This is a genomic window from Actinomadura graeca (assembly GCF_019175365.1).
In the GTDB taxonomy this organism is placed as follows: Bacteria; Actinomycetota; Actinomycetes; order Streptosporangiales; family Streptosporangiaceae; genus Spirillospora; species Spirillospora graeca.
In genome coordinates this window covers 169,394-223,112 of sequence record NZ_CP059572.1, presented here as the reverse complement: position 1 = coordinate 223,112, position 53,719 = coordinate 169,394, and the positions used below count along the sequence as shown (strand labels likewise).

Sequence of the window (53,719 nt, the reverse complement as noted above, 5' to 3'; positions counted from 1 at the left end):
GACCGAGCGGCTGACGCTGCGGCCGTTCCGTGAGGGCGACCTGGACGGTCTCTACGCCTACCAGTCCCTGCCCGAGGTGGCGCGTTTCCTGTACTGGGAGCCCCGGAACCTGGAGGAGTCGCGGTCCTTCCTCCAGCAGAAGATGGGCGCCTCGACCGTGGAGAAGGAGGGCGACTGGCTGGTCCTGGCGGTCGTGTGGCGCAAGACCGGCGCGCTGATCGGCGAGGTCAACCTCCAGTGGCGCAGCCGCGAGCACCGGCAGGGCGAGATCGGGTTCATCCTCAACCCCGGCTATCACGGCAAGGGGTTCGCCACCGAGGCCGCCGCGGCGGTGCTGCGGCTCGGTTTCGAGGGGCTGGGGCTGCACCGCGTGGTCGGGCGGCTGGACGGGCGCAACGCCGCGTCGGCGCGGGTGCTCAAGCGGCTCGGGATGCGGCGTGAGGCGCATCTGGTGCAGAACGAGCTGGTGAAGGGCGAGTGGACCGACGAGATCGTGTACGCGATGCTCCAGGAGGAGTGGAAGCGGCGCGACTAGGCGTCCGGTGGCCGCCGGGCGGCCTGCTCGTGCAGGGAGCGGGCGAGGTCGCGGACGTGGCCGCGCAGTTCCTCGGGCCGGTGGACGACGAACGGCCAGCCGAGCCCGGCCAGCATCCGCGCCATGCCGTCCAGCCGTTCGGCGCGGGTGGTCATGAGCACTCCCCCGCCGGTCTCGGTGAGCGTGGCGGTGGAGGCGGGGACGCGGCGGCGCGCCTCGTCCAGGGTGGTCTCCAGCAGCACCTGGACCTCGTGGGTGTAGGGCACGCCCGCCAGTGAGCGGGTGACGTGCTGGACGGGGTCGACGCCGCGGGGGACCTCGAAGGTGCCGGTGCCGGGTTCGGCGGACTCCACGCGGTCGACGCGGAAGGTGCGGGTCTCGCCGCTGCGGTGGTCGTGGCCCATGGCGTACCAGCGGCCGGAGTGGAACACCAGGCCGTAGGGGTCGAAGTCGCGTTCGGTGGCGTCGCCCTGCCATGACCGGTAGCGCAGCCGGACGCGGCGGCCCTCCCTGGCGGCGGCCGCCAGGGTCAGCAGCGCCTCGGTGGCGGGCGCGGCGGCGTCGCGGGCGGCGAGGGTGAACCCGAGGGTGTCCTGGAGGGCCTGGACCCGCGCGCGCAGCGAGGCGGGCAGGACGCGCTGCACCTTGGCCAGGGCGCTCTCGGTGGCCTGGCCGGGCAGTCCCATCCGCCGCCCGGCGAGCAGGCCGAGGACCACGGCGGTCGCCTCGTCGTCGGTGAGCATGAGCGGCGGCAGCTTGTAGCCGGGCATGAGCCGGTACCCGCCGTGGCGGCCGCGCTCGGCCACGACGGGGATGCCGAGGTCCTCCAGCCGCGCTGCGTAGCGGCGGACGGTCCGCCCGTCCACGCCGAGGCGCCGCGCCAGTTCCGCCCCGCCCATGCGGTGGTTGGCCTGCAGCAGTTCCAGCATGGTCAGGACGCGGGTGGTCGGGTGGGACGGATGTGGCACAGGTCACTCACTTAATCCGGGCGGTTTCTGTCCGGTATCGACCGTAGCGTGGGGTCGTAACCACGAGGAAGGACGCTGACATGGCGACGTTCGTACTGGTCCCCGGCCACTGGTTCGGCGGCTGGGTCTGGGACGAGGTGGCGGCCGTCCTGCGGGCGGCGGGGCACGAGGTGCACGCGGTGACGCTGCGGGGGGTCGCCGAGCGGGCGGGCGAGGCGGCGCCGGAGGTGGACGTCGACGCGCACGCCGCCGACATCCTCGCCGTGATCGAGGACGGCGGCCTGGACGAGGTGGTCCTGGTCGCGCACAGCGGCGGGAACATGGCGGCGACGACCGTGGCCGACCGGGCGCCCGGGCGGGTGGCGCGGGTCGTCTACGTCGACAGCGGCCCGATGCCCTCCGGGGCGATGCGTTTTTGCCAATCGCGGCAACGCGCATACGGTCTAGACGTCCTAATTAGGGCGTTTTGCGCAGATGGAGACTTGCAGATGGCGCTCGACATCCGCTGGCAGCATGACGTGTCCACCCTCCCGATCGACGAATACACCCGAGTGAGCATCGACAGGCGAGGGTCCGGTGTCTCGGTCGCCGACCAGCACGAGGATAACTTGGACTGCGCCGAGGTGCTTAACATCCTGCTCGGCGAGCGGTTCAACGACGGCGACCGCAAGGCCACGCTCGGAGCCAAAGAGCGGCCAAGGTGGCAGGCATACCTGGAGAAGGCGCGAGAGGGACGTAGCGGCGGGCTGATCGTCTGGGATGTGTCCCGAGCCTCCCGAGACCTTGGCATCGGATTCGAGCTGGTGAAGATCGTGCGCGACTACGGTCTCAAGGGGTTTCGAGTCATCAGCAGCAGCACGGAGAGGGTCTACGACCTCTCCAACGAGATGGACGCCAATGCCTTCCAGGATGAACTGGTGCGTGCCGAACGGCAGGCCCTCATGATCCAGGCCAGCGTGCGCCGCGCTATGCGGCGCAAGGTGCGGCGTGGTGAGATCACCGGCGGTACCCGCCGCCGATTCGGGTTCATCGACGTCTACGAGAACGAACATCACGAGGACGAGGCGGAGCTGATCCGCGAGGCCGACCGCCGGGTGCGGGCAGACGGCTTTGTGAGGAACGTCGTGAACGACTGGGCGGATCGGGGGATCGTCACACCCGAGATCATGTCGGGCGACGGCACGGAAGTCGTGTTCGAGGGCGGCCGAGAATATAACCACTCCAAGCTCAAGGCCGTGCTTCTGCGCTCGGTCAACGCCGGGTACGCCCGTTTTGAGAACGGCAAGCTCGTCGGTCGATTGCCTGGCAAAGCGATCCTGACCGAGGCGAACTACCTGGAGCTGAGGCAGGTGCTGGAGTCGCAGGCCCGAGGGCGCCCTGCGAAGAAGGTCTACCTGCTAACTGGGCCACACGTAGGGCTGCTGCGGTGCACTCGATGCAAGTCGCACATGTCGGGCAATGCCAACGGAACCGGGGTTAGTAAGGAGCGGCAGGACAGGGGGGTCAAGCTGCACAGCTACTACAAGTGCGCGTACAACCCGCACGCTCCCAAGCGGCGCGGCTGCCTCCAGTCAATCGACATGGTGAGTCTGGACGCGGTGATCACCGCTGCCGCCTGGGAGTGGTGGACCGATCCGGAACGGCTGGCCCGGGACACCGTCATCCACGCGGACGAGACCCGTGTGCGAGAGCTTGATCATAACCTTGCCTTGTTGCGGGGCCGTCATTCCCGCCTCGTCCTCGCGACGACCCCCGGCATAGAGCAGTCGCTTGCCGAGTTGGAGGCGAAGATCGCGGCGCTGGCCGCCCAGCGTGACGAGATGTCCTCCCCTTCGGTGATCAGGGCGAGCACGTTGCAGCAGATCACCGAACGCTGGAACGCCGGGTATGAGTCGAGGCGGCTCATGATTCATGAGGCGTATCGCAAGATAGAAGTTGAGCCCTACAGCCTGAAGAGGCAGGTCTACCGGTTCGACTCAAATAGGATAAAAGTCACATTCGCTGACGCCAACTGACACGGCATCAGGCCAAACGTGCCCTTGGAGGGCACGATGGGCCTGGCGAACTGACACTCCCCCCGACTCTGGTCAAGTAATTCTGTCGGAGCGGGGGGAGGCTGCGTCCGTTTTCGTCGTAGGGTTCCTGTAGTACTGATCTGAGCCGCGACGCCGCGCCCTCGACGCCGAGCCATGAGCGGATCCTCGTCACCATGACCAGAGGACGGCTATGCCCAGATGCTCGCCAGGAGTGAGGCTCCGGGACTCCCCGCTACTCCCGGCCCTTCTCAAGGCCGACGACCTGACCCCAGCGGCGCTCGCCCGTCGTGTGGCCCGCTACCTAAGGGTGATCAACTATCTCGCCACTGGAACGCGCCATCTCGCCGTCACCCGAAGTCTGACCACAAAGGTCAGCCGGGTCCCCAGAGCTCGAATATCCGGCCATTCTCATGCTCCTCGTAGCACCTGCAAGAACCGGAAGGGACCGGTCGGTGATCACGCAAGAGGTTCAGGCCGGTATCGACCGGCTGGTGTCGCAGCTCCGCGCGCAACCCGTCACGGAGCGCTCCGTGCTACTCCGCGAGCGTGCGCTACGTCGTGCGCTGGCTGGAAAGGCGGGTACGGGTGAGCCGGTGGATGGGGGCCACGCCCGCCGAGCGGCGGACGTGGGGCGAACTGCTCGCCGGGGTGATGCGGGCAAGTAGGGCCGGGGACGACGACGTAGCCGTGATCCTGCTCCGGGATCTCGGCCGCACCCTCGGAGCAGAAGCTCTGGTGGGGTCGCTGGAGTACCTCGCGGAGCGGGCCGCGACGCCGTGGCTTACCGACGCCACATCATCGGCGGACCAGGTGATCGGGGTCGTCGTTCAGGGTGCCGACGGCCGGGAACTCGACATCGAACAGGTGCCCTACCCGCTGCGCTGGTCGGCCCGGATGGTCGCCGCTGCCGCGAACCGTGACTCCGATACGCAGAGGGCGCTCATGCTGGCCGCGTTGGAGGACGGGCGGCTTGGGTCGTGCCTCGCGATCCTCGCGCAGATGGCCGCCGCCGTACCGGTGGAAGGTTCGCCGTGAGCGCGGCGCGGGACAAGGGCACCCGGGCGGAGAGCACCGTCGTTCACTATCTGCGGGACTATTTTCGGCCGTGGCTGCCGGACGTTGCTGCCCGGATCGGCCGCCACCCCCTGAACGGCGCGGTGGACCTGGGCGACATCCGCGGGGTGCCCTGCACGGTCCTCCAGGTGAAGAACACCAGGCGCCTGGACTTGGCCGCAGCGGTGGACGCCGCGCGCCTCCAGGCAGCCAACGCTGAGGACGACCTGTACGCCGCGTGGATCAAGCGCCGGGGCACCACCGACCCGGGCCGCTGGTACTTCGCCACGGACGGTGAAATCGGCGCACGGCTGCTGCACTGCTATGTCCTGCACCACGTGGGGCGGTGCGGTGATGGCGTCTGAGAGCGCCACCCTCTTCCAGGTGCCGGCGGGCTCACCGGTCCCCTTGGAGGAGCTCCCGGTGGATCCGCAGGGCGCCGCGCTGGCACGGTGGGTGGCCGAGCTGATCTATCAGCGCGGCATCACCGCGTCGCGGTCGCTGGCCCACCGGGTCGGCCCCTCGGCGCTGGGTACCGCGTGCGACCGCCAGCTCGCCTATGCCGCGTCGGGCACACCCCGGTTGAACTTCGAGGCCGACCCATGGGCGGCGCTGGTGGGCAACGCGATTCACACCTGGCAGGCCGAGCTGTTCCGCGCCCTGGACGCCGGAAGCGGCCGGTTCCTGGTCGAGTCCACGGTGACCTACCGGAACGTCAGCGGAACCGCGGACCTGTACGACCGGCGCGAGCGCATCGCGATCGACTGGAAGACCACGAAGAAGAACAAGATTCGCACCATCCGCCGCAGCGGGAAGGCACCGCAGAACTACGTGACGCAGCTCCAGACCTACGGGGCCGGGCTTGCCGCTGGTGGCGAGCGTCCAGAGCGGGTCGCGCTGGTATGGCTGCCAGTGGACGGCGGACTGGGCGACATCTTCGCCTGGGTCGCGCCGTTCGATCAGGCCATCGCCGACGCCGCCGTTGACCGGCTGGGGTCTCTGCGAGGACTGCCACCGCGGAGCGTCGCGGCGACGCCGTCACGGTTGTGCGCGTGGTGTGACTGGTATCAGCCGGGCGGTGGGCAGGGCTGCCCCGGTAATGGGGAGGAAGCCAGGTGACAGAGCGATCACACCAACCACTCGACCGAGCCGATGCCCGTGCCCTGACCGATCGGATCCAGGCGGCGGCGGAGCCGTGGCCGCTGCTCATCCGCGTCTACCGGGGCGACGCCTGGCGGGTGCTGGGCTACCGGACGTGGCGCGCGTACTGCGACAACGAGTTCAAGGCATCGCTGTTGTGGGTTCCCCGCTCGCAGCGGCCCGGCGTTGTGTTGTGGCTGGCTGGCGAGGGCATGAGCACGCGCGCTATCGCGGCGGCGATCGGCGTCGGCCGCACCACCATCGCCCGTGTCCTCAGCGGTTCGGAGCCATCGACGCCCCGGACGGGCCACCCTCACCAGGGGGCGTCAGCGGCCCAGGAAGCCCTTGACGCTGACCGGCCTGCCTGGTGCCGGGACCGAGTGTCATCCGCAACACCCGCCGACCAGGTCGTCCCCAACCTCGTTTCCAACCTGCGCGGCATGTGCCAGGTCATCGACGGCTACGAACTGGACCCGGCAACCGACCGTGAGCAGGCCGCCGCCTGGGGGCGTGATCTCTCCGCGTCCGTGGCGGTTCTACGCCGATTCACCTTCACCCTCAAGGAGTACAGCCGTGCCGAATGAGCAGCCGGTCAAGTCCACGAGACTGGAAAGCCTGCCCGTCTCCGCGCTCACCGTCGACGAGCAAGTCAACACACGCCGCCTCGACGGCGCGTGGGTCGACCGCCACGTGCCCGTCTACGATCCTGACGCCCTGGGCATCGTGTCGGTGTCCCGCCGGGCCGGGGGGCAGTGCGTGATCCTCGACGGACAGCACAGGGCCGAGCTGATGCGCCGGTCAGGCCATGCGGGCGATCCGGTGGAGTGCCGCGTCTACGAGGGCCTGACCGTCGCCCAAGAAGCCGCCCTGTTCCGCAAGCTGAACGACGCCAGGAAGGTGCAGCCGCTCGCGCTGTTCCTGGCCAGGCGCGCCGAAGGCGACGAGACCGCCCTTGCCATCACTGAGATCGCCGAGGCGTTCGGTTGGGAGATCTCCAACCGGCAGGCGTTCAACAACATCCTCGCCGTGGCAAGCCTCCAGCAGATCTACCAGGGCGGCCCCTCCCAGATCGGCGCGCGCAGCGGCAACGCTGAGGCGGTCTCGTTGGTCCTCCAGACCGTGACCCGGGCATGGGGTCACCGCCGCGATGCCGTACACGGCGATCTCCTCGCTGGCATCGGCCTGGTCTTCCTGCGCGACAGTCACCGCGTGGCTGCGGTGTCCCTCGCCGACCGCCTCGCCGGATATCCCGGCGGGCCGGGCGGCGTGCTCGGCGCGGGCCGGGGCGTGCGCAACCTCCAGGGCGGCACCGTCGCCGCCGGGGTCGCTGACACGGTGATCCGTCTCTACAACAAGTCCAAGCGCTCGGGGCGCCTGGACAAATGGGATTAGGGAGTCCCCATATGAGCGCAGATCCTTTCTCCGTCCCCCCGGGTGGAGGTTCCGGCCTCGATGAGCTCGTGGGCCGCTTGGTGATCTTCACCGACATCACCATCCGGGAGAACCAACCCAACCCCTTCAACGCGGGGCAGCACCGCGACGAGGCAGACGCCGCCCTGGTCGTCCTGGACGGGGACGGCAGCCGGGAGAAGAGCGGCATCTTCGGTACCCGTCTGGTGCGGCAGTGCAAGGCACGAGCCCAGTTCGGTTTCGCCTACGGGCGGCTCGCCAGCGTGAACGTCAACGGCAAGAACACCCTCGAACTGGTGGACCCCGGCCCCGCCGACACCGAGCGCGTCAAGGCGTGGATCACCGCCTACGCCCCGCACTACCTCGGCGGTTCCGTCCCCGCGCCGCCCGCCCCTGCCGCGCCCGCTACCCCGCCCGCCCCCCCAGCCACCAGCGCGACCCCTGCGTCCGCACCGGCCCCGGGTACCACGTGGCATCCGGGGGTGGCCGCGCCGCCACCCGCTGGCGGCTCAGCGCCGCCCGCCGACCCGCCCTTCTGATCCGCAGGATGGGCCGCCCCCTGCTTCGGCAGTGGGCGGCCCTTCGCATTCGCCCCGTACGAAGGGAAGATCACGCCTTGAACCAACGCCCTGCCTCCTCGCCGCGTCAGGCCGCCGCCGACGCCATCACCAACCAGTGGCACATCTTCCCCTGCCTGCCCAACGCCAAGGCGCCCGCGTGCACCCGAGGCGTGCGAGCGGCGACCAACGATCCCAGCGGCATCACCCGCCACTGGACCGACCACCCCGATCACAACGTTGGGGTCGCCTGTGGCCCGAGCCACCTGGTGGTCCTCGACCTGGACATGCCGAAACCCGGCCACGTCTGGGACGAGGGCTGGCTGATGCGACACGCATGGCAAACCCGCCAGGGGTGCGCGGTGGTGTCGGGCCTCAACGATGGCCTCGACGCCTTCGCCGCCATCGCCGAACAGCACGACCAGCCTTTCCCCTGGACCTACGCCGTGATGACTCCGCGCGGCGGCTGGCACCTGTACTACCGGCTCGCCCCCGGCCTGCGTGTCCGCAACTCCGCCAGCAAGCTCGCCCCCCTCGTGGATGTCCGCGCTGAAGGCGGCTACGTGCTGGCGGCCGGGAGCGTGGTCAACGGCCGTTCCTACCGGCGGATCAGCCTCACGTCCACGATCGAGCCGCTCCCCGCCTGGTTGTTCACCCTGTTGCGGGTGGAAACTCCGGCAATCCGCCGGCCGCTGCCGCCTTCCCGACCTGTCCCTGTCTCCGGCGCCGCCGACGCGGTGGCCGCCGCGTGCGAGCAGCTCGTACGCGCAGCCGAGGGCGAACGGCACACCGTGCTCACCACGGTCACGGCGAGCCTCGCCGCGCGGGGCGTGCTCGACGCCGATAGCGCCGTCCAGGTGCGGGCCGCTGCCCGCCAGGCCGGGCGCACCGACCGCGAAGTGGACGCGGCGATCTCCTCCGCGCTAGCCAAGTTCGGCGGTGACACGTGGGGGTTCTGATCGCGCCACCGCCACAGCCCACACGGCGCGGCTTCGCCGAACAGGTCCTCACCCTGGACGAACTGCGGGCGCTGCCCGGCCCCGAACCGCTCATCGAGGACACCATCGACCGCCGCACGGTCACCGTGCTCGCGGGACCGTGGGCGTCGGGCAAGAGCTTCCTCGCGCTCGACTGGTCGCTGTGCATCGCGTCGGGCAAGCCGTGGCAGGGCCGCCCGGTCCAGCACACCGGCACAGTGCTCTACATCGCCGCCGAAGGCGCCTACGGGCTCGCGGCCCGCATGGAGGCATGGTCGGCGGCGTGGCGGTGTGCGCTGCCCGAGGGGCTGCTGGTGTTCCCCAAGCCGGTCAACCTGACCAACTCCGTCGCCGTCGCCGAGGTCATCGCCTACGTGTGGGAGCACCGCGTCACGCTGGTGGTCATCGACACCCTGGCCCGCTGCATGTCCGGAGCGGACGAGAACAGCTCACGAGACATGGGCATCGCGATCGAGGCCCTATACGCGGTGCGGCACGCCACCGCCGAAGAGTCCGGCGCGGTGCTGGCGGTCCACCACACCGGCAAGGACCGGACCACCGTGCGGGGGTCAAGCGCGCTGGAGGCCGGAGCCGATTCGGTGTGGCAGGTCGAAGCGTCCACCGAATCCGCTCAGTTCAAGCTCGGGCGCACCAAGCGCAAGGACGGCCCGCGCGGACTGCCGCTGTCGCTCAAGCTGTCCGAACGTAGCGGGTCGTGCATCGTGGAGCACTCCCACGGGGGCATGGGAATGACCGGTTCCGAAGAGGTCATCCAGTCCCACTTCAACTCCCACTTCTCCGAGTACGGGCCCGTCGCGGTGTCGCTGCTGCGCACGGTCACCGGTTTGCCCGAGACCACCTTCTACCGGGCACTGAACAGCCTGGCCAGCAAGGGACTTGTCCGCCTGGAGAAGGACGGCCGTGGCCGTGTCGCCCAGTGGATCGGGGGCCGCAGCCCATGACCCCGACTCCCAGACTCCCACCAGATTCCCACTGCATTCCCACACTCCCGCCCACTCCCCACCCCTCTAGGGGTGGGGGGGTGGGAGCGGTGGGCGGAGATGGCCGCACGGCCAGCCGTGCCCGCTGGAGTGAAGTCGGCCCATGCCGAGCTTGCGACCTCCAGACGTTCGGCTGGCGCGCCGCCGATGGCCGCCCGCTGCATCCCGACTGCGACCTCGCCGCCACGCTGCTGTCCACCCACCCCGTCAACGAGCGGTGCCCGCACTGCGCGGCCCCTGTCGTCGAGGCGTGGATCAACGGACTGCTGTCCCGACTCGACGCGCGCCAGCTCGACGCCGGAGCGGCCCGCCGCGCCCTGCTCGATGGCCGCGAGGTGTTCGCCGTCGCCCCCGGCCCGCCGGTCCGGCTCGAACCGGTTGGCGTGCCCATCACGTTCCCCGCGGATCGGGTGTTCCTCGCCGGACACCACAAAGGAGGCACCCCATGAACACCTGCGAGTTCTGCCGTGCCGGCGCCCCGGTTCTCTCCGGACTTCCCACCTGCGAGCGCTGCTACAGCGAGGTCGCCGCCACGCTGTCTGGACTGTCCGAACTACTCGCCGGATTGCGAGCAGCCACCCCGCGCACGCTGGCCCGGCCCCCCCGCGAGATGAATGCCCCCGGCGGCTCGCGCGCCGGACCTTCATCACCTGCTCATGAGGCGCTGCTTGATCTGCGCGCGGAGCTGATAGCGACCGTGCGGACCTGGGCGGGGTTGGCGGGAGCCAACCCCGCCGCCCCGCCCGTGCGGACGCTGCTGGCGAACCTGGCCGTTGCGTTGGCTGTCGAGGGCGGTGCGTCGGCGGCGGGGCGGCTGTTGCACCTCACCGATACCGCCCGCCAGCGGCTCGATCCACCTGAGGTCATCCAGGTCCAAGACCGCTGCCCCGAGTGCGGTACCCGGGGTTTGGTCCGCTACGACACCGGCGGGCCGTGCTGGTGCTCCTACTGTTATGCCGAGATCTATCCGGCAGCCTGAGCAACTTGGCTCGGACCTGCCTGAGGTTTCGGGTCGGAAAGACCCGAAGTTCTTGCGTTGTCCGGGAGCTAGTAGGGGTCCTGGTGCCACCCCCCGCAGGCGCGGCATCAGGACCCCACACCCGCCGGACGTATTCGTCGTGCGGGCGGCTTCGTTGAGAGGTCAGCCGGACTCGGTTTCCCCCTCTTCGCCCGGGACGTCGGTGGACGACTCGCTGACCCTCTTGCGGTAGTCGATGTGCGTGGCGACCACCTGTTCGACCTCCGTGCGCACCGTGACCGCGACGAAGTCAATGAACTCGGCGGGGATGCCATGAACGTTCATGGCATCGTCGAACGCGTTCGCCATCACCTTGACCGCGACACGCAGAGCCTCGTCAGCGGGACGCATCACTATCTCGTCGTCTAGTTCCGGGAAAGCTGCTTCTTCCGCGTAGGCGGCGATCAGGGCGGCTCGCGTCTTCTTGACGCCGCGGTTCTCCAACTCGTCGTAGTAGGCCATCGCCACCACGCTGCTCATGCTGAGGATGCTCGCCTGGTAGCCCATCGGGCCGGGTCCGTTGCTCACTTGATCTCTCCGCGGCTTCTACGCACGTACTGGCGCACGATGTACAGCGTCATGGGATCCTGTCCGCGACGCAGCGTGGAGAGGATCTCGATTTCGGGTCTGAGGTACCGCAGGGGCCCGCCGGGTCTCTCCTGTCGAAAGGACAAGAAGCCAGCCTTCGCCCATCGGCCGAGCGAACGGGCATCCGCGCCGGACAGCAGGGCGGCGAAGTGAGCAGTCATCCAGCGACCAGAGGTGATGCCGTTGACCTCCGCCACCAGCCCGAGCGTCCGCATGGGGTAGCGCTCCGCCCGGCCACGGCCCGTGCCCTTCGTCGTCATCGGGGTGGCCCCACCGTGCGCAGCGCCGCCTTGACCTGTACTACCGCGTCGTTCGGCTTGTCGGCCTCACACATCCAGACACCGCCGCCCCAGGTGAACCACCAGCGGTCAGCGTCGTCCGGTCTGCGGCGGCACTCGATGGTCACGCCGCGAGCGCCTGCCTCCGCGTCCGCCCGCACCCGTAGCGATTCGATCCGTTCGGCAACGATCTTCTGTCCTCGCAGGAGGCTGGCTAACGTGTGCGTGAACTCCGCACCCTGCGAGACGTCCGGCTCAGCAAGGTCCGGGGTCGTGTCCATCTCCGCGTTCTTCGCAGCTTTGGCGTCCGAACCGGCCCCGCCTTCGCCGTTGCCCGTGCGTCCCCTCAAGTAGTCGCGCACGTTATACAGGGTCGGCGGCCCGTCCGCTCCGAGCGCGGCGAGCACCTTCATCTCCGGTTCCAGGTACCGTCGCGACGATCCTCCGGAGGTCTGGAAGACGGAGATGATGCCTTGGTCCTGCCAATACGCCAAGCTGTACAGCCGGATACCGGTCATTCTGCCCGCTTTGTTCGCCCCGACCCACGGGCCATCGACGGTAAGGTCGTTGACGATGGCCACCCTGCCGAGCTGCTTACGAGGAAAGGTAGAGTTCGCCGAAGTCATGCCGCTGATTCCCTTTCCATGTCGTTTCTGATCTGGTGTGCGGCTGCGCTTAAGTCGTTCGCCGGCCGGATGAGCTTGCCCGTGAGGATGTTGTAGAGCCACCACGCGCCGTCCTGGTTGTAGTGGCATCCGATTGTTACGGTCTGCCTTGGCGCGTCCACGCGGGTGACCACGAGGGCCAGCAACCCCCCGATGACGGTGAACGTCGTTAGCAGACCGGTCATGGGAGCGAACGCCTCAGCCAGCAGCACGAGGAACGTTTGCCGGTCGCCCTGCGGGATGGCGGTCATGGGACCCCGCCCTGCCTTCCCCTCGGCCGGAGGTGGCGGAACGCGGCGGCCCTCGGCACTGGCGCGTGACGGCCTTGCGTGCATCCCCATGGTCCGCTCACATCCTCGGGCAGGTCACTCTGTGGATCGCCTTCGCCGCTTCCACCGGGTCACCCTTGCCCGCCACGTCCTCCTCCCAGGACCAGACACCGCGGACGGAGTCGTCCTCGGTGACGCGTCGGACGCGGATGGTCTCGGCCAGCCGCGTCCCTCCGTGACCCACGACGTGGAGAAACGGGGCTCCGCTGCCGTACGGCTGCGTGATCGACGTGTTGAACTGGCCGAGCGCTTCGAGCGCTTCAACCACGGCCTCAAGCCACGTGATTTCCACGTCGTACGATCGCGCCACCTCTTGCTGTGGTGCGTCGGACCGATTCGCTGGCGGTGGGGCTTGTCTGGAAATGTCGATGCTCATGCGCAGCCCTCTGTCTTGTGCGGGGGACAGATTCCCAATCGGGACGAAGCAGGCCAACCGGGCGCGGTCTGGTGACCTTCTTTTTCACCACGGAGAGTTCCTTGCCGTCTCCGTGGTGGAATCGAGTAGAGCACTCTGGATGCTCGGTCTGCAAGCTCTCAAGACGAATCCCCGCTGTGAATCTTCGCAGGTGAGGACAGCATTGCGAATCGGGCGGGTCGATGCTTTCATATCGAATGAAAGCCCCCCGCGGAATGAGGGATGTGTATGTCAGAGACCCCAGCGGGCTCGACGGTGCCGCGTCGGCAGCTCGGGCGGGAACTCCGCGCGCTTCGGAATCTTGCCAAGCTCACGGTGAAGGCCGCCGCAGACGCCTTGGAGTGGTCCGAGGCGAAGATGTGGCGGATCGAGACCGGGCAAACGTCACTGCGCAGTCATGACGTTCAACTCATGTGTTCGGTCTACGGCGCTCCGACGGAGCTAGCCGAGGCCCTCATGGGGCTCGCCAAGGAAACGAAGGGGCGAGGATGGTGGCACGCCTACGGTGACGTCATCCCGGACGGCTTCGACTTGTACATCGGCCTGGAGGAGGCAACAAAAACCCTTGACGAATACTCAGCCGAGCTGGTGCCTGGCCTGTTTCAGACGGAGGACTACCATCGAGCCCTACTCAGAAAGAGCAGACCAGATCTTGAGATGGAGGAGATCGAGCGACGCGTTCAACTGCGAGCCCAGCGGCAAACCCTGGTCACTCGCCACGTCGCTCCGCCCACCCTCCGGACCGTTCTGAACGAAGCCGTGGCCCGCCGCCTCGTTGGCGGGCCGTCGGTCATGGCGGCCCAGCTCGACCGACTGGCCAAGGTGAACACCCTCCCCAACGTCTCCCTCCGGGTCCTCCCCTATTCGGCTGGCGAACACCAAGGACTCAACACCGGGCCGTTCATCCTCATGCGGTTCCCGGTCAGGGGAGACGGACGCAGCCACGAACCCCCCACTGTGTATGTGCAAGGCTTCACCGGGGCGCTCTACCTGGAGAAACCCCACGAGATCGACCGCTACGCCGCCGCGTTCGCGGAGATCCAGGACGACGCCCTGTCCGAGGAAGACAGCACGACCCTGCTCCAGCAGATTTCAAGGGAGATGAACGACGATGAGGGCTGACCTCGCTGCCGCCACCTGGCGAAAGAGCAGCCGAAGCAACGCCGAACAAGCGTGCGTCGAAGTGGCGCGGATGTCGAACGTCGTCGGTATCCGAGACAGCAAGCGACCTGAGGGAGGTCACCTCGCCCTTACCCCCGCCGCTTTCGGTGACCTGATCGCGTGGGTGAGAACGGGAGACGTGGACCTCTGATTGCGCCGTGGTGGCCCGGCGGGCGCCCCGCCGGGCCGTCGCGTGCTCGCGCCGGTCCGTAGACTGGGGATGCGCATCTCAGGAGGACCCGCACATGGGACGGCCCGCTACCGGCACCGACGACCCTCGACGCTTCCGCTACCCCGAGACCCACTGGAAGGCAGTCCAGGACAAGGCCGCTGCCGACCAGCGCACCGCGAGCGAGGTCATCCGTATCTTTCTCGACGCCTACCGATCCGGGACGCTCGGCGTGCTGCCCGATGGGCGGCTCTGGCTGAGCGGCGGCGACCGCGGATGACGGCGAAGTCGGGCCGTGCCGGCTCCGGGTCCGCACGGCCCGGCCCGGCCCGGCGGCCCAGCGCGCATCACCGGCTGGTCACCGCGCGGGAGATCGAAGCCGTACACCGCATTCCCCGGGGCACCCTAAAGAGCTGGGTGGCTCGTAGGCACCTCCGACCGTTCGCCAAGCAAGGCCGGACCCACCTGTTCCGGGAGTCGGACGTGCTGCGTTGTGAGCGCGACCGTGCCGCGACTTGCGGGCCGGGCGGAGGTGCAACCATTATGGATCTAGATTCGGGCGCATAGCGTCCGCTGAAGGGCTCGGGCTCCCCGCGGATCACGGGGAGCCCGAGCCCTTTCCATGCCCTGATGAAGGGCGGCCCCCGTGACCCAACGCGGGTGCTTCAGGCCCCGGCGACCGCCGGGGCCTTCTCCATGAAAGGGGTCCTGATGACCCGCAACCCGCTGCGCCTGGCCGCGCTCGCGCTCGGCATCGCCGCGTGCGGGGCAGTCGCGTTGCTGGTCACAAGTGCCGCTCTGGACGCCTCGGTGGCCGCTGTGCCGCTGCTGGTGCTGATGGCCGCTGGACCGGTCGGGCTGCTCGGCCGAGCGCTAGGGCACCTGCGCCGCTGGGGGCTGCTGATCGGCGCGGGCGCCTACGTGGCCATGGCCGCCCGCGCGCTCACCGACTCCGGGCTGTCGCCCGCGCACTCCACCATTGCCCTGGCGTGTGCCGTTGCGTCCTCGGCGCTGTGGTTCACCCACGACATCGACGAGGCGGGCTGATCATGAGCCCCGACCAGATCGACCAGGTCATTTCTCTGATCTCCGGTCTGCTGACCATCCTCGTCGGCGCGTTCGTCCGTCACTACTGGCCACCGCGCGACGGACGCCCCGACGACCCCGAACCTGACCACACCCCCGAGCCGTCCACACCCCCCGCCAAGCCGAAGGAGGACGCGCCCCCCGATGAGTGACGACCTGATCAACGACGTTGACCCGACTCAGCCTGAACCGCTCCCGACGGCCCCGCCCAGCGGGGCCGTTCCCATTCCGGTGGACGGTCCGCAAGACGGCCTACCGCAGGAGCCGGGCAGCGCCGTGAACGACCCGGAAGGCACCGGCGATGAGTAGGGCGGGGATGCTGGCCGCTGCGCGCGGTCAGCTCGGCTACACCGAAAAGCCGAGCGGCTGGAGCAAGTTCGGCGACTGGTACCAGAAGAAGTTCAAGACCGGCCCGGATTTTCCGACGGCGCCGTGGTGCGACATGTTCCTCACCTGGTGCGCCTATCAAGCCCATGAGGAAAAGGCCGTGGTCGGCGGAAAGGGGTATGCCTACACGCCGTACCACGCGAGCTGGTTCCGCTCGCGGGACCGGTGGGGCAGCAGGCCGAGGGTCGGCGCCATCGTGTTCTACGACTGGGACGGCTCGGGCAAGATCAGCGCGATCGACCACGTGGGCATCGTCGAGGCGGTCCACGCGGACGGGTCGATCACGACGATCGAGGGCAACACCTCCGACGCGGTGATGCGGCGTCGGCGCCGGTCGGCGATCGTCGGGTACGGCTACCCGGCCTACTCGGGCGGCGGGGCCCCGCCGCCGAGCAGGCCAGGGCCGGGGAAAGCTCCCGCCTGGCCTGGTCAGTACCTGCGGAGCGGCTCGACGGGTGCGGCGGTCAAGACCTGGCAGGCGCAGATGAAGCGGCGCGGCTGGAACCTGGCCGCCGATGGCGTGTTCGGTCCCAGGTCACACGCGGCGTGCCTCGCCTTCCAGCGGGAGAAGGGCCTGGCGGCGGACGGCATCGTGGGGCCGCAAACGTGGAACGCCACGTGGACGGCGCCGATCACCTGAGCGAGGCGCCATGCCGTACCGGCCCCGTCCGTACTGCTCCACACCGGGTTGCGGAAGTCGGGTAACCGCCGGCCGCTGCGCCGACTGCCAGGCACGCGCCGAACGATGGCGCGGCAGCTCGGCAGAACGCGGCTATGACGCCCGATGGTTCACGGTGCGGAACCGGTTCCTGCGGGCAAACCCGTGGTGCGGGCGCTGCGGCGAGCTGGCCGTCGAGGTGGACCACATCGACGGGTTGGGGCCGCGCGGTCCGCGCGGCTACGACCCGGGCAACCTGCGGTCGTTGTGCAAGCCGTGCCACTCGGCCCGCACCGCCCGCGACCAGCCGGGCGGATGGTGGGCCGAGACCCGTCACGGCGGAAGCTGAGCGTCCGCCGTGGGCCCTACCGGGCCGTCCCGCGTGGCGGGCCTACCTGAGAGCTACATCCAGAACCCTCTGTGTCGGGTAGCTGCACGTATAACTTCGCAGCTCATAGCAGCTTGTTGATGACGCGAATTAAGGTACAGTCAGCGCGCTGCCGGACCTAAGGCTTAGAGCAACTAGGTCGGGCAGCGGCAGAGAAGGGCCCCCTGCCGGTTGATCGTCAAATCCCACCGGGCAGGGGGCCCTTCCTCCCCGTTAGGGGAGCTGGGTCGGTCCACCGCTTCTAAGCCACTGCCAAGTGATCCAGATCCCGAACTTGAGCAGTTCGAGAATCGTCCGGATCCGCCAGTAGCGCTCAGAGTCGGTGTCCCGTGGGGGGCGTTCGCCCATGAGGGCATCGCTTCCCATCTCCGGCCATCCGTGGGCTGACCGGTACCCGCATCGCCGGGAGATCCGGCGGCCGCGCGGATCCTCATGGCAAGACGGGAAAACCGCAAGCATCCAGATGCACACCCCCTCTGCCGTCGGCGTTCGACATTGCAGCACATCCGGGATGGATCGGCAAAGGACACTAGGCGAGTCGATATGGACCAATGCGACAATCGTGGTTCGCTACTTTCTGTGCGTCTTGCAGATGTGCTCGACTACTCTCTGCAACCTTTCCATCTAAGTAATCAAATAGATGCGAAGAGTGAGAGTTGGCGAGAAGCGGCTCTGGAGAGGCCGCCCTTCGTCTCCGCATCTATCTATCCGCGTTCTTCGTGTTGGCGCCCCTCAGATCAGTTCTGGGGAGCGTTCTCGTGTGAGGAGGCGCGCCCGCCTGGCCACTTTCGTCTCTTGTCAGCGGATCGCTGGCGGCCGACGGGCCGACGGGGGGTGCTGGGGGACCAGGAGGAGGGGGAACTGGCGAGCGCGCGGGCGCGGCCGGGAGTCGACGCGGTGAACAGGGAGCCGCAGCCCTTACCTCGTTCCGGTATCAGCCCTTCTCCTAGCCGCGCGTGGCGCTGAGCGCCAGCAGGGCGTCCGCACATGGCGGCGGCCCCCCACGGGTAACCGTGGGGGGCCGCTAAGGGCTCAGCGTCGTCCCTGGCGATCTCCGCCGATCTCGGCCGCTGTTGCTTCCGCGCGTCCCGGGATGCGCTCGCGCGGTGAACCGGGCGGCCGACTGCCCGCGCTGCACTCAGGCGACGCGACCTGACCGGCGAGGCCGGGCCGACAGCCGACTAGGCGACCGACGGCGGCTCCGGCCCGGCCTCCGGCTCGGAGCTGTCGGCTTCCTCCAGGTGGGCAAGCGGCACGACCACACGGCGGCGGTCGGGCAGCTCGATGAACTGCACGGGCGACATCGGACCGCCGAACAGCTCGTACGGACGGCCGACCGTGCGGCCGGTGGTCCCGCAGGGCAGGTCCTCCCACCGCGACCGCAGGCGCACCGCGTCACCATCGGCGAACCGGTGCAGCAGCTCGTACGCGCGGCGTTCGTGGCCGAGGTCGAACGCGCCCCATGGGTACCGGTTGGCGCACCACCGCGCGAACGTCTCGTCTCCGGTGAACCTGTTCAGCACGTCCCGGTAGACGCCGAGTTCCTCGTAGTCCATGGGCCGGGTGGTCCAGTCCAGAAGCCGAGCGTCTGTGACCTTCGGGACGATGCCCAGTTCGGCGAACCGTTCAAGTACCTCGGTGGCCAGGTCATCCCAAGCTTCCGCGCTGATGATCTGAGCGTCGCTGGTCACTCCGGTGATCTCGATGAGAACGGCGCGCTTGATGTCGAGGACGGTCTTGTTGATGGGGCAGGTGATCTGGCGGGCGACGTACATCCGCAGCGTCTCCCGTTCGAGAGCCTTGTCGGGGGCGGCGCCCCCGGCCAGCGCGTGAATCAACTCGTTCACGATCTTCTCCTTCTTGGTCGGGGAGGAAGGCCATGCCGGGCAGGGGCCGAGCAGCATGGCGAGGCAGAGGATGACGCCAGATTGGTCACCGATCCGGCGCGCGAACGCCAGCGATGTGTGAACTTCGGCGCGTTCCTCGGGGGTCTGCGGGTGATGGATCACGCACCAGCACCGCGTATGGTCACTCACCGGGGTGCCTCGCCTGGATCTCGTCCAGCCGATCGCGGAAGTCCTCGCGGGTGGTGTGGGTGGTCAGCTCGACGTCGCCGCCCTCCAACCACAGCGCGATTCCGCCGTACACGCCCTCCTCGCGCACGAGGTAGATGCCGACAACCGCGAACGGCCAGTCGCCGAGCAGTTCGCCGCGCCACGAGGGAATGGCCCTCCAGCTCACCGCCTCGATCGCGGCCATCCAGTCGTAGCCGTCATCGACCCGGGACGGGTCGGGCAGCGCGGGAATGCGGCTGTCACTCACACTCATTGGGGAACGCCTCCTTGAGCTGGATCAGGCGTGTCCGCAGGCCGCTCCGGGTGGTGTGGTTTGTTACCTCGACGGCCCCGGCGTTCCAGAGCGCGACCGCGCCCGCCAGCGGGCGGTTCTGAGCCGCGTAGCAGACCGCCACCAGGACGTCGGAGGCGCCGATCGGGCTGCCCTCGAACTCGAACAGGACAAGCCAGCCGCGCGGTTTCTCCGGCAGGCCCGTGAGCCAGTCGTGTACATCGCCCGCCCCGTGGGGCGGTTCACCGATGTCGGACGCCTTGCGTTGGAAGAACTCGGTGGCCGCGTCGTGCGCCTGGGGCCGGGTCAGCGCGGTCGGGATTGTCACGCCGGTCGAGATCTCCGGCCCATCCAGGACACTTCTGTACTCGATCAGGACGCCCCGGCGGTGCCAGATCAGCCGGTATCGCTCTGCGGTGTCGGGATTTTTCCACGTCCAATAGGGAGCGTGCGTGCGGGGTTCGCGGCCCTCGGTAACCCGGACTCCGCCAGGCAAGGTGTGATCGACAAGATCCCCCGCCGGATTGGGCTTGGGTCGCGGGTTGACCGCCTTGAGGCAAGCCAGCGGGACGCGTACCCGCCGCCCGCCGGTCAGCTCGACCAGCACCGTGAAGAGGCCGGGCTCGCCTTGCCGCTCGCCCAGGTACTCGGCCTCGGTGCCGCCGGACACGTCGTTCCACGCGAAGGTGTACCGAACTCGGTCGCCGGGGTAGATCGGGCTCACCGGTCTTCCCCCGTCATAATCGTGAAGCACTTCTCGTCCTCGTCGTCCGGGCCGACGTGCAGCCACAGCGGCTGATCGGCGAAGGTGAACTCCATCTCCGGCGCCTGGAGGTCGGCCCGGGATTGGACGGCGAGAGTGAAGACCGCGCGATGGCACAGCTTGTGAAGCTGCTGGCGCTCGTGCACGGTCAGCGGCCTGTTGATGTCGTCGGGCGCGGGGATCAGGTCCGCGTCGGGGTGGGTGACCACGGTCAGCCACGCGGCGCGCGTGACCGCCACGGGCGCCCGGAACCCCGCCGGGAACGCGATGTCCCGTGGCACGGCGATCAGGTCGCCGTGCGCGAGCATCTCGGCGCGCGTTAGCACGTCTATTGGTTCAAGGTCTACCACGCTCGGCTCGGGCGCCTCGTGCTTGACCTCGTGGTCGGGTCTGTGTTGCATGGTCTTTCCTTCCTGCTTGGGGAGGTTGAGCCCGGGGCGGGGTCGCATCCGGCCACGGGCAAAGGGGCGGCCCCGTTGGGGCCGCCCCGGCTTATGGGTGGCTACTTCTTGACGTCGAGCGTGTCGCCCATGGCGTCGGCGCACTCGGGGCAGAAGCCCCACGGGTCAGCGGCGTTCGCCTCGGCGATGTCCTTGCGGCGGTAGTAGCCCTTCTGGTCGTGCTCCAGGCAGACCGCCGCCCACTCGAACACCGGTCCGCTGGCGCCGAAGCGCTCGAACACCTTGGGGCTCTCGGGGCACTCGGGGTGCGCCAGGTTCCAGACCTGGGTGACCACCTCGGCGTAACGACGCTTGCGGTCCACGATGATCCACTCGCACGCCTCGATCTCAGCCTTGCGCTTGGCCTCGGCCTCGCGCGCCATCTCCTTGCGGACCTCCTCCTGCCGCTTCTTGGCGTCCTCGGTCGCCTTCAGCTTGGCCTTGGACTCCGCCAGCGCCGCCTTGCGGGCCTTGGCGTCCTCGGCCGCCTGCTTGCGGGCCGCCGCCGTCCCGGGCTTCGGCTCGGCCGCCTTGGCGGGCGCCTTGGGGGCCGCCTTGGGGGCCGCCTTGGGGGCCGCCTTGGGGGCCGCCGCCTTGCGGGCCGGGGCCGCCTTGGGGGCGGGCTTCTCGGTGGTGGTCGCCGGGGTCTTGGTGTCGGGGGTCTCGGCCATTTGGTGCCTCCTTGGATGTTGTGCGGTTTGTGTGGCTACAGATAAGCATCCTTCGCAAACTGTGACAAGTCGGTCACTCCGCGCTTGGAGTCCAAAACGGACCCGGCCCGGACCTGGTACTCCCCGCCACGAGGAACGACGTCCGTTATCGACCCGTTATCGAAAGGTGGGCTTGTGGACTACGTCCAGGACCCCCCGAACTCCGTGCAGATCGAACCCGTGGAGGGCTGCAACCTCCGGTGCTCGTTCTGCGGGATCAGAGGCATCCGCGCCACCGGCGACCGGGAAAACCTGTCGGGGCCGTACCGCTTCATGGACACCGGCACGGCGGCGACCATCGCCCGTCAAGTCGCGCGTGCCGGCTGGTCCCCGCGGATCGAACTCGCTGTTCACGGGGAGCCGACCAAGCATCCGCGGCTGCCCGAACTGGTGGCCGCGATCCGCCTGGCGCTCCCGCGCGCCCCGCTCATGATCACGACCAATGGCATCCCGCTCCTGGATGCCTGGGAAGCCAAGGTGGTCGCGCTGTTCGATGCCGGGGCCGACACGATCGCCGTGGACGACTACAAGCCGCACCGCTGCCGGGCCGCCGTGCTCGGCACCGAGCTGCCCGGCGTCGCCGTCTACCGCTACCCGTCCGGCGGGACTGTGGCGAACCCGCACCGCCGACCACGGCGAGGCGAGCGGCGGCTGATCCTGATCGCCGACATCGCCAGTGAGACCGAGGGTAATCACGCGCACCTGTCCAACCATGCGGGCGCCGCCGGGCCGCCGGACGCCTCACGGGCCGCTGAGCGGTGCGCGCTGCCCTTCCGCGAGATCACCGTGCGGTGGGACGGGTCAGTGGCGCTGTGCTGCAACGACTGGCGCGGCAAATTCAAGCTCGGCAACGTCCACGACACCCCGCTCGGTGAACTGTGGCACCACCCGGCGCTCTACGCCGCCCGGCGTCGGCTCATGGCCAGCGGACGTGACTTCGCGCCGTGCCAGGGCTGCACACACCGCACCTTCCGCAACGGCCTGCTGCCCGACCGGAAGGGCAGAGCCACCATGCCACCGCCCCGCCCCGGCGATGACGCCCTCCTCGCCGGGGCGGTGGCGGGCCAGCCGCTCACACTGCCCGTGCTGCGCTCGTGGGAGCGCTGAGCACCGTCCCCGGCGTGTTGCGCGCGGTCAGCCTGTTCGCCGGTATCGGAGCGTTCGATCTTGGCGCGCGGGCCGCCGGAATGTGCGTGACCGCCGCTGTGGAGATCGACACCGCGTGCCGTGGCGTGCTCGCGCACCACTGGCCCGACCTGGAGCTGTATGAGGACGTAAGGGAGGTGAACGGCAGTGACCTCGGACCGGCGGACGTCATCCTCGCGGGCTGGCCGTGCCAGGACGTCAGCAAAGCAGGACAGCGCGCGGGCCTGCGCGGCACACGGACCGGGCTCTACTCGGAAGTCGCGCGGCTCGGCGCCGAGTTGCTTCCCCGCTGGATCGTCCTGGAAAACGTGCCCGCTCTGCTCACCTCTGCCCGGGGACATGACATGTACGACGTCGTCGCGCCCCTGGCCGCTGGCGGGTACTCGGTCGCGTGGCGCGTACTCGACGCTGCCTGTTTCGGGCTGCCCCACCGGAGGCCACGGCTATTCGCTGTCGCACATCGTGGAGCCCTCGGCCCCGCCGAGCAAGTACTACCTGACCCCCACGGCTGCCCTCGGGCTGCTGCGGCGCGCGAAACGGCGCGGCAAGAGGCTCGCGCCCGGCCTGCGGTCCGGACTGAGCCGTACGGCCTCCGAGCCACCGAACCTCACCTGAGCGGCCCCCTTGGCTGCAATGCCAAGGGAGGCCACCGGATCGACCTGGACTCCGCCGGGGCCTACGTGGTGGACGAGAACGGCGTGCGGCGGCTGACGCCGGTCGAGTACGAACGGCTGATGGGCCTGCCCGACGACTGGACGCGCTACGGCGCGGGCGGCCGGGAGCAGAGCGACACCGCCCGCTACCGCCAGGTCGGCAACTCGCTGCCCGTCCCCGTGGCGTCCTGGGTGCTGGCCGGGGTAGCCCACGCCCACCTTCGGCACGGCGCGGACGTACCGGGACGCTGAGGACGCCTCAGCGCCCCCGCCGCGTACCGGGGCCGGGCACGGCAAAGGCCCCGGCCTATGCGGGCCGGGGCCTGTGGGGTGCGGGCGGGTCAGCGGGGCCGCCCGGTGCGGGCGGCCCCGTGGTGCTGGCTAGCTGGCGTCAGGGCCGGTCTCGCGGATGCACGCTGCGCAGATAGCCGCTTCACCAAAGGCGGCGTAGTCGCCGCAGACCAGGCATGGAGTCGCTTCGAGGCGAGTCAACCGGACCTGGTGAATGCCCTTCGCGGAGAACCAATCGCCGGTCGGCTCAAAGCCCAGTGCCCGCAGGTCGTCGGTGACCTTGCCGTCCAGTTCGCCGAGCGTGTCTGCGACGGTGCGGGTCGAGTAATGCACGACCTCACCGCCCTCAAGGATGCGAAGGAAACAGCCCTCGGGGTCGCCCTTATAGGTCGGTGCGCAGTAGGCGACGGGTCGGGTCCGGCGACGTGCCTGCATCTTGGGGTCCTCTCAGTTGGTGATGCTGTAGCTACACATTAGCTCACATATTGTGATGTAGACATCACAATACGTCACAACGGACATTGTGTTGCAAACCCGTTGCAGTCGGGAGGGTGTTCCGCCTGATCCGGCCCGTTACTCGGCGTGGTCACAGGGGTGGGGGGCCACCCCCTCACCGGACCCCTCCTCACCCGGCGGCTAGGAGCGCGCACCTGCGCCACGGTTTCGCCGGATTAGTTGGTAACCCTCAGTTACGGAGAGACATGGAACTGCCTGACCAGCGATACGAAGTCGTCCCGATGGACCGTCTGACCCCGCACCCCGACAACCCCCGCCAAGGCGACACCGAGGCCATCGGCGAATCGGTCGAGACGAACGGCTGGTACGGCGCGGTCATCGCCCAGCGCAGCACCGGCCACATCCTGGTCGGCAATCACCGCTGGCTGACCCTCCAGGCCAAGCAGGCGAGCGAGGTCCCGGTGATCTGGCTGGACGTCGATGACGACCGCGCCCGCCGCATCCTGCTGGCCGACAACCGGACCGGCGACCGCGCCAGCTACGACCAGGCCGGGCTGCTGGCCCTCCTGGAAGGCTTGGCGACCTCGGCCGATGCGCTCGCCGGGACCGGCTATGGCATGGACGAGCTGGAAGACCTGCGGGCCGTCCTGGACGAGGTGCCGACCGTCACCGCCGCCAAGAGCGGGGCGCACTACGCCGAGACCCCCGAGGAGGAGGACGAGCGGGTCTCTGCGCTGGGGCAGAACTCCCGCAACATCGCCGGTCTGCGGGAACTGGTCGTGGTGCTGCCGCTGGAGCGGCACGGCGAGGCGCTCGCCCGGCTCGCCGAACTGCGCAAGGCGGCGGGCGAGGAGACCAGCTCGGGCGCGGTCGTGCTGGCCGCGCTGAACCTGGCCACCCCTGAAGGCGTCGCCGCCGAGCTGGCCGCGCAGCACGAGGCCGCGTGATGAGCCCGGTCCACCTGACCTACCTCGCCCAGCCCACCCGGGGCGGCTGGCCCACCTACACAGCGCATCTCGCTGAAGGGCTCCGGCAGGCAGGGCATCAGGTCCATCTGTGGCGCGTCACCCGCCACGCCGAGAAGCACACCCGCCCGTTCCGGCACCTGGCCTACCGCAACACCACCCTGGACCGGCTGACCGAGATCGCCCGTCTCCAGCCCCTTCACATCACCGCCGCCGCTCCCGCGCAAGCCGACCAGGTGGCCGACCTGATGGACGCGGGTGCGTCCATCACCATCCACGACCCGACCGAGCTACGCGGGGAACTGCCCGGCGCGCTGTCGGGCACCCGCCGGCCGGTGGTAGTCGTCCGCCGAACCGTCGCCGAGCATGTGAGGGCGCTTGGGCTGCCGGTCGTTCACGTCCCACACCCTTACGCCGGGATCTCCCGGCCGGTCCCGGCCCGGACGCGGCACGCGGTGGCATTCTCGCGGCTCGACTGGGACAAGCACACCGACGCCATCGTGGCCGCGAACGCCAAGCTGCCGCCCGCCCGCCGTGTCGAGCTGCACGGCGCCGAGAACCGGCTGTTCACCCATCACAAGCTCACCGCGGAGTTCCCCGATTGGCGCAGCCAGTACCGAGGGCCGTTCTCCACCGATGACCTGTGGGCCGGAACCGCCCTGGCCGCCTCGGCACGCTGGGCGGTGGACATGTCCACCATCGACCGCGACGGCGGCGGCACCCAGTACACCCACCTCGAAGCGCTCGACGGCGGGGCGCGCCTGTTGCTGAACGCCCGATGGTTCGGCACCGGTCACGACGACGCGCTGCTGCGCGAGGCCGCCGAGGTCGCCACCGGGGACGAGCTTGCCGCACGGCTCGCCGAACCACCCGAGCCCACCTCCCTGCACGCCTCGGCCGCGCTGCTGGCACGGCACGCCGCGCACCACCAGGCCGCCCGGCTCCTGGCCGCCCGCGAAGGAAGGAACATCCGGTGACCGATCTGCCGACCACCGCCCAGGCGGTGAGTGCCTACTACCGCGAGCTCCGGGAGCTGGGCGTGCCGCGCGAGGTCGCCCAGGACCTCGCCCGCGATCTCGGCTCGGAGATGCACACCGGCTCCGCGGAACTGCGCCTGGACAACCGGGTCCTCGCGCAGGTCATGGCCGAGCGGGAGCTACGCCGTGACTGAGATGCGGCTGCGCAGCCGCGCCGCCCCCGATGCCGTGGCCGCTCAGGTTGGCAAGGTGCTTGGCGACATCGACCATGACGTCCTGCTCACCGGCCCGGCCCGCGTGCTGATGCCCGACGGCCGCCCACTGTGCGTCTACCTGCCCGGCCACCTGTCGCCGGTCCTGGAACGGCGCCCCGAGGTGTATGAGGTGCTTCACTCGCTGCGCAACCTCAAGACCGACAACCGGGGCCTGGCCTCCGGGACGCGGCGGCGCCCGATCGTCGGCCAGCAGCGCACCCGCGCCAAGCGGATCGCAAGCGCGGTCATCGGCTCCCTGGAGACCGCGCAGCGGCAGACCTACTGCCGCCTGACCGCCTGGACCGGTGACCACCTGTCCGAGTACGAGCAACTCCGGCATCTGCTGCTGCCCATGTCGTCCGCACTGTCCGAGCACGTGCCCGACCGGTTCGCCGCCCAGGCGCTCGAAGTGGCCAAGACCCACCGGGACTACGTGGTGCCGGGGACGGTCTTCTCGACGGTGACGGTGAACAACACCTACCCCACCGGTGTCCACCAAGACGCCGGTGACCTGGCCGCCGGTTTCTCCGCTCTGGCCGTCCTCAGGCGCGGCGACTACGCCGGGGGCCGCCTGGTCTTCCCGGAGTGGCGGGTTGCCGCCGACCTGCGCGACGGGGACCTGATCCTCATGGACGCCCACCAGTGGCACGGCAACACCGCCATGTCCTGTCCGCACGGCCTGAAGGACGACCGGATGCGCCAGTGCTGCGGGGCCGAGCGCATCAGCGTCGTGGCCTACTTCCGCGAACGCATGACCGGCTGCCGCTCGCTCGCCGAAGAGACCCGCAGGGCCGAGGCCATCGCCGAGAAGCGCAACCAGTTCGCGAACAACCTGACGGAGGCTGATCTGCATGGGGCGAAGGGGCCCAGCCCCCAAGCCGACCGCGCTTAGGGTGTTGCACGGCGAGAAGCCATACCGCATCAACAACAACGAGCCCCAGCCCGCTCAGGGCACCCCCGACCCGCCCGAGGAGCTGAGCGAGACCGGGCGGGTCATCTGGGCGTACGTCGTGGGTGAGCTGACCGCGATGCGCCTTGCGCATCGCGCGGATGCGCACGCGCTGCACGCCTACGTCGAAGCCGTCGAGCTGCACGCGCACGCATCGGCGATGGTCCACCGGGCCGGGCCGCTCATAAAGGACCGCGACGGCGCCGTCCGCACGAACCCGGCGGTGCGCATCCAGCGCGAGGCCGCCCGGACCATGCTCGCCCTGGCCCGCGAGTTCGGCCTGACCCCAGCCTCCCGCGTGCACCTCCAGACCGAACAGGTAGCCGAGGACGCCGCTGCCCGACTACTCGGCTAGTCCAGCGGACCTCTCGGCGCCTGGCGCTAGCTCAGCAGCGTGCGATTCTTCTTGCACCACCTGAACGGAAGCCGCAGTTTCAAGCGCCGAACCGATTTGATCAATCAAGGTCTCGGATGCAACTACGTCCTGAGCATCAACTTCCAGAACTGTTCCGTCGCCGCGAGTGATCTTTAGTTTGAGGTTGCTCTTGCGTTGACGGATCCAAGCGATCAACACCGCAGCGAGCGCGGTAGATCCACCGGCCGCCTGAACGGCGGTAAAGATACTGGTGGCAGTTGTCCCGATGTTATAAGAACCTTGCTCTTTAGCCATCACCACTCCCCGGAACTAGTCCCGCACTACTGGTAACGCTACACCCGAGCAACTTCAGTCGACGTCCTCGTGACGGAAGAAGACAACGCACTCACCACAAAGGAACGTCGATGCCCAGAGGCTGCATGCCGCCGGTCTGTGGGCGGGTGTTCGACGGCAAGCGGTGCCGCAAGCGTGGTGATCACCACTGCCGTCAGCGAGCCGATCACGTGGTGGCGTTCTTTCACGAGCTGCTCATGCACACAAAGGGACGTTGGGCTCGGCAGGCGTTCCGGCTCGCCCGCTGGCAGGAGCGTGACATCTTGCGCCCGATGTTCGGTGAGGTCACCTGGGATGAGCAGGCCGGTATGTACGTGCGGCGGTACCGGATCGCGTACCTGTCGATGGCGCGCAAGAACGGCAAGACCGAGATTGCCGCCGGGATCGCGTTGTACCTCCTGGTCGCCGACGGCGAGGAGGGCGCGGAGATCTACGGATGCGCCAAGGACCGCGACCAGGCCCGGCTGGTCTACGACGTGGCCGCCCGCATGGTGCGGCTGTCGCCGGTCCTGTCGCGGCGGCTGACGGTGAAGGACCACGCGCGCCGGATCGTCGACGAGGCCACCGCCAGCTTCTATGAGGTGATCCCCGCCGACGCCACGGGCGCGCTGGGGTCCAACCCGCACGGCGTGCTCTATGACGAGCTGCTCACCGCACCGAGCGGCGATCTGTGGAACGCGCTGCGGACCGGCGCGGGCGCCCGAACACAGTCGCTTTTGATCGCCACCACCACCGCCGGGGCCGACCGTGACTCGTTCTGCTACGCCGAGTACTCCCGGGCGCTGCGCGTCCTGGAGGACCCGGAGTCGGCTCGGAGCCGGTTCGCCTACCTGGCCGAGGTCCCCGCAGACTGCGATCCGTGGGATGAGTCGCTGTGGCCGCGCGCCAACCCCGCGCTCGGTGACTTCCTCAGCCTGGAGACGCTGCGGCAGGAGGCGGCCGAGGCGCGCCAGGACCCCGCGCAGGAGAACGTGTTCCGCCAGTACCGGCTGAACCAGTGGGTCAGCCAGGTGACGCGGTGGTGCCCGATGGAGGTCTTCGACGCCTGCGCCGGGGAGCCCTGGCCGTCGCCGCTGTGGCGGTTCACCCCCGCCGGCACCCGCCAGAGCAAGGCGTACGGCGGCCTGGACCTGAGCGCCAAGCTCGACCTGACCTCGTGGTGCCTGACCTTGCCCACAGCGGACGGCGCCGCTGACGTGGTGTGGCGGCACTGGCTTCCCGAGGCCGCCCTGCCTGCGCTGGCCAAGGCGACGGGCGGGGCCGCGCACTCCTGGGTCCGTGACGGATGGCTCAGCCTCACCGAGGGCGACGTCATCGACTACGACACGGTGTATGCCGCGATCGAGGGCGATGCCCGCGCGGTCGCCCTCGCTGAAGTCGCCTATGACCCGTGGTCGGGGGAACCCGCCGTCCAGGAGATCGCCAAGCGCATCGGTCCCGCCGTCGAGCTCGTGCCCGTGCCGCAGACGTTCGCCGGGCTGTCGCCCGGCATGACCGAGCTGATGGCGCTTATGCGCGCGCAGCGCATCCGCCACCATGCCAACCCGCTCGCCCGGTTCTGCTTTGACGCCGTCGAGGTCAAGCGGGCGACCGACGACCCCGAGCTGATCAAACCCGTCAAGCCTCGCCGGGGCGGGCCGGGCGGCCAGGGCAAGCGCATCGACGCCGTCTTGACCGCCGCCATGGCCGTCGCGGCATGGCGCACCCGTGCGCGCACCCCGCGCAGGCCGGGCCGCCTCGTGGGCTTTTAGGCCCACGCCACTCCCGCACCGAGCACCCCGGAGGGGCGACCCACCCATGCCCGAGAACGACCCGCGCCTTCAGCGCGGGCTTGAAGCGCTGTCCAAGCAGCGCAGCGACCTGGCCCACTACATCGATTGGTACCGGGGTGACCACCCTCCCCCCTACATCCCGCCCAAGGCTGCGAGCGAGTACCGGCGCATCGTGGACACCGCCGCGTCGGCGTGGCTGAAGCTGGTGATCGACTCCATCAACGAGCGACTCCGGGTGGACGGCTTCACCGGCCAGGGCGACGCCTCCACCGACCTGGAGGCGTGGCGGATCTGGGGCCGCAACCGGATGAACGCCGTGCAGCCGCTCGTGCACGCCGAAGCCCTGACGCTGGGCCGCTCGTATGTGAGCGTCTGGCCCAACCGCGCCGACCCGGGCACGCCCACGATCCGCGGCGAGTCCGCCCTTCGGGTGTGGATCGCGCGGGACTCGGCCGACTTCTCCCCGCTGTGGGCCGTCAAGAGCTGGTCCACCGGCGAGGAAGACCCGGGCAGCGAGGTCGCCTACCTCTACACGCCTGCCGACGTCCAGCGGTACCGGCGCGCCGACAAGAGCGGCGAATGGACCCCGGACGGCCCGGCGGCCCGCAACCCGCTGGGCCGGGTGCCGTTTGTGGAATTCGCCAACGGGCGTGACCTGCTCGGCGAGTCGGCGAGCGAGCTGGCCCCGCTGATCCCCATCCAGGAGCGCATCAACAGCGTGAACCTGCACATGCAGCTCGCGATGCTGGTGGCCGCGTTCCGGCAGCGATGGGCCGCTGGGCTGGCGATCCCCGAGGACGAGAACGGCAACCCGGTCGAGCCGTTCAACGCGGCTGTGGACAAGCTGTGGATATCCGACGACCCAAACGCCAAGTTCGGTGAGTTCGGCGAGAGCAACTTGGCCAACTACGTCACCGTCCTGGAAAGCCTCGTACGGCAGCTCAGCGCGATCTCGGCCGTCCCCGCTCACTATCTGCTGGGGCAGCTCGTCAACATCAGCGCCGAGGCGCTCAAGGCGGCCGAGGCCGGGCTGAGCGCGAAGGTGCGCCACAAGCAGCTCACCCTCGGCGAGGGCTGGTCGGCCGTCATGAACCTGGTCCAGGTGGCGGGCGGGGGCGTGGCCGCACCGCTGGAACCGCACTGGGCCGACACCGAGGCACGCTCGGAGGCTCAGCTCGTGGACGCGCTGTCCAAGCTCGGCGCACCCCCGCTGAACATCCCGCAAGAGGCGCTGTGGGAGCGGTACGGCGCGTCCCCGCCGGTGATCAAGCGCTGGCAGGACATGCAGGCCGCCGCCACCCAGCGCGCCGCCGGGGCCGAGGTCGCCGGAGCGCTGGCCGCCCGCCGGGCCGGGCAGGACGACCCGGACGACGTGCCCGAGGCCGCCTGATGGCGGGCGCGGTCACCGCCGCGAGCCTGGCCGCCGCCCAGTGGGCCGCCGCCACGCTCGGGGCCGTCACCGCCCGCGCCACCGCCCGCGCCACCGACCTGCACGCCCAGGTGGACCCCGCCAGGGCGGTCGAACCGCAGTGGGCCGCCCTGGCGCCCGAGGCCGCCGCGCTGCTGGCCGACGCCCAGGCGCGGGCGGCGCTGGTGGCGCTGGCCTACCTGGACGAGCACGCCGCCGCCTGCGGGGCGGGGGGCACCCCCGGCCCCTACCTGTCCCCGGCAGCGGTGTCGGGCCGCACCTCGGCGGGCCACGACCTGGCCGCCGTGCTCGCGCGGCTGGTCGGGGTTTGGCGGGGCCGCCTTGCCGCCGGGCAGCCACCCGGCGAGGCATGGCACGCCACCGCGCCCCGGCTCGCGCGCCTGGTCCGCTCGGAGGTCGCCGACGCACACCGCGAGTACCTGTCGGGCTCGCTCTGCCTGGACGACCGCGTGATCGCCTACCAGCGGCTCGTCACGCTCCCGGCGTGCGCGCGGTGCCTGATCCTGGCCGGGCAGCGGTACACCTTCTCCGCCGGGTTCAAGCGGCACCCCGGGTGCACCGGCTGCACGCACATCCCGATCTACCACCTTCCGGGCCGGGGCGAGGTCGGCGGCACTCCCGACGACCACACCCCTCGCGCCCTGTTCGGCGAGATGTCCCCTGCCCAGCAACTCGCCGCCGTCGGCGGCAAGAGCGAAGCCGTCCAGTCCATCCACGACGGCGTGGACATGTTCGCCGTCGTCAACGGCCAGAACCATCGCCGGGTGACCATCCGCCGCACCGAAGCCCGCATCGCGCGCTCACTCGGTTTCCAAGACCCCGCCGACCTGATCGTGCACCACGCCGGACGGCCGAAACGGTCACTGGCCTACCTGCGCGCCCGCTACGGCGACGACCCCCGGCAACTCCGCACCGCGCTGGCCCGCAACGGCTGGCTCACCGAAGCACTGCACCTCACCCCACCAGGAGGAACCATATGACCGACCCCACGCCTGCCCCCGCCCCGCCGGTCCCGGCCCCGCCCGCAAACCCGCCTGCCGATCCGTCCGGCTCGGGCGACCCTCCCGAGCCGGCACCGCCCGAGGGCGACGACCGCGCCGCCGAGGTCGCCAAGCTCAGGCGGGAGAACGCGGCCTGGCGGACCAAGCTCCGCGCGGCCGAGGAACGGCTTGCCGGGCTGGAGTCCGAGCAGCAGAGCGACACTGAGAGGGCACTGACCACCGCCCGCGCCGAGGCCATCCGCGAGACCACCGAAAAGTTCCGCGCCAGGTTGGTGGCCGCCGAGGTCCGGGGCATCGCCGCCGAGCTGCGCTTCCGCGACCCCAATGACGCAGGCCGCCTAGTGGACCTGGATGACATCGAGACCGGTCCGGACGGCGAGATCGACCCGGATGCGCTACGCGCCGCGCTCGGCAAGGTCGTCAAGGCCAAGCCGTACCTAGTGGACACCGAACCACCCGCCCCCACCGCCCGCGAAGCCGGACTCGGTGTGGCAGGCGGCGGCCCGTCCGGCGACTTCGACGGCTACTCGGTCACCGACTTCGACAAGGAGTTCTACGGGGGCGCGTAGCTGCGAGGGCGCTCTGGCTCCCCCGCAGGACTTGCCCTTCATCTGGACTGCATGAGCCCTGCGTGAGTGGTCTAGCCCAGGTGTCCGTGCCTGACGCCATACTCAGCGCCCGGGTCTTTACGATTGCTTGACACTCCGAGCCTCTCCACGTCCCACAGAGTTCTAGAAGACCTTCGTAGAGTGTCTTCATGCCACCACCCATGAGGCCACATCATGAGGCGGCCTCATGGATGGTGCATCGGAAAAGAAGGGGGCGCCTCAGCCTGGTGCAACTTGGCTGAGACGCCCGGATGGTCGGATCGTGGTGTCTGCCTAGCTCACAGCAGGTGCGCTACCACTTGAGTGAGCTGTACGAGCGCTACGACAGCAGCGGCTCCAGCAGACACTACGATCGCCCATTTCTCCACTCGGCTCTTCTTCACTCCGTTCCTCACCTCCCTAGGTGGAGCGCTCGCACATAGGGCGGTGGGAGAAGGTAGACCCGAGCAGGAACAGGCTAGAGCGCACACCCCCCTGCCTTCCTGAGTCACACAATCACGGCGTGTCGGGCGCATGCGGTACGCATCCGACGCATTTCGGTGGATAATGACTAGCGGGAAGCCGCCTGGGGCGGTGCCTCGTGACGCCAGGTGCGCACGGACCTTGATCCGTAGCGACCGCCTGAGGTGTCGCCCCCCATGGCTCACAAGCTGTACAACCTTCCTGTTCTCTCCCGGGCCGCACTGTCGGCCCTGCGTAACCGGACCATGCTCGCCGCGCTGGTGTGGCGGGACGCCGAATCCGACTTCGGCGGGACGTCCGGCCACACCGTCACCATCCGGCGCCCGCCGACGTTCGTCGCCAAGGACTTCAACCGCGCGACGGGCATCCAGCCGCAGGACATCAACGAGTTCGGTATCCCCGTCGTCCTGGACAAGTTCAAGGACGTCTCGGTCGTGCTGGGCTCGGAAGAGATCCTGCTCGACCTGCGCGACTTTCAGTCGCAGGTGGTCACCCCCGCCATCCAGGCCATCGCCGACGCGATGGAAACCGCGCTGGTGGCCACCCTGGACACCCTGCCGGACGCCCTGACGTGGGATGCCGCTGACCCGCTGAAGACCATCACCACCGCGCGGATGAAGCTCAACCGGCTCGGTGCGCCGATGGCGGGTCGGTCGCTGGTGCTGTCCCCGGAAGCCGCCAAGCTGATCCTGGACACCGACACCATCCGCCGCGCTGACGCCAACTCCTCGGGCGGTCAAGCGCTACGTGAGGCGTACATCACGCGGTTGTCCGGGTTCGACATCTACGAGTCCACTTCGGTCCCCGAGGACGCCACCCACAAGACCGCCGCCTACGCCTTCCATCGCGAGGCCGTGTCGCTGGTGTCTCGCGCACCTGCGCCCCCGGCGGGCGGCACCGAGTCCTCCTCGCAGTCATTCGAGGGCTTCGCGATCCGGGCGACGCGCGGCTACTCGATCGAGAAGAAGACCGACATCGCCTCGTGGGACACCCTGTACGGCGCTCAGCTTCTCGATCACCGCACCGCCGAGGGCGGTAAGCCCGTGCGTCTCGGCCTGCGCATCGGCGCGGCAGCCGGGCCACAGCCCCTGCGGGCGAAGAAGTAGGTGCGGGTGGTGAGCGTGCCAGCCATCACCGCGACCGATGTGGCCGAACGCGTCGGCCGCGCCTTCGACGCGGCCGAGACCCGGCAGGTTGAGGCGTGGATCGCTGACGCGCTCGCCCTGGCCAGCCAGCTTGCCGGGCGCAAGCTGGACGGTGCGGTGCTGCCCGCTGTGGTGCGCGCGGTCGTGCTGCGGGCGGTGGTGCGGTGTGTCTACAACCCTGCCGGGCTCAAGACCTACAACGCCGGAAGCGTCGGCTACTCCGCCGGGGACGCCGCCGCGAGCGGCGCGGGCGGTCCCGCCTTCACCCCCGTCGACGTCACCGCGATCGGCCGTGCCTACGGCCGGTCGCTGGTTCAGCTCCGCACCCCGCCCGCCTACCCGCCGGGCAGGGCTGCCTGGTGGCCTACCAAGCCGCCTTACCCCGCCCCACCCCGGGCCGACCCGACCGGAGGTGCATCGTGATTCCGTTGCACCTGCCGCACCGCGTCACCGTCCGCCGGATGGTTCGCGCGGGGGCCGACCCCTACGGCAACGATGAGGTGACCGCCGTTGAGGTCAACGTGGCTGCGCACGTCCAGACGCGCGGCAACACCGCCAAGCCGTCGCAGAGCCTTCGCCGCGCTCCGGTGACGATGCACGTCCCCGCGGACGTCACCGTGTTCGACGGCGATGAGATCACCTGGGCCGGGCGGAAGCTGCGCGTGCTGGGCGATGTCACCCATCAGCTCGATCTGTTCACCGGCGCCCCCGCCTATGGCGAGGTTGAGCTTGAGGCGGTGTCGTGATGGCGGCCGGTACCCGAGTGGAGATCGACGCCGCCGCGCTGCGGCGGGTCACCGCCGATGTCGCGATGCTCGGTCCTGAGCTGTCCCTGGCGGGCCGCCGGATCGCCATCGCGGCCAGTGCCACCACCCCGCCCGGCGGGCGGCGCACGCGCCGTTTCGACGCGCAGATGACCATCACCCCGCCGCGCGCCGCATCCGGGCGCGCGGTGGTGTACGTCGGCACGTCGTGGCCGCTGGCGCACCTGTTCGAGTTCGGCAGCCTGAACACTCCGCCGCTGCGCCCGCTGACACGGGCCGCGCAGGCGAGCGGGCTGCGGTTCGAGGAAGGGCCGCCGCCGTGAACCCGTCCACGACAGCGCCGCCCGGCGTCGCTTCACGCACGGTGGACGTACTGCGGCTGATCACCTCGTTCCTGCGGGCCGACCCCGCCGTGGCCGAGATCCTCGGCGAGCGCATCTACACGGTGCTGCCCAAGGACAAGACGTTCCCGCTGTGCCGCGTGATGCGGTTCGGCGGGGCGTTCACCGACTCGTCGGCCTGGCTGGACCGGGCCGACCTCCAGCTCGACGTCTGGGCCGATCGTCAGGCTCAGGTAAGCGACACGGCCAGGTGCCTTGTCGAGGCGCTCGTGTGGCGCCTGCCCGGCTCGCGTCCAGGCGGCGTGGTGACCGACTCCCGACTCACCATCTTCGCCGCCGACCTTGACCCCGAATACGAGCCGGTCAAGCACCGGGCGCGGCTCGGGCTGAGCGTCTTCGCTCACCCCTGACGCGCGCCTCGGCGGCCCTGCACGAGGGGTCTGCCCCATGCCCAGCAAGCCCAACGACATCCCCGACCTGACCAAGACCGCCGCCCTCGCCGATGCCGCCGCGAACGATGTGCCGATCATCGGCGCGTCCGGGGATCTGTGGGCCGCCCCCGCCCGCACCGCCAAGCCCGCGATCAAGGACGCGCCGCCTGCGACGTGGACCCGGCTTGGCCTGGTCGGCGAGGACGGGGTGGCGTTCGGCAACTCCCGCGACACTGCCGACATCATGGTCTGGCAGTCGCTGTATGCCGCGCGCCGCCTGACGACCTCGGTCGAGAACACCCTGAAGTTCGCCATGGCCTCGTGGTCGCGGGCGTCGATGTCGTTCGCGTTCGCGGGCGGCGCCTGGAGCGGCGACGCGGCGGCCGGTTACACCTACACCCCGCCCGCGCCCGGCTCCGAGGAGGAGCGGGCCGTGCTGCTGCGCTGGGTGGACGGCACGTTCTCCGCGCAGATCTACCTGCCGCGCACTGTGGTGTCCGAGAACGAGGACCTGACGCTCAAGCGCGACGAGGGCGCCTTGCTCGGCGTCACGGTTGCCGCGCTCGGCGAGGCCGGAGCGCCCGCCTGGCAGTTCGACAGCCTCGACGCGCGCTTCGCCCCGCCCGCCGCTCCCGACGCATGACCGCGCCGCCCCCCGGCCTGTGCGCCGGGGCGCGGCCCGCCCTGCCCACCTTCTGCCCCGCCGACTGTCCTGGCGGACCTTGAAAGAGAGAGCCCCGTGTCCTGGGTCGATGCCGACACCATCACCGCAGCCGTCAACGCCGACAACCCCGCCGAGGAAACCGGGATCACCCTGGCCGACAAGCGGTTCCCCATGCCCGCCCGGCTCCCGCTGGCCTTCCCCTACTACCTCCAGCAAGAAGACATCGCCAAGGCGCTCAGGTGCCTGTTCGGCGACCAGCTCGACGACCTGATCGAGTCCGCCGGCAACGACCTGAGCGTGGACTGGCTGCGCGCTCTGGTGGAGCAGGTCTACGGGGACGGCGCGGGGGAAGCCTCGGCCTCGTCGCGTGGCTGACGGCTGACCCCCGCCGCCGCGCCACCGCCGAGGCCGACTTCCGCCGCTTCTACGGCGCCGACCTGTCCCGGCTGGACGTCCGGCAGATCGCGGCCCTGTTCAGGGGCCTGCCGCCGGACGCGGCCTCCAACACCCCGGACGGGGCGTGGCCGGTCTCCATCGAGCTGCTCGCGCAGATCGCCGAGATCCTCCACGCCCTGTACCGCTCGCACCTGTCAGCGCACGGCGTAGCCAAGCACGAGCTACCCGGGCCGCTGCGGGTGCCCCGACCCGACCAGCCCGCCGTGCCACCGCGCCGCGCCGCCCGCTCCGCCGAGGAAGTCCAGGCGGTCATCACCCGAGCGTGGGGAGCGCCCCGTGACTAGCCCGATCGGCGCGGTCTATCTGGCCGTCCTGCCCGACCTCTCCGGCTTCGGCCGCGAGACTTCCCGGCAACTTGCCGCGCCGGTCCGCCGCGCCGCCAGCCAGGCCGGAGCCCAGGCAAGCGGCGAGCTGGGCAAGTCCGGCGGCGAGGGCGGTCAGCGGTTCGGCAGCCGCGCAGCGGCTGCCGCCAAGCCGGGACTCGGCAAGCTCAAGGGCGCCGCCACCCTCGCCGGGGCCGCCGCCGGGACGGCGCTGGCCGCTGGCGTGTCCGGGGCGCTGAGCCTGGACTCGGCCCGCGCCACCATGTCCGCCCAGCTCGGACTGACCCGCACCGAGTCCGCTCAGGCGGGGAAAGTCGCCGGGTCGCTGTACGCACGTGCCTACGGCTCCTCGCTGGAGGAGGTCTCCGGCGCGGTCACCTCGGTGATCCGCAACATCGATGGGATGCGGGGCGCGTCCCGGACGGCGCTGGAGGCCACCACGGGCCGCGCGCTCACCCTCGCCAAGGTGATGGACGCCGATGTCGGCGACACCACCCGGGCCGTCTCCCAGCTTCTTCGCACCGGCCTGGCCAAGAACGCCAGCGAGGCGTTCGACCTGATCACCAAGGGAGCCCAGCAGGGCGCCGACAAGGGCGGCGACCTGCTGGACACCGTCAACGAGTACTCCGTCCAGTTCCAAAAGCTCGGGCTGACCGGCCCGGCCGCGATGGGCCTGATTTCCCAAGCCATCAAGGCGGGCGCACGCGACAGCGACGTCGCCGCCGACGCCCTCAAGGAGTTCTCCATCCGCGCAGTGGACGGCTCCAAGACCAGCGCCGCCGGGTTCAAGGCGCTCGGCCTGGACGCCAGGCAGATGACCGCGACGTTCGCGGCGGGCGGTCCCGCCGCCGCGCAGGGCCTCCAGCTCGTCCTGTCCCGGCTGCGCGGCATCAAGGACCCCGCCGACCGGTCCGCCGCCGCCGTGGCACTGTTCGGCACCCAGGCTGAAGACCTCGGGGGCGCGCTGCTGGCGATGGACCCCAGCAAGGCCACCGCCGCTCTCGGGAACTTCCAGGGCGCCACCGACTCGGCCGGTAAGACGCTACAGAACACCTCCTCGGCCCGGTTCGAGGCGTTCAAGCGCGGGATGCAGGCCAAGGTCACCGGCGCCGTCCTCGACTACGGCGTCCCAGCCCTGAACCTGCTCCAGCGGGCCGGACAGGCGCTCAACATCTCCCCGTCCGGCCTGATCGCCACCGGCGCGGCCGTCGGCGGAATCGCCATCGGCGCCAAGGCGGTCGCCGCGACCTACGGCGCGGCCAAGACCGTCGTCGGCGGCACCACCGCCGTCCTCAAGGGCGCGGGCGGCGCGTGGAACACGCTGCGCCTGCGCGCCATGTATGCGGGCGAGACCGCCCGCAAGGCGGGCGCCATGATCAAGACGGCCGCGCTCGCCACCGTCAGGGCGGGCAAGGCCGCCTTCGCCACCGCCGTCAACCTCGGCCGAATGGCAGCCGGGTACGTCCGGACCGGCGTGGCCGCCGCCGCCTCCGCCGCGCGGCAGCTCGCCGCCGCCGCTGCGGCGGGAGTGGTGCGGCTGGCCGTGCTCTCGTGGACGGCCGCTCAATGGCTACTCAACGCCGCCATGTCCGCCAACCCGGTCGGGCTGGTGGTCCTCGCGCTGGTCGCGCTCGGGGCCGCGCTCGTGGTCGCCTGGACCCGATCGGAGACCTTCCGTGCGATCGTGATGGCGGTCTGGAACGCCATCAAGACCGGCGTCCTGCTCTCGATCGCCGTCCTGACCGCTGGCATCACCGCCGGGTGGAACTGGATCCGCAACACCACGGCGGCCGTCTGGGGCTCCATCGGCGGCGTCCTGACCGGTATCTGGAAGGTCATCTGGACCGTCGCCAAGGTCTACATAGCGATCTACCGAGCGATCTTCCTGGGCGCCTGGTGGGCGATCCGCAACGGCACTGCGGTCGCCTGGGCGGTGATCAAGGCGGTCCTGATCGGGACCTGGAAGGTCATCTGGACCGTCGCCAAGGTCTACATCGCCATCTACCGGGCGATCTTCCAGGGCGCCTGGTGGGCGATCAAGACAACAGCGTCGGTGGTGTGGGGCGCCATCAAGGGCGTCGTCCTGGGCTTCCTCGGCCAGATGCAGCGCGGCTTCTGGACCGGTGTCAGGGCGATCCAGCGCATCTGGAGCGGCATTAGGAAGGCCGCCGCCGATCCCGTGCGGTTCGTGGTGGAGACGGTCTACTCCGGCGGCATCAAGCGCATCTGGGACGCCCTGGCCGACAGGGTCGGGCTGCCCAAGCTGCCCGCCGCACCGAAGTTCGCCATGGGCGGTGTCCTGGACGGATATCGGCCCGGCCACGACTCGGTGACCGCGCTGCTGTCGCCAGGCGAAGCCGTCTTGCGGCCCGAAGCGGTCCGGTTCCTGGGGGCCGGGTGGATCCACAGCATCAACAAGGCCGCCCGTCAGGGACAGCTCACCGCCCCCGCCCGGTTCGCCAAGGGCGGCATCGTCGGCCGGATCGGCGGAGCCGTCGGCGGATTCCTTAACGAGGGTAAGGACCTGTTCGGGCGCGGCGTCGCCGCCGCCGCCCGCGCCGCGTTCACCCCGATCCTCGCCGCCGCGGAGTCGTCGGGGTTCACCAAGACCGGATTCGGCAAGCTGGTCGCCGCCCTCCCACGCACGATCGTGAACGGTGTCCTGCGGTACTTCACCCGCAACGAGAACCGGTGGCTGGCCAAGCTCGGCCCGACCAAGGTCGTGCGGGTCGCCCTCTCCCAACTCGGGCAGGGCGACCGGGGCCGCGACAACGACAACAAGTACAACGACGAGTTCGGGTGGCCTGCCGGAACCAAGTGGTGCGCCAACTTCGTGTCCTGGGTCATCAAGCACGCAGGCGCGCAAGCCGCCTACAAGGGGTACCCGACCGCCGCCGCCAGCGGCTACCTGGGAATGCGGCGCCAGCCCGGCGCACCTCGCCCCGGTGACCTTGGCATCTGGCCCGGCAGGCACATCGGGATCGTGGAGAAGCCGCACGGCATGATCGAGGGCAACCACGGCCCCCGGGTGGTCCGCACCTCCCGGATGGCGCCCGTCGTCGTACGCCCCAGCCGGTACGCCAAGGGCGGCATCGTCCGGGACGACCTGCGCGCCGTGCTCGCCCAGAACCCCGAAGACCGCAGCAGCCCCATGACCCGGCTCTATCGCGCGCTGGGGCCCGGCCTGGCCGCTAAGGCGGTCGCCGTCCTGTCCAAGCTCCAGATGTTCGGTACGGGCGGCGTCGTCACCCGTCCCACGCTGGGGCTCCTGGGAGAGGCCGGACCCGAGGCGGTGATCCCGCTGACCGCCTCGCGGGCGGTGGCCGCGCTCACCCCCGTGTCCACCACCCCGCCCCACCCCGAGCCCCGGCCTATCGGCGTGCGGGTGTTCATCGGCGACACCGAACTGCGCGACCTGGTCCGCGTCGAAATCGACCAGGCCGACGCCGAACTGTCCCGCGCGCTGTACGCGCGGGCCGTCTGAGAGGAAGGACGATGCCCGAGCTCAACGCCCCGCACCTGACGGCCGAGCCGGACCCCGATTACGGCCGAATCGTCCTCACCGCATCGGCGTTCCAGGCCGAGGCCGCGACTGTCACCGTGTGGCGGCTGGCCGCCGACGGGGCACTGCGGCCCGTCCGGTCGATGTGGCGCCTCCCGCTGTCCAGCCTTTACGCCTATCAGGCGTGGCTGGACCAGTACTCCACCTACGCGGAACTGGGCAGCGCATACCCCACCTACCAGAAGGCAATTGAGGCGATGGTTTGGCGCACGGCGTTCGGCGACGACTACGAAGCCCCTCAAGAGGTCCCCGTCCAGTACCTCGCCCGAGTCTTCGACGCGGCCGGAAGCCCCTCCAAGATGTCGCCGCCGCTCAAGGTCAACCTGCCCTACCGATGGACCTGGCTGCGCGACGTGGGCCACCCCTCCCTGAGCATCCGGGCCCACGTGCAGTCACTCCCCGAACTGGCACGCAAAGCCGACACCGGAGTCCACTACGTGCTCGGACGGCGGACCCCGATCGCCATCGCCGACGTCCGCCGCGCTGCCGAGTTCGAGCTGACCACCGCCACATTCACCCGCGCCGAGGCCGCCGCCGCCCGCACGCTGACCGACGGCACGGCCACGTTCCTCCTCCAAGGCCACCCCGACGAGGGCGGGAACCTGTACTTCCTGGCGGCCTCCGTCTCCGAGTTGCGCATCTCGCGGCTCGCCACCGAGCCCGCCCGCACCTGGACGTTCTCCGGAGTTGAGACCGAGCCGCCGCTGACCCCGCTGATCACCGAGACATCGGGGCGCAGCTATCAGGACTGGCTGAACGGCCACGCCACCTATGAGCGTGTCGTGGCTGCCTACCGCACGTACCTAGACGCGCTGCGCGCTCCCAAGACCCCGCCCCCCGACGGGGGGGAGGGACACTGATGTGGCCCGTCTCCGATCTGTTCCTGCAAGCGCTGCGCCGCCCGCATGGGATGGCGGCACGCGTCGAGCTGTGGGACGCCACCGGGAAACGACTGACCAGCGCCCTGGACGTCACCGGCGGAAGCGTCACCCTGGACCGCTCATCCGACGTCTACGCAACGTGCGAAGTAACTGCCGCACTCCTGCCGGGCGGGGCGCTGGTCGGCGCCCCCGACGTGGACCTAACCGACATCAACATCTACGGCCTGGTGCTGTGCCCCTACCGGGGCGTGCGGTTCCCCGGCGGGACCGTCGAGGAAGTCCCGCTCGGCCGCTACCTGCTGACCGAGTTCCGCACCAGCGACGGCGACCCCGAGGTGTCGCTGACCGGCGTTGCGTTCCGCGGCTACCTGAGAGACGCGCAGTTCCCCGCGCCCGTCAGCTACCCCGGGCAGCCGATCCGCCAAATCATGCTCGCGCTGATCAACGAAGGGCTTCCCGAACCCGCCCGCCCGGCCCCCTACAACCGAGACGAGTGGAACGCGCTGCCCGCGACCGTCGTCCCCGTCGGCACGGTCTTCGACAGCGATCGTCTGGCCGCGCTCGATCAGCTCGCGACCAGCCTGGGCGTGGAGTGCTTCCCCGACCGACGCGGCATCTGGCGCTTCCGGCCCGCCGCCCAGAGCGGCCCGCCCGCATGGCGGGCCGACGCCGGTCCGGACGGGGTGCTCATCCAGGCACACCAGGGCGTCAAACGTGATCAGGTGTACAACCTGATCGTCGCGCGGGGCGAGGCGACCGGATCCGACGCCCCGCCGGTCCAGGGGCAGGCCGCCATCACCAGCCCCACCTCACCCGTCAGGGTGAACGGGCCGTTCGGCGTGCGCACCCGGTTTTACTCCTCCCCACTGCTGACCACCGTCCAGCAATGCCAAGCCGCCGCCCGCACGCTGCTGGCCCGCTACAGCGTCGCCGACACCATCGTGGACGCCACCACCGTCCCCAACCCGGCGCTCGACCCCGGCGACGCCGTGCAAGTCGCCGGCACCAGCCGCATCGCCCGCACCTTCACCGTGGACGCGGTCCAGGTGCCGCTGACCCCGGACGGAACCCTCGCCCTCGCAACCCGCGAGCGCCCCAACGACGAAGGAACGGCCGATGGCCCGTGACCTCAAGCGGTGGCGCACACAGCGCGCCCTCGCCGCCGCCCTCACCCCCGGCACCACCCCGGCCCGGCCCGCAACGGCCACCGTCAAAGCGGCGAACTCGACCGCCCGGACAGCCGACATCACCTTTCACAACGGCGCCATGCCAGTCACCTGCCGCCACCTGGCCCATTACACCCCGCGCCCCGGAGACGTCGTGCTGCTCCAGTGGATCAGCGCGCACACCGCCGTCATCATCGGTGCCTACGCATAGGAGCCTCCCGCCATGGGACAGACGCCCAACTACCAGCTTCCCTACCCCGGCCTGGCCGACCCGCCGAACGTGCCCCTGCACGCCCAGCAACTCGCCGAAGCCGTCGATACCAACCTCAAGACCGCCAATGACCGTGTCGGCGGATTGAGCACCGACGTCACCAACCTCAGCACCCGCATGACCCGTGCTGAGATGGTCCTCCGGGGCAACGTCAAGGTCGTGGACCTGAACCCCACGCGGATCGTCAACAGCACCGAGATGAGCGAAGTGGTGGCGATGGCGCAGACGCTCACCATCCCGACCGCGCCCCCGGCCCACGCGACCTACTACCTCATCAACGTCGAGATGCACGTCGCCACGAACAAGCACGGAGACATGCGGCTCGGTGCCAAACTCGCAGGCCAGGATCTGTGGTACTTCGGTTTCCGCCCCGTCGGCCTGCTGAACGACGCCTCCGCGCTCGTGACCGCGACCTACCCCGTCGAGCTCGCCCGGTACAGCCCCGGCGACTATCCCCTCACCTACTGGGTCCGCAACGGCATATCCGGCGTCACGAGCGAGATCCACTCCGCCGTCCTATGGACCGCCATGGCATGAGCAGCAGCGCACCCCCTACCGGGCCCCACCGTTAGCAAGATGAGGGTCATCGGCCATTTGCGCAGGCAGCGCCCGGTATGCAAAATGGGTATGCCCCATCGGGCCTGGCGGGCATCGACTTCCACGAGCCGGCGGAGCGCGCGGCGCTGCGGGAGCGGGTCGCCTCCGAGGGCGGCGGCTGGCGGATCCCGGTGCCGGCGTTCGACCCGGAGGCCGACCCGCACAACCTCGCGGGGCTGTCGGCGGGGCAGCTGGCCATGATGCGCGAGCGGGGGACGCCGCAGCCGTTCCGGACGGCGACGCAGGCGATGCGGCGGCCGGAGCCGCTGCCGGGCGTCCCGCTGACGCTGATCGCCAGCACGTTCCCGGTCGCAGGGGTCCGGCAGCTGGCCGAGGCGGGCAATCCGGCGTTCTCGATGATGACGGGCCCGCAGTGGACCTACCGGGAGCTGCCGACCGGCCATTGGCCGATGCTGTCCAGGCCGCGTGAGCTGGCGGCGCTGCTGGACGAGGTCGCCGGTCTGGGCGGGCCCGGCCGGCGGCCGTGACGCATCGGCGGCGGTCGTGACGCGCCGCCCGTGACGCGCCGCCCGTGAGATGCGGGCCGGGACGCGGTGCCGGGGCGGATCGGGGGCCCCGGCGCCGCGTTTCAGGCGTCCGGGCGTCCGCCTCCGGCCGGGGCGTGCGGCCCGCGGCCGGGTGTGCGGCCGGGTTCTCCGCCCGGGAAGCCCGCCGGGCCGCCGTCTTCCGGAAGGCTGCCGGGGGCTTGGCGGGGGCCGCCGGGCGGGTGGCCGCGGGGTGGCGGGGGCCGGCGGGCCACGAGGGCGCGGCCGGCGCAGGCCATGAGGACGCCGATGCCCCAGCCCGCGCACGCGTCGGAGGGCCAGTGGTAGCCGAGGGCGACGACGGCCGCGGCGACCCCGAGCGCCAGGGTGTGCGCGGCGATCGTCCAGCCGCGTGACGCGCCGGCCAGCGCGGCGGCGAACAGCAGGCAGGCGGCGGCGTTGGCGGCGTGGCCGGACGGGTAGGACAGGGACCCGCCGGCGAACAGCTCGTCGCGGCCGGCGAGCGGGGGTGTCCGCGCGAAGAGCATCTGCGCGCCGCGGACGACGGCCTCGGTCGCGGCCAGCCAGAGGGCGGCGCCGAGCAGCGTCGGCAGGCTCCGGCGCCGCCGGGCGGCCACGGCGGCGGTCACCGCGACCAGGGATCCGGCGAGCCAGTACTGGCCGCCGTTGACGACCGTCCGCCACGTCCAGTGCCAGGCGCCGGTGCGCGGCGGCAGGCCGCCGGAGAACACGTCGTGGTCCAGGTGGCGGAGCGGGCCCCCGGCGAGCACGTCGAGGGTGGCCGCCGCCGTCACCACGGCGGCGGCCACCGGCAGCGTGGCGGAGGGGGCGCGGCCGGGGAGGCGCCCGCCCCCCGGCCGGGGCACCCGCATCCTTCGATCCTGCCCGACGCCGCGGCCCGTCCGCCCGAGACCCGGCTCACATCGGGGGCGGTCAGCGGCCGTAGCCGAGGCCGTGGCCGAAGGGGTAGAGGGTGGTGGCGGGGTCGTCCCTGGCGGGGACGGAGACGGGCAGGCGGCCGCGGGGGCGGAGTTCGCCGAACAGGACGGCGGCGGCCGACCGCAGCGCCTCGGCGGTCGCGGAGTAGGTGGCCAGGTAGGTGGCGGCCTCGGGGAACCAGGCGATGTCGTAGGGGTCGCGGGCGGCGATGACGACGACGGGCCTGCCGGTGGCGATGAGCGCCTTGACGAGGTTCATCTGGCCGGGGCCGTTGTGGGGGCGTTCGTCTTGGACGTCCCAGGCGCGGTTGGTGACGGCGACGACGAGGTCGCTGTGCCGGGCGGCGGCGACGGCCTGGCCGATGCGGGCGCGGGCGGGGGCGAGGCCGGTCTCCAGGACGGTCGTGGCGGCGCCGCGCCTACCGATCTCGGCGGCGAGGGTGCCGGTGGCGGTGGCGCCCCAGCCGGTGACGAGGACGTCGCGGGTTCCGGGCCGCAGCGGCAGGAGGCGGGCGTCGTTCTTGACGAGGGTGGTGGTGCGGCCGGCGGCGCGCTGCGCGGCGGCCAGGTGCGCGGGGGCGCCGACGGTGCCGTCGATCCTGGACTCGTCGGCGTAGGGGTCGCGGAACAGCCCGCGCCGTTCCTTGAGTTCCAGGATCCGGTAGAGCGACTCGTCGATGCGCCGTTCGGTGAGCTCGCCGTCGCGGACCGCGGCGGCGACGGCGGCGAGCTGCCGGGCGAACACGCCGGTGCCGGTGGCGTCGGCGGGGGGTTTGAGCAGGACGTCCGCGCCGGCCTTGAGCGCGAGGACGGGGATGCGCTCGTCGCCGTAGGCGTCGCGGACGCCCCGCATGTCGAGCGCGTCGGTGACGATGACGCCGCGGTAGCGCAGCCGGTCGCGCAGGATGCCGGTGAGGATGGGCCGCGACAGGGTGGCGGGGTCGCCGGAGGGGTCGAGGGCGGGCACGACGATGTGCGCGGTCATGATCGCGTCGGCGCCGCGGGCGATGGCCGCGCGGAAGGGCGGCAGGTCGAGGCGCTCCCATTCCTCGCGGGTGTGGCCGATGCGCGGGACGCCGGTGTGGCTGTCGGTGGTGGTGTCGCCGTGGCCGGGGAAGTGCTTGACGGTGGGCGTCACTCCCCCGGCGCGGTAGCCGTCGATCTGCGCGGTGACCATCCGCGCCACCAGCGCGGGGTCGGATCCGAAGGAGCGGACGCCGATGACGGGGTTGGCCGGGTCGGCGTTGACGTCGGCGTCGGGCGCGTAGTCCTGGTTGACGCCGAGGGCGCGCAGTTCCCGCCCGGTGATGCGGGCGAGGGTCTCGGCGTCGCCGGGGCGGCGTCCGGCGGCCAGGGCCATGGCCCCGGGCGACTGGGTCGCCGGCGGCGGGACGCGGGCGACGATGCCGCCTTCCTGGTCGGTGGCGATCGTGGCGGGGATCGGGACGCGCTGGGCCATCGCGGCGCGCTGGATGCCGTTGGAGAACGCGGCGAGCTGGCGGGGGCCTTCGACGTTGGCGGGGTCGGCGGAGTAGTACAGGAATCCGCCGGGCCGGTAGCGGGCGATGACCTGCGCGGCGTTGTCGACGCCGTAGAGGCGGCGGTTGGCGGCGACGGCGGCGGGGTCGGTGGTGTCGGCGCTGGTGCCGTGCACCTGCAGGACGAACAGCTGCGCGATCTTCTCGCGCAGGGTCAGGGACCGCACGATGCGCTGCAGCCTGGGGTCCTTCCCGTGCGCGGGCGCCCCGGCGGCGTGCGGGGCGGCCGCCGCGGTGACGGCGAGCGCCGCGGCGGCGAGCCCGGCGAGGCACCCGTGGCGGCGTGCGCGGGGACGGTACACGACGGCTCCCTCCGCCCCCCGGACGGCCACCGGAAACGATCAAGGTCTCTTCCGGCACGGTAGCCCGGCGCGGGGGCCCCGTCCATGGCAAGGGTCGACGACACGCCCAGGGCGCGCTCTGGACTCGGCAAAGAGGCCCCCCGGTGGCGGGCGCGGGGATCGCCGCGGGAATGGCCCCGGCGATGGCTGGGGGCGATGACTGGGGGCGATGGCTCGGGGCGATGGCTCGGGGCGATGGCTCGGGGCGATGGTGCGGGGCGCGGCCGGGGTCAGCGCCGTCGCGGGCGCCGCCACCAGCCCGGCCGGGTCCAGGGCCGGCGCCGGGGCCGGACGGGTTCGGTGAGGTGGTGCTCCTCGATCTCGTAGCGGCGGATGTAGGCGGCGGCGAACGCCTGGACGCTGGCGCCGAACGGCAGCGCCAGCAGCGCGCCGACGGGGCCGACGACCGCGACGCCGGCGAGCACGAGCCCGAACGCGACGGCGGGGTGCATGTCCAGGGTCCGGGCGGTGATGCGCGGCTGGAGGAGGTAGTTCTCCAGCTGCTGGTAGGCGGTGATGAACAGCAGCATCCACAGCGCCGTGGAGGGGCCCTTGGTGAGCGCGATCAGCACGGGGACCGCGCCGGCGAGGTAGGTGCCGACGGCGGGGATGAACTGCGACACCACGCCCACCCACAGCGCCAGGGTCAGCGCGTAGGGCACGCCCAGCCCGGCCATGGCGATGTAGTGCGCGACGGCGGAGATCATCGCCAGCAGCGCGCGGGAGTAGATGTAGCCGCCGGTCTTCTCCACGGCGATCTCCCAGGCCCACAGCACCTGGCGCTGGCGGCGGGGCGGGAGCACCGAGCAGACCGTCCGGCGGAACTGGGGTCCCTGCGCCGACAGGTAGAAGGTGAACAGCAGCATCCCGAGCAGCTTGAACACCACGCCGAACGCGGTGGCGCCGATCCCCCACACGTTCCCGGCGATCGCCGACAGGTGCCGCGAGACCTGCTCGGTCACGGTCGGCAGCCGCTGGAACACGGTGTCGCGTGACAGGTTGGTCCCGAACGTGGCGTTGACCCAGTCGATGACCTGCCGGACGTATCCGGGGAACCCGTCGATGAGGTTGGTGCTCTGGGTGGCAAGCAGCGAGCCGATCCCGCCGATGAACGCGGCGGTGAACGCCGCGATGACCAGGAACATCAGGCCGGTGGCCCAGCCGCGCCGCCAGCCGTGCGCGGCCAGCCGGTTGACGGCGGGTTCGATCGCGAAGGCCAGGAACAGCGAGGTCAGCAGCAACAGCAGCAGCTCGCGCAGCCGCTCGACCAGCCACACCCCGGCCACGAACAGCAGGACGGTGCCGCCGGCGAGCAGGAACGCCTTCGGCAGCCAGGGCGGCATCCGGCGCGGGTCGGGGTGGCCGGGGTCCGCCGCGGCGGGCGGGCCGGGTCCCTCTGGCGGGGCGCCGCCGGCGATGGTGGCGCCGGAGGGTGCGCCGTCCGGCGCGGTTCCGCGCGGCGGCGCGCCGGCGTGCGCGGCGCCGCCGGGCGCGTGCGCGGGCCGGTCGCCGGGCGTCTGCGGCATGCCCGCACGCTAACCGCGGCAGCGCGTCCCGCCCGCCGGTACGCCCTGCGGGGGAGGCAACCTTTGCCGAGACTTCAGCAGCGGCGCCTCGGGCCCGGCCCGGGAAGAATTCCGGGCGGGGACGTCGAGGCCGGGGGCGGCGGCTCCGTCCTCTGGGGTGAGGCGCCCGGACGGGGCGCGCACGCGAAGGCGCCGGGAGGCGCGCAGACGCCGGGGAAGGAGCGGGCATGGGACGTCCTGTGGTGCATTTCGAGGTCATCGGCAATGATCCGGAGAGGTTGCGGGGGTATTACGGGGAGCTGTTCGGGTGGGGGTTCCAGGTCGGGGACGCCGCCAGCGAGGCGGTGTCGCGGCCGGGCGCCTACGGGTTCGTGGAGCCGGGGCAGGCGGGCATCGCCGGCGGTGTCGGCGGCGGCGAGGGGTATGAGCGCAACGTCCTGTTCTATGTGGGGGTGGACGATGTGGAGGAGGCGCTGCGGCGGGCCGAGAGCCTGGGCGGCACGCGCCTGATGGGCCCGGAGCCGGAGTCGGGAGGGGACTTCGCGGTGGGGCATTTCACCGATCCGGAGGGCAATCTGATCGGCGTCGCCGGTCCCCCTGCGGGGGCCGCGCCGGCGGGGGGCGTGAGGGAGGGGACGCGATGAAGTACCTGCTGCTGATCTACGGCAATCCCGAGAACTGGGAGCACCCGCTGTTCCTGCGGCATCCGGATTTCCTGGCGCTGCCGCCGGAGGAGCGGGAGGCGCTGGCGGCGCGGGGCGAGGCGCTGCTGGAGGAGATCCGCGGGTCCGGTGAGCTGGTCGAGGGGGTGGCGCTGGCCGATCCGGTGAACAGCCGGACGGTGCGGGTGCGCGGCGGTGTCCCGGCGGCCACCGACGGCCCTTACCTGGAGTCCAAGGAGCAGCTCGCCGGGTATTTCGTGGTGGACTGCGAGGGCCCGGAGCGGGCGGCGGAGATCGCGGCGCGGTTCCCCGACGCGCGGCTCGGCGCGGTGGAGGTGCGCCCGATCATGGACATGTCGGGCCAGGAGATGTGAGCGCGGGCGCCGGGGTGGAGGACCTGCTGCGCGAGCTGGCGCCGCGGGTCCTCGCCGCGCTGGTGCGGCACCGCGGGAACTTCGAGACCGCCGAGGACGCGGTGCAGGAGGCGCTGCTGCGGGCGGCGACGCGGTGGCCGCGGGACGGGCTGCCCGACCGTCCGGACGCGTGGCTGGTCACGGTCGCCTCGCGGCGGATGACCGATCTGCTGCGCAGTGAGGCGGCGGGGCGGCGGCGGGAGGAGGCGGCGGCCGCGCGGGTCCCGGCGGACGCGCTGGTGGCGCCGCCGGCCGACGCGGGCGCGGCGGGGGACGACACGCTGGCGCTGCTGCTGCTGTGCTGCCATCCGAGCCTGACCCCGGCGTCGCAGGTGGCGTTGACGCTGCGGGCGGTGGGCGGGCTGACGACGGCGGAGATCGCGCGGGCGTTCCTGGTGCCGGAGGCGACGATGGCGCAGCGCATCGGCCGCGCCAAGCAGCGCGTGCGGGCGGCGGGGGCGCGGTTCGCGATGCCGCCGCCGGCGGAGCGGGCCGGGCGGATGCGCTCGGTCCTGCACGTGCTGTACCTGGTGTTCAACGAGGGGTACACGGCCAGTTCGGGGCCGGATCTGCAGCGCGCGGACCTGACGGGCGAGGCGATCCGGCTCGCCCGGGCCATGCGGGGGCTGCTGCCCGGTGACGGGGAGGTGGCGGGGCTGCTGGCGCTGATGCTGCTCACCGACGCGCGGCGGCCGGCGCGCACGGGCCCGGGCGGCGGGCTGGTGCCGCTCGCCGAGCAGGACCGCGGCCTGTGGGACCGGGCGGCGATCGCGGAGGGCACCGCGCTGGTGGCGCGGAGCCTGGCGGGCGGGAGGGCCGGCCCGTACCAGGTGCAGGCGGCGATCGCGGCGGTGCACGCGGAGGCGGGGCGGCCCGAGGACACCGACTGGCCGCAGATCGCGGCGTTGTACCGGCTGCTGGAGGGGCTGGACCCCAGTCCGGTGGTGACGCTCAACCGGGCGGTGGCGGTCGCGATGGCGCGGGGTCCGCGGGAGGGGCTGGCGGTGCTGGGGACGGTGGAGGAGGAGCTGGCGGGGCATCACCGGCTGCATGCCGTCCGGGCGCATCTGCTGGAGATGGCGGGTGAGGGCGGGGCGGCCCGGGAGGAGTTCCGGGTGGCGGCGCGGCTGACGGTCAGCCTCCCCGAGCAGCGGTACCTGCGGGCCCGCGCGTCGCGGCTCGGGGGGTGAGGTTCAGCCGGAGGATCCAGGCCCAGTCGTCGAGCACGCTCTCCCAGTCGGGCTCACCTCTGGGGATTACGCGTCCGGTTGCGGGGCGGGTCCCGGGCCGGGCCCCGGTGGGGGCGGCGCGGGGGCGTTCGCCGGGGGTGTCCTCCGGGTGGTGCATCGTTTCCCTCCGTACGGCGCCGGGAGCGGGTGGGCCCACAGATCAGGGAACGGGAGGGCGCGGGAACATCGGCCCGGGGGCCGATGTATCCCGGCGTCCCCTCGGCCTGCTGTGAGCATGGGAGGAGGGGCCCCGCCGGACGGGGCCGTCCTCGGCGGGACGCCGCGGGGGCGGGGGGACAGGTGGCCGGCGCCTCGTCAGGCTCAGTATCGTTGAACAGACGATGCCCGAGATCTGGAATCAGGGTTCTGCCTGAGGTGCCCGGCACAGTTCCCGTGGCTCCGATTCAAGTGGGTGGTGCTCCCCCGGGGCAACCCTTTTTACGGATCGCCCCGGGATCAGCGTGCGAACAGCGACGCGTAGACGGTGCGGTCCCCGCCGGTGACGATCTGCCCGGCGAGGTGCGGGCCGGTGACGGTGGACAGCCGCAGGTCCAGGTAGCGGTCCTCCTCCTGGACGTCGACGGGGCCCGCGGGGGCGTCGGCGAGCCATCCGGCGATCTCGGCGATGCGGCCGGAGCGGTCGCGGTCCAGGGCGCCGCGCAGCCCGGCCAGGCCCGCGGCGTCGTAGGGGACGGCGGGGGGCGGCTCGGGCTCGGCGTGCCAGGCGGCGGCGCCGTAGGCGAAGCAGACCAGCGCGGCCCACATCTCGGCGAAGTAGGCCGGGTCGGGGGCGATCTCCAGGCCGGCGAACCGGCCGGCGAGGAAGAACAGGGCGCCGACCTGGCCGGGCTGGAGTTCCAGGCGGCTCTGGAACTGGGTCAGCACGGGCCTCTGGCGGGACAGGATCTGCTCCAGGTGCCCGCGCCGCGGCAGCCCGTACCGGGCGTTCAGCTCGGCGATGTCGGCCCACAGCTTGCTGTAGCCGTGGACGCCGCGCAGTTCCAGGGCGCGGGCGCGCAGCTCGGCGGGCAGCACGAAGAACCACTGGTCGCCGCCGGTGAGGTAGCCGCCCTGGCTCTCCTGGACGCAGCAGGCGTCGTCGAAGCGCAGGGTCTGCCCGGCGGCCAGGAACGCCGACCGGCACAGGGCGTGATTCTGGGCGTGGTCCTGGATGTAGCCGATGTGCAGCGGCACGATGGCCACCCCGGACGGGGCGCCATTGGTCAGCTCGACCTGCCCGTACCCGACGACCCGCGACAGCTTCAGGCCGGTGCGGGGCGGGACGAAGCCGGGGTGGGCGGGCCCGGAGATCGGGACCATGGTCAGCGCGCCCGCCTGCTGCGGGGTGCCGAGGCGGTGCCCGGCGAGGCTGAGGGGCCCGGGGACCAGCGTGTCGAGCGCCGTCATGTGGGTCACGGTGCTCCTTCCTTCCGTGCGGGGTCGTGCCTTGTACGTGCCTTGTACGTGCCTGCGGGTCGTGCCTGCGGGGTCGTGTGCGCCGGTTGCGGGGGCGCCGCCGCCGGGTGCGGGCTCGCGGGCCGCCCCCCGCGTCCGCCGGTGCGGCGCCCCGGCGGGGGCGGCGCGGGCGGGCGCGGGGTCAGGCGGCCAGGCCGGGGGCGAGCGCGTCGGCGCGCCGGTCGAGGTCGTCCAGGCGGGCGCGCAGCGCGGCGCGCAGCCAGGGCGCGCCGGCGGCGCAGTGCCCGAGCATCCAGGGCAGCAGCTCGGCGAAGTCGTCCTGGTGCCAGAACCCGCGCTGGGGCAGGGACGGCGCGGGACGGCGCAGGGCCAGGTCGTCGCTGCCGGTGAACAGGGCGTGGCACAGCACCACGGGGGTGGTGACGCCGGCGCGGGGCAGCGTGGCGGCGACGCGGGCGAGGTCGCCGGGGAACAGGTTCTCGTAGCCGTCGGTGACGACGGCGACGAGGTCGGGCCCGGTGCCGAGCGCGTCCAGGACGCCCATGGCCAGGTCGGTGGCGCCGCGCGGGGCGCGCTCGTCCCCGCCGACCTCGACGACCTCCAGCCGGGCGCACACCTGCGACAGCACCATGCGCAGCGCGGCGGCCTGCGACAGCACCGCCCATTCGCGGGTGCCGTAGCCGCGCATGGACGCCGAGGCGTCCAGGACCAGGGCGACCGTGCCGTCGAAGCGGGGGAACGCGGCGGCGGCGGCGTCGACGTACCGGCCGAGCGCCTCGTACAGCGACTCCGACGGCCCGCCCCGGTACAGGTGGACGAGGGTCGCGGCGATGTCGCCGCGGTTGGTGGCGGTGACGGTGGGCGGGCGGTCGCGGGCGGTGTCCAGGGCGAGCGCGGGCCCGGGCGGCGCGGCGGCTCCGCCCGTCCCGGCGTCGTAGAGCGCGCGGATGCGGGCGGGCGCGGCGTGCGGGCGGGTGAGGAAGCGCAGCAGCCGCCGCTGCAGGTAGTCCGAGGCGGTGTCGCCGTCGGCGATGCGCCGGGCGCAGCCGCGTGCGGTGGCGGTGCCGAGCGCGTGCTCGAAGCAGTCGACCAGCGCGGGGCGGCGCGCGGCGATGAGCGCGTCGGCGCCGGGGTGCTCCAGGACGAACCGCAGCGCGATGCGGGTGGTGTGCTTGTGGTTGGCGCGCAGGCGCCGCAGCCCGAGCAGGACGGTGATGACGTGCGCGGGCGGCAGGCCGAGGGTCAGGACGCGGGCGGTGCGGTGCAGGACGGCGCGGGTCGCCTGGTCCAGGCCGGCCTGGGAGGCGTTGAGCACCTGCAGCAGCACGCGGGCGCGCTGCCAGGGCCGCACGCCCGGGGCCAGGCCGAGCAGCGCGTAGCCCTCGGGGTCGTCGGTGTGGGCGGCGCGGTGCAGGTCCGCGTCGTCCCAGCGCAGGGTGCCGCCCCGTGGCAGGGTGAGGGGGGTGTCGTGGGTCTCCAGGTGGGCAAGGAGCGTGGGGGTGTCCATGATTGTTCGCCTCCGCAATCATGGAGTGTAGGAATCGCCGGGAGTGCCCCGACACTCATTTTCCGGTGGTCCGGCCGCCGGGCGGGTGCGCGGGCGGGGCGGCGGCGTAGTCGCCGAGGCCGTGTTCGAGCAGGTCGAAGACGTGCGCGGCGTCGGCGTAGACCCCCTCGCGCATCTCCTCCAGGGTCTCCCCCGCGCGTTTGCGGGCGGCGATCCGGTCGATGAGGGCGCCCTGCGCGGCGAAGATCATGGCGGCGGCGGCGTGCGGGGCGATGTCGTCGGGGTGGGCGCC

65 protein-coding genes (2 of these 65 cut by a window edge) are annotated in these 53,719 nt (G+C 71.1%); 46 read left to right on the top strand and 19 right to left on the bottom strand.

The window, feature by feature from the left end; translation table 11 throughout:
- Window positions 1-535: the 3' portion of a GNAT family N-acetyltransferase gene (locus tag AGRA3207_RS01100; RefSeq protein ID WP_231332672.1), read on the top strand. It extends 26 nt beyond the left edge of the window; 535 of the gene's 561 nt are visible here — the last part of the coding sequence; its start codon lies off the left edge, out of view; its stop codon occupies window positions 533-535.
- Here the strand turns inward: AGRA3207_RS01100 and AGRA3207_RS01095 are convergent.
- Window positions 532-1,503, bottom strand: a complete 972-nt coding sequence (locus AGRA3207_RS01095; RefSeq protein ID WP_231332671.1) for a helix-turn-helix transcriptional regulator — start codon at window positions 1,501-1,503, stop codon at window positions 532-534. The two genes, AGRA3207_RS01100 and AGRA3207_RS01095, sit on opposite strands and share 4 nt — an antisense overlap.
- Window positions 1,504-1,583: 80 nt before the next feature.
- Between AGRA3207_RS01095 and AGRA3207_RS01090 the strand changes: the two genes are divergently transcribed.
- From AGRA3207_RS01090 to AGRA3207_RS01040, 11 genes are all read left to right on the top strand, one after another.
- Window positions 1,584-3,518: an alpha/beta fold hydrolase gene (locus AGRA3207_RS01090; protein ID WP_231332670.1), complete on the top strand. Its 1,935-nt coding sequence runs from the start codon at window positions 1,584-1,586 to the stop codon at window positions 3,516-3,518.
- Window positions 3,519-4,085: 567 nt separating this feature from the next.
- Entirely contained in the window at window positions 4,086-4,574 is a 489-nt protein-coding gene (locus AGRA3207_RS01085; protein WP_231332669.1) for a hypothetical protein, read from the top strand.
- Window positions 4,571-4,957 (top strand): hypothetical protein, encoded by a 387-nt coding sequence (locus AGRA3207_RS01080; protein WP_231332668.1) that lies wholly within the window; start codon window positions 4,571-4,573, stop codon window positions 4,955-4,957. Before AGRA3207_RS01085 ends, AGRA3207_RS01080 begins: the two co-directional genes overlap by 4 nt.
- Before the next feature lie 58 nt (window positions 4,958-5,015).
- Window positions 5,016-5,711 (top strand): PD-(D/E)XK nuclease family protein, encoded by a 696-nt coding sequence (locus AGRA3207_RS01075; protein ID WP_231332667.1) that lies wholly within the window; start codon window positions 5,016-5,018, stop codon window positions 5,709-5,711.
- Window positions 5,708-6,316: a hypothetical protein gene (locus AGRA3207_RS01070; protein WP_231332666.1), complete on the top strand. Its 609-nt coding sequence runs from the start codon at window positions 5,708-5,710 to the stop codon at window positions 6,314-6,316. Before AGRA3207_RS01075 ends, AGRA3207_RS01070 begins: the two co-directional genes overlap by 4 nt.
- Entirely contained in the window at window positions 6,306-7,124 is an 819-nt protein-coding gene (locus AGRA3207_RS01065) for a DUF6551 family protein (RefSeq protein WP_231332665.1), read from the top strand. Before AGRA3207_RS01070 ends, AGRA3207_RS01065 begins: the two co-directional genes overlap by 11 nt.
- Window positions 7,125-7,135: 11 nt before the next feature.
- Window positions 7,136-7,681, top strand: a complete 546-nt coding sequence (locus AGRA3207_RS01060; RefSeq protein WP_231332664.1) for a hypothetical protein — start codon at window positions 7,136-7,138, stop codon at window positions 7,679-7,681.
- Window positions 7,682-7,689: 8 nt separating this feature from the next.
- Entirely contained in the window at window positions 7,690-8,658 is a 969-nt protein-coding gene (locus AGRA3207_RS01055; protein WP_231332663.1) for a bifunctional DNA primase/polymerase, read from the top strand.
- Window positions 8,646-9,638 carry an AAA family ATPase gene (locus AGRA3207_RS01050; protein WP_231332662.1) on the top strand — a complete coding sequence of 331 codons (993 nt, stop codon included), beginning with the start codon at window positions 8,646-8,648 and terminating at the stop codon, window positions 9,636-9,638. The genes AGRA3207_RS01055 and AGRA3207_RS01050 overlap by 13 nt, the downstream gene beginning before the upstream one ends.
- 89 nt (window positions 9,639-9,727) lie before the next feature.
- Window positions 9,728-10,126 (top strand): hypothetical protein, encoded by a 399-nt coding sequence (locus tag AGRA3207_RS01045; RefSeq protein ID WP_231332661.1) that lies wholly within the window; start codon window positions 9,728-9,730, stop codon window positions 10,124-10,126.
- Complete coding sequence (locus tag AGRA3207_RS01040; protein ID WP_231332660.1) at window positions 10,123-10,656, top strand: hypothetical protein; 534 nt, start codon at window positions 10,123-10,125, stop codon at window positions 10,654-10,656. The genes AGRA3207_RS01045 and AGRA3207_RS01040 overlap by 4 nt, the downstream gene beginning before the upstream one ends.
- A gap of 162 nt (window positions 10,657-10,818) precedes the next feature.
- On the opposite strand, the gene AGRA3207_RS01035 is transcribed toward AGRA3207_RS01040, so the two are convergent.
- From AGRA3207_RS01035 to AGRA3207_RS01015, 5 genes are all read right to left on the bottom strand, one after another.
- Window positions 10,819-11,223 (bottom strand): hypothetical protein, encoded by a 405-nt coding sequence (locus AGRA3207_RS01035; RefSeq protein ID WP_231332659.1) that lies wholly within the window; start codon window positions 11,221-11,223, stop codon window positions 10,819-10,821.
- Window positions 11,220-11,543, bottom strand: a complete 324-nt coding sequence (locus AGRA3207_RS01030) for a hypothetical protein (RefSeq protein WP_231332658.1) — start codon at window positions 11,541-11,543, stop codon at window positions 11,220-11,222. The genes AGRA3207_RS01035 and AGRA3207_RS01030 overlap by 4 nt, the downstream gene beginning before the upstream one ends.
- A complete protein-coding gene (locus AGRA3207_RS01025; protein WP_231332657.1) occupies window positions 11,540-12,142 on the bottom strand; it encodes a hypothetical protein in 603 nt (200 codons plus the stop codon). The genes AGRA3207_RS01030 and AGRA3207_RS01025 overlap by 4 nt, the downstream gene beginning before the upstream one ends.
- A 41-nt stretch (window positions 12,143-12,183) precedes the next feature.
- Entirely contained in the window at window positions 12,184-12,477 is a 294-nt protein-coding gene (locus AGRA3207_RS01020) for a hypothetical protein (RefSeq protein WP_231332656.1), read from the bottom strand.
- Window positions 12,478-12,574: 97 nt separating this feature from the next.
- Window positions 12,575-12,931, bottom strand: coding sequence for a hypothetical protein (locus AGRA3207_RS01015; protein WP_231332655.1), 357 nt, complete (start codon window positions 12,929-12,931; stop codon window positions 12,575-12,577).
- 267 nt (window positions 12,932-13,198) lie between these two features.
- Here AGRA3207_RS01015 and AGRA3207_RS01010 point away from each other — a divergent pair, with 267 nt between their 5' ends.
- From AGRA3207_RS01010 to AGRA3207_RS00980, 7 genes are all read left to right on the top strand, one after another.
- A complete protein-coding gene (locus tag AGRA3207_RS01010) occupies window positions 13,199-14,092 on the top strand; it encodes a helix-turn-helix domain-containing protein (protein WP_231332654.1) in 894 nt (297 codons plus the stop codon).
- Window positions 14,082-14,282: a DUF397 domain-containing protein gene (locus AGRA3207_RS01005; protein ID WP_231332653.1), complete on the top strand. Its 201-nt coding sequence runs from the start codon at window positions 14,082-14,084 to the stop codon at window positions 14,280-14,282. Before AGRA3207_RS01010 ends, AGRA3207_RS01005 begins: the two co-directional genes overlap by 11 nt.
- Window positions 14,283-14,376: 94 nt before the next feature.
- Window positions 14,377-14,580, top strand: a complete 204-nt coding sequence (locus AGRA3207_RS01000) for a hypothetical protein (protein WP_231332652.1) — start codon at window positions 14,377-14,379, stop codon at window positions 14,578-14,580.
- A gap of 431 nt (window positions 14,581-15,011) precedes the next feature.
- Complete coding sequence (locus AGRA3207_RS00995) at window positions 15,012-15,347, top strand: hypothetical protein (protein ID WP_231332651.1); 336 nt, start codon at window positions 15,012-15,014, stop codon at window positions 15,345-15,347.
- A gap of 2 nt (window positions 15,348-15,349) precedes the next feature.
- Window positions 15,350-15,538: a hypothetical protein gene (locus tag AGRA3207_RS00990; RefSeq protein WP_231332650.1), complete on the top strand. Its 189-nt coding sequence runs from the start codon at window positions 15,350-15,352 to the stop codon at window positions 15,536-15,538.
- 149 nt (window positions 15,539-15,687) lie between these two features.
- Entirely contained in the window at window positions 15,688-16,413 is a 726-nt protein-coding gene (locus tag AGRA3207_RS00985) for a CHAP domain-containing protein (protein ID WP_231332649.1), read from the top strand.
- Window positions 16,414-16,567: 154 nt separating this feature from the next.
- Window positions 16,568-16,780: an HNH endonuclease signature motif containing protein gene (locus AGRA3207_RS00980; RefSeq protein ID WP_231332648.1), complete on the top strand. Its 213-nt coding sequence runs from the start codon at window positions 16,568-16,570 to the stop codon at window positions 16,778-16,780.
- Between the two features lie 1,220 nt (window positions 16,781-18,000).
- Here AGRA3207_RS00980 and AGRA3207_RS00975 read toward each other — a convergent pair.
- From AGRA3207_RS00975 to AGRA3207_RS00955, 5 genes are all read right to left on the bottom strand, one after another.
- Window positions 18,001-18,666 (bottom strand): hypothetical protein, encoded by a 666-nt coding sequence (locus tag AGRA3207_RS00975; protein ID WP_231332647.1) that lies wholly within the window; start codon window positions 18,664-18,666, stop codon window positions 18,001-18,003.
- A 181-nt stretch (window positions 18,667-18,847) separates the two neighbouring features.
- Window positions 18,848-19,147, bottom strand: coding sequence for a hypothetical protein (locus AGRA3207_RS00970; protein WP_231332646.1), 300 nt, complete (start codon window positions 19,145-19,147; stop codon window positions 18,848-18,850).
- Complete coding sequence (locus AGRA3207_RS00965; protein ID WP_231332645.1) at window positions 19,134-19,889, bottom strand: hypothetical protein; 756 nt, start codon at window positions 19,887-19,889, stop codon at window positions 19,134-19,136. Before AGRA3207_RS00965 ends, AGRA3207_RS00970 begins: the two co-directional genes overlap by 14 nt.
- On the bottom strand, window positions 19,886-20,329 hold the full coding sequence (locus tag AGRA3207_RS00960; protein WP_231332644.1) for a S9 family peptidase: 444 nt from the start codon (window positions 20,327-20,329) through the stop codon (window positions 19,886-19,888). Before AGRA3207_RS00960 ends, AGRA3207_RS00965 begins: the two co-directional genes overlap by 4 nt.
- Before the next feature lie 101 nt (window positions 20,330-20,430).
- Window positions 20,431-21,039, bottom strand: coding sequence for a hypothetical protein (locus AGRA3207_RS00955; RefSeq protein ID WP_231332643.1), 609 nt, complete (start codon window positions 21,037-21,039; stop codon window positions 20,431-20,433).
- A 174-nt stretch (window positions 21,040-21,213) separates the two neighbouring features.
- On the opposite strand from AGRA3207_RS00955, the gene AGRA3207_RS00950 reads away from it, so the two are divergent.
- A complete protein-coding gene (locus tag AGRA3207_RS00950) occupies window positions 21,214-22,185 on the top strand; it encodes a radical SAM/SPASM domain-containing protein (RefSeq protein WP_231332642.1) in 972 nt (323 codons plus the stop codon).
- Window positions 22,173-23,129 (top strand): DNA cytosine methyltransferase, encoded by a 957-nt coding sequence (locus AGRA3207_RS00945; RefSeq protein ID WP_231332641.1) that lies wholly within the window; start codon window positions 22,173-22,175, stop codon window positions 23,127-23,129. Before AGRA3207_RS00950 ends, AGRA3207_RS00945 begins: the two co-directional genes overlap by 13 nt.
- Before the next feature lie 129 nt (window positions 23,130-23,258).
- On the opposite strand, the gene AGRA3207_RS00940 is transcribed toward AGRA3207_RS00945, so the two are convergent.
- Window positions 23,259-23,603: a hypothetical protein gene (locus AGRA3207_RS00940; protein ID WP_231332640.1), complete on the bottom strand. Its 345-nt coding sequence runs from the start codon at window positions 23,601-23,603 to the stop codon at window positions 23,259-23,261.
- 266 nt (window positions 23,604-23,869) lie between these two features.
- Between AGRA3207_RS00940 and AGRA3207_RS00935 the strand changes: the two genes are divergently transcribed.
- The 5 genes from AGRA3207_RS00935 to AGRA3207_RS00915 are packed head-to-tail and all read left to right on the top strand — an operon-like array spanning window position 23,870 to window position 27,124.
- On the top strand, window positions 23,870-24,571 hold the full coding sequence (locus tag AGRA3207_RS00935) for a ParB/RepB/Spo0J family partition protein (protein WP_231332639.1): 702 nt from the start codon (window positions 23,870-23,872) through the stop codon (window positions 24,569-24,571).
- The gene (locus AGRA3207_RS00930; protein ID WP_231332638.1) at window positions 24,571-25,566 is read left to right on the top strand and encodes a hypothetical protein; all 996 of its coding nucleotides are present in this window, start codon (window positions 24,571-24,573) and stop codon (window positions 25,564-25,566) included. The genes AGRA3207_RS00935 and AGRA3207_RS00930 overlap by 1 nt, the downstream gene beginning before the upstream one ends.
- Complete coding sequence (locus AGRA3207_RS00925; RefSeq protein ID WP_231332637.1) at window positions 25,563-25,760, top strand: hypothetical protein; 198 nt, start codon at window positions 25,563-25,565, stop codon at window positions 25,758-25,760. The genes AGRA3207_RS00930 and AGRA3207_RS00925 overlap by 4 nt, the downstream gene beginning before the upstream one ends.
- 1 nt (window position 25,761) lies before the next feature.
- Window positions 25,762-26,712: a hypothetical protein gene (locus AGRA3207_RS00920; RefSeq protein WP_476692281.1), complete on the top strand. Its 951-nt coding sequence runs from the start codon at window positions 25,762-25,764 to the stop codon at window positions 26,710-26,712.
- Between the two features lies 1 nt (window position 26,713).
- A complete protein-coding gene (locus AGRA3207_RS00915) occupies window positions 26,714-27,124 on the top strand; it encodes a phage terminase small subunit P27 family (protein WP_231332635.1) in 411 nt (136 codons plus the stop codon).
- On the opposite strand, the gene AGRA3207_RS00910 is transcribed toward AGRA3207_RS00915, so the two are convergent.
- Window positions 27,113-27,439: an effector-associated constant component EACC1 gene (locus AGRA3207_RS00910; protein WP_231332634.1), complete on the bottom strand. Its 327-nt coding sequence runs from the start codon at window positions 27,437-27,439 to the stop codon at window positions 27,113-27,115. The genes AGRA3207_RS00915 and AGRA3207_RS00910 overlap by 12 nt on opposite strands.
- Before the next feature lie 311 nt (window positions 27,440-27,750).
- Here AGRA3207_RS00910 and AGRA3207_RS00905 point away from each other — a divergent pair, with 311 nt between their 5' ends.
- The 17 genes from AGRA3207_RS00905 (at window position 27,751) to AGRA3207_RS00820 (ending at window position 43,839) form a co-directional block, all read left to right on the top strand.
- A complete protein-coding gene (locus tag AGRA3207_RS00905; RefSeq protein ID WP_231332633.1) occupies window positions 27,751-29,229 on the top strand; it encodes a terminase large subunit in 1,479 nt (492 codons plus the stop codon).
- Between the two features lie 46 nt (window positions 29,230-29,275).
- Complete coding sequence (locus tag AGRA3207_RS00900; protein ID WP_231332632.1) at window positions 29,276-30,640, top strand: phage portal protein; 1,365 nt, start codon at window positions 29,276-29,278, stop codon at window positions 30,638-30,640.
- Window positions 30,640-31,659, top strand: coding sequence for a hypothetical protein (locus tag AGRA3207_RS00895; protein ID WP_231332631.1), 1,020 nt, complete (start codon window positions 30,640-30,642; stop codon window positions 31,657-31,659). The genes AGRA3207_RS00900 and AGRA3207_RS00895 overlap by 1 nt, the downstream gene beginning before the upstream one ends.
- Entirely contained in the window at window positions 31,656-32,249 is a 594-nt protein-coding gene (locus AGRA3207_RS39690) for a hypothetical protein (protein ID WP_273699987.1), read from the top strand. The genes AGRA3207_RS00895 and AGRA3207_RS39690 overlap by 4 nt, the downstream gene beginning before the upstream one ends.
- 677 nt (window positions 32,250-32,926) lie before the next feature.
- On the top strand, window positions 32,927-33,856 hold the full coding sequence (locus tag AGRA3207_RS00880) for a major capsid protein (RefSeq protein WP_231332629.1): 930 nt from the start codon (window positions 32,927-32,929) through the stop codon (window positions 33,854-33,856).
- Window positions 33,857-33,865: 9 nt separating this feature from the next.
- Window positions 33,866-34,318 (top strand): hypothetical protein, encoded by a 453-nt coding sequence (locus AGRA3207_RS00875; RefSeq protein ID WP_231332628.1) that lies wholly within the window; start codon window positions 33,866-33,868, stop codon window positions 34,316-34,318.
- Complete coding sequence (locus AGRA3207_RS00870; RefSeq protein WP_231332627.1) at window positions 34,315-34,641, top strand: hypothetical protein; 327 nt, start codon at window positions 34,315-34,317, stop codon at window positions 34,639-34,641. Before AGRA3207_RS00875 ends, AGRA3207_RS00870 begins: the two co-directional genes overlap by 4 nt.
- Entirely contained in the window at window positions 34,641-34,982 is a 342-nt protein-coding gene (locus AGRA3207_RS00865) for a hypothetical protein (protein ID WP_231332626.1), read from the top strand. The genes AGRA3207_RS00870 and AGRA3207_RS00865 overlap by 1 nt, the downstream gene beginning before the upstream one ends.
- A 41-nt stretch (window positions 34,983-35,023) precedes the next feature.
- Window positions 35,024-35,410: a tail completion protein gp17 gene (gene gp17, locus AGRA3207_RS00860; protein ID WP_231332625.1), complete on the top strand. Its 387-nt coding sequence runs from the start codon at window positions 35,024-35,026 to the stop codon at window positions 35,408-35,410.
- A 37-nt stretch (window positions 35,411-35,447) separates the two neighbouring features.
- Window positions 35,448-36,074: a phage tail tube protein gene (locus AGRA3207_RS00855; protein WP_231332624.1), complete on the top strand. Its 627-nt coding sequence runs from the start codon at window positions 35,448-35,450 to the stop codon at window positions 36,072-36,074.
- Window positions 36,075-36,170: 96 nt separating this feature from the next.
- On the top strand, window positions 36,171-36,470 hold the full coding sequence (locus AGRA3207_RS00850; RefSeq protein ID WP_231332623.1) for a hypothetical protein: 300 nt from the start codon (window positions 36,171-36,173) through the stop codon (window positions 36,468-36,470).
- A 357-nt stretch (window positions 36,471-36,827) separates the two neighbouring features.
- Window positions 36,828-40,358: a phage tail tape measure protein gene (locus AGRA3207_RS00845; protein ID WP_231332622.1), complete on the top strand. Its 3,531-nt coding sequence runs from the start codon at window positions 36,828-36,830 to the stop codon at window positions 40,356-40,358.
- Between the two features lie 11 nt (window positions 40,359-40,369).
- Window positions 40,370-41,296, top strand: coding sequence for a hypothetical protein (locus AGRA3207_RS00840; protein ID WP_231332621.1), 927 nt, complete (start codon window positions 40,370-40,372; stop codon window positions 41,294-41,296).
- The gene (locus tag AGRA3207_RS00835) at window positions 41,296-42,444 is read left to right on the top strand and encodes a DUF5047 domain-containing protein (RefSeq protein WP_231332620.1); all 1,149 of its coding nucleotides are present in this window, start codon (window positions 41,296-41,298) and stop codon (window positions 42,442-42,444) included. Before AGRA3207_RS00840 ends, AGRA3207_RS00835 begins: the two co-directional genes overlap by 1 nt.
- A complete protein-coding gene (locus AGRA3207_RS00830; RefSeq protein WP_231332619.1) occupies window positions 42,434-42,694 on the top strand; it encodes a hypothetical protein in 261 nt (86 codons plus the stop codon). The genes AGRA3207_RS00835 and AGRA3207_RS00830 overlap by 11 nt, the downstream gene beginning before the upstream one ends.
- Window positions 42,695-42,706: 12 nt before the next feature.
- A complete protein-coding gene (locus tag AGRA3207_RS00825; RefSeq protein WP_231332618.1) occupies window positions 42,707-43,291 on the top strand; it encodes a hypothetical protein in 585 nt (194 codons plus the stop codon).
- A gap of 77 nt (window positions 43,292-43,368) precedes the next feature.
- The gene (locus AGRA3207_RS00820) at window positions 43,369-43,839 is read left to right on the top strand and encodes an alpha/beta fold hydrolase (RefSeq protein ID WP_231332617.1); all 471 of its coding nucleotides are present in this window, start codon (window positions 43,369-43,371) and stop codon (window positions 43,837-43,839) included.
- A 101-nt stretch (window positions 43,840-43,940) separates the two neighbouring features.
- On the opposite strand, the gene AGRA3207_RS00815 is transcribed toward AGRA3207_RS00820, so the two are convergent.
- The 3 genes from AGRA3207_RS00815 to AGRA3207_RS00805 all read right to left on the bottom strand — a co-directional run bounded on the left by AGRA3207_RS00815 (window position 43,941) and on the right by AGRA3207_RS00805 (window position 48,200).
- The gene (locus AGRA3207_RS00815; RefSeq protein WP_231332616.1) at window positions 43,941-44,729 is read right to left on the bottom strand and encodes a phosphatase PAP2 family protein; all 789 of its coding nucleotides are present in this window, start codon (window positions 44,727-44,729) and stop codon (window positions 43,941-43,943) included.
- Window positions 44,730-44,790: 61 nt separating this feature from the next.
- Window positions 44,791-46,635 carry a glycoside hydrolase family 3 protein gene (locus tag AGRA3207_RS00810; RefSeq protein ID WP_231332615.1) on the bottom strand — a complete coding sequence of 615 codons (1,845 nt, stop codon included), beginning with the start codon at window positions 46,633-46,635 and terminating at the stop codon, window positions 44,791-44,793.
- A 269-nt stretch (window positions 46,636-46,904) separates the two neighbouring features.
- Window positions 46,905-48,200 carry an AI-2E family transporter gene (locus tag AGRA3207_RS00805; protein ID WP_231332614.1) on the bottom strand — a complete coding sequence of 432 codons (1,296 nt, stop codon included), beginning with the start codon at window positions 48,198-48,200 and terminating at the stop codon, window positions 46,905-46,907.
- 227 nt (window positions 48,201-48,427) lie between these two features.
- Here AGRA3207_RS00805 and AGRA3207_RS00800 point away from each other — a divergent pair, with 227 nt between their 5' ends.
- The 3 genes from AGRA3207_RS00800 to AGRA3207_RS00790 are packed head-to-tail and all read left to right on the top strand — an operon-like array spanning window position 48,428 to window position 50,465.
- The gene (locus AGRA3207_RS00800) at window positions 48,428-48,844 is read left to right on the top strand and encodes a VOC family protein (protein WP_231332613.1); all 417 of its coding nucleotides are present in this window, start codon (window positions 48,428-48,430) and stop codon (window positions 48,842-48,844) included.
- Complete coding sequence (locus AGRA3207_RS00795; RefSeq protein WP_231332612.1) at window positions 48,841-49,236, top strand: YciI family protein; 396 nt, start codon at window positions 48,841-48,843, stop codon at window positions 49,234-49,236. Before AGRA3207_RS00800 ends, AGRA3207_RS00795 begins: the two co-directional genes overlap by 4 nt.
- Complete coding sequence (locus AGRA3207_RS00790; protein WP_231332611.1) at window positions 49,233-50,465, top strand: RNA polymerase sigma factor; 1,233 nt, start codon at window positions 49,233-49,235, stop codon at window positions 50,463-50,465. The genes AGRA3207_RS00795 and AGRA3207_RS00790 overlap by 4 nt, the downstream gene beginning before the upstream one ends.
- Window positions 50,466-50,960: 495 nt before the next feature.
- Here the strand turns inward: AGRA3207_RS00790 and AGRA3207_RS00785 are convergent, their stop codons facing one another.
- The 3 genes from AGRA3207_RS00785 to AGRA3207_RS00775 all read right to left on the bottom strand — a co-directional run.
- On the bottom strand, window positions 50,961-51,911 hold the full coding sequence (locus AGRA3207_RS00785; RefSeq protein ID WP_338028292.1) for an ARPP-1 family domain-containing protein: 951 nt from the start codon (window positions 51,909-51,911) through the stop codon (window positions 50,961-50,963).
- 190 nt (window positions 51,912-52,101) lie between these two features.
- Window positions 52,102-53,427, bottom strand: coding sequence for a hypothetical protein (locus tag AGRA3207_RS00780; RefSeq protein ID WP_231332609.1), 1,326 nt, complete (start codon window positions 53,425-53,427; stop codon window positions 52,102-52,104).
- A 55-nt stretch (window positions 53,428-53,482) separates the two neighbouring features.
- On the bottom strand, window positions 53,483-53,719 hold the 3' end of the coding sequence (locus tag AGRA3207_RS00775) for a TetR/AcrR family transcriptional regulator (RefSeq protein WP_231332608.1). It continues 465 nt past the right edge of the window; only the last 237 of its 702 coding nucleotides appear in the window; the start codon falls outside the window, past its right edge; it ends in the stop codon at window positions 53,483-53,485.

Excerpts from the sequence above, each read along its gene's own strand:
- AGRA3207_RS01090 (WP_231332670.1), top strand. The coding sequence starts at position 1,584 with ATGGCGACGTTCGTACTGGTCCCCGGCCACTGGTTCGGCGGCTGGGTC.
- AGRA3207_RS01060 (WP_231332664.1), top strand. The coding sequence starts at position 7,136 with ATGAGCGCAGATCCTTTCTCCGTCCCCCCGGGTGGAGGTTCCGGCCTC.
- AGRA3207_RS01055 (WP_231332663.1), top strand. The coding sequence starts at position 7,690 with ATGGGCCGCCCCCTGCTTCGGCAGTGGGCGGCCCTTCGCATTCGCCCC.
- AGRA3207_RS01040 (WP_231332660.1), top strand. The coding sequence starts at position 10,123 with ATGAACACCTGCGAGTTCTGCCGTGCCGGCGCCCCGGTTCTCTCCGGA.
- AGRA3207_RS01030 (WP_231332658.1), bottom strand. The coding sequence starts at position 11,543 with ATGACGACGAAGGGCACGGGCCGTGGCCGGGCGGAGCGCTACCCCATG.
- AGRA3207_RS01020 (WP_231332656.1), bottom strand. The coding sequence starts at position 12,477 with ATGACCGCCATCCCGCAGGGCGACCGGCAAACGTTCCTCGTGCTGCTG.
- AGRA3207_RS01015 (WP_231332655.1), bottom strand. The coding sequence starts at position 12,931 with ATGAGCATCGACATTTCCAGACAAGCCCCACCGCCAGCGAATCGGTCC.
- AGRA3207_RS01010 (WP_231332654.1), top strand. The coding sequence starts at position 13,199 with ATGTCAGAGACCCCAGCGGGCTCGACGGTGCCGCGTCGGCAGCTCGGG.
- AGRA3207_RS01005 (WP_231332653.1), top strand. The coding sequence starts at position 14,082 with ATGAGGGCTGACCTCGCTGCCGCCACCTGGCGAAAGAGCAGCCGAAGC.
- AGRA3207_RS01000 (WP_231332652.1), top strand. The coding sequence starts at position 14,377 with ATGGGACGGCCCGCTACCGGCACCGACGACCCTCGACGCTTCCGCTAC.
- AGRA3207_RS00995 (WP_231332651.1), top strand. The coding sequence starts at position 15,012 with ATGACCCGCAACCCGCTGCGCCTGGCCGCGCTCGCGCTCGGCATCGCC.
- AGRA3207_RS00990 (WP_231332650.1), top strand. The coding sequence starts at position 15,350 with ATGAGCCCCGACCAGATCGACCAGGTCATTTCTCTGATCTCCGGTCTG.
- AGRA3207_RS00985 (WP_231332649.1), top strand. The coding sequence starts at position 15,688 with ATGAGTAGGGCGGGGATGCTGGCCGCTGCGCGCGGTCAGCTCGGCTAC.
- AGRA3207_RS00970 (WP_231332646.1), bottom strand. The coding sequence starts at position 19,147 with ATGAGTGTGAGTGACAGCCGCATTCCCGCGCTGCCCGACCCGTCCCGG.
- AGRA3207_RS00960 (WP_231332644.1), bottom strand. The coding sequence starts at position 20,329 with ATGCAACACAGACCCGACCACGAGGTCAAGCACGAGGCGCCCGAGCCG.
- AGRA3207_RS00955 (WP_231332643.1), bottom strand. The coding sequence starts at position 21,039 with ATGGCCGAGACCCCCGACACCAAGACCCCGGCGACCACCACCGAGAAG.
- AGRA3207_RS00940 (WP_231332640.1), bottom strand. The coding sequence starts at position 23,603 with ATGCAGGCACGTCGCCGGACCCGACCCGTCGCCTACTGCGCACCGACC.
- AGRA3207_RS00935 (WP_231332639.1), top strand. The coding sequence starts at position 23,870 with ATGGAACTGCCTGACCAGCGATACGAAGTCGTCCCGATGGACCGTCTG.
- AGRA3207_RS00930 (WP_231332638.1), top strand. The coding sequence starts at position 24,571 with ATGAGCCCGGTCCACCTGACCTACCTCGCCCAGCCCACCCGGGGCGGC.
- AGRA3207_RS00920 (WP_476692281.1), top strand. The coding sequence starts at position 25,762 with ATGCGGCTGCGCAGCCGCGCCGCCCCCGATGCCGTGGCCGCTCAGGTT.
- AGRA3207_RS00910 (WP_231332634.1), bottom strand. The coding sequence starts at position 27,439 with ATGGCTAAAGAGCAAGGTTCTTATAACATCGGGACAACTGCCACCAGT.
- AGRA3207_RS00905 (WP_231332633.1), top strand. The coding sequence starts at position 27,751 with ATGTTCGGTGAGGTCACCTGGGATGAGCAGGCCGGTATGTACGTGCGG.
- AGRA3207_RS00900 (WP_231332632.1), top strand. The coding sequence starts at position 29,276 with ATGCCCGAGAACGACCCGCGCCTTCAGCGCGGGCTTGAAGCGCTGTCC.
- AGRA3207_RS00895 (WP_231332631.1), top strand. The coding sequence starts at position 30,640 with ATGGCGGGCGCGGTCACCGCCGCGAGCCTGGCCGCCGCCCAGTGGGCC.
- AGRA3207_RS39690 (WP_273699987.1), top strand. The coding sequence starts at position 31,656 with ATGACCGACCCCACGCCTGCCCCCGCCCCGCCGGTCCCGGCCCCGCCC.
- AGRA3207_RS00880 (WP_231332629.1), top strand. The coding sequence starts at position 32,927 with ATGGCTCACAAGCTGTACAACCTTCCTGTTCTCTCCCGGGCCGCACTG.
- AGRA3207_RS00865 (WP_231332626.1), top strand. The coding sequence starts at position 34,641 with ATGGCGGCCGGTACCCGAGTGGAGATCGACGCCGCCGCGCTGCGGCGG.
- AGRA3207_RS00855 (WP_231332624.1), top strand. The coding sequence starts at position 35,448 with ATGCCCAGCAAGCCCAACGACATCCCCGACCTGACCAAGACCGCCGCC.
- AGRA3207_RS00840 (WP_231332621.1), top strand. The coding sequence starts at position 40,370 with ATGCCCGAGCTCAACGCCCCGCACCTGACGGCCGAGCCGGACCCCGAT.
- AGRA3207_RS00835 (WP_231332620.1), top strand. The coding sequence starts at position 41,296 with ATGTGGCCCGTCTCCGATCTGTTCCTGCAAGCGCTGCGCCGCCCGCAT.
- AGRA3207_RS00830 (WP_231332619.1), top strand. The coding sequence starts at position 42,434 with ATGGCCCGTGACCTCAAGCGGTGGCGCACACAGCGCGCCCTCGCCGCC.
- AGRA3207_RS00825 (WP_231332618.1), top strand. The coding sequence starts at position 42,707 with ATGGGACAGACGCCCAACTACCAGCTTCCCTACCCCGGCCTGGCCGAC.
- AGRA3207_RS00820 (WP_231332617.1), top strand. The coding sequence starts at position 43,369 with ATGCAAAATGGGTATGCCCCATCGGGCCTGGCGGGCATCGACTTCCAC.
- AGRA3207_RS00815 (WP_231332616.1), bottom strand. The coding sequence starts at position 44,729 with ATGCGGGTGCCCCGGCCGGGGGGCGGGCGCCTCCCCGGCCGCGCCCCC.
- AGRA3207_RS00805 (WP_231332614.1), bottom strand. The coding sequence starts at position 48,200 with ATGCCGCAGACGCCCGGCGACCGGCCCGCGCACGCGCCCGGCGGCGCC.
- AGRA3207_RS00800 (WP_231332613.1), top strand. The coding sequence starts at position 48,428 with ATGGGACGTCCTGTGGTGCATTTCGAGGTCATCGGCAATGATCCGGAG.
- AGRA3207_RS00795 (WP_231332612.1), top strand. The coding sequence starts at position 48,841 with ATGAAGTACCTGCTGCTGATCTACGGCAATCCCGAGAACTGGGAGCAC.
- AGRA3207_RS00785 (WP_338028292.1), bottom strand. The coding sequence starts at position 51,911 with ATGACGGCGCTCGACACGCTGGTCCCCGGGCCCCTCAGCCTCGCCGGG.
- AGRA3207_RS00780 (WP_231332609.1), bottom strand. The coding sequence starts at position 53,427 with ATGGACACCCCCACGCTCCTTGCCCACCTGGAGACCCACGACACCCCC.